Origin of the sequence: Gelidibacter japonicus, from assembly GCF_010725055.1 — a bacterium.
Taxonomy (GTDB): Bacteria; Bacteroidota; Bacteroidia; order Flavobacteriales; family Flavobacteriaceae; genus Gelidibacter; species Gelidibacter japonicus.
In genome coordinates this window covers 115,344-173,014 of record NZ_BJKB01000002.1, presented here as the reverse complement: position 1 = coordinate 173,014, position 57,671 = coordinate 115,344, and the positions used below count along the sequence as shown (strand labels likewise).

Annotated in this window: 43 protein-coding genes (2 of these 43 cut by a window edge); 29 read left to right on the top strand and 14 right to left on the bottom strand. The window is 37.3% G+C overall.

The features are described 5' to 3' along the window. From G6N06_RS02720 to G6N06_RS02700, 5 genes are all read right to left on the bottom strand, one after another. A protein-coding gene (locus G6N06_RS02720; protein ID WP_240337950.1) for a cytochrome c biogenesis protein crosses the window boundary here: on the bottom strand, window positions 1-1,588 show its 5' portion. Its footprint begins 1,565 nt before the window's first position; only the first 1,588 of its 3,153 coding nucleotides appear in the window; it begins with the start codon at window positions 1,586-1,588; the stop codon falls past the left edge of the window. Between the two features lie 65 nt (window positions 1,589-1,653). Further along, window positions 1,654-3,153: an ammonia-forming cytochrome c nitrite reductase gene (gene nrfA, locus G6N06_RS02715; protein WP_163514524.1), complete on the bottom strand. Its 1,500-nt coding sequence runs from the start codon at window positions 3,151-3,153 to the stop codon at window positions 1,654-1,656. A 12-nt stretch (window positions 3,154-3,165) separates the two neighbouring features. Next, a complete protein-coding gene (gene nrfH, locus G6N06_RS02710) occupies window positions 3,166-3,765 on the bottom strand; it encodes a cytochrome c nitrite reductase small subunit (protein ID WP_163514523.1) in 600 nt (199 codons plus the stop codon). Between the two features lie 354 nt (window positions 3,766-4,119). Then, on the bottom strand, window positions 4,120-8,079 hold the full coding sequence (locus G6N06_RS02705; RefSeq protein WP_163514522.1) for an AsmA family protein: 3,960 nt from the start codon (window positions 8,077-8,079) through the stop codon (window positions 4,120-4,122). A gap of 162 nt (window positions 8,080-8,241) precedes the next feature. Continuing rightward, a complete protein-coding gene (locus G6N06_RS02700; RefSeq protein ID WP_163514521.1) occupies window positions 8,242-8,910 on the bottom strand; it encodes a porin family protein in 669 nt (222 codons plus the stop codon). A 216-nt stretch (window positions 8,911-9,126) separates the two neighbouring features. Here G6N06_RS02700 and G6N06_RS02695 point away from each other — a divergent pair, with 216 nt between their 5' ends. Beyond that, window positions 9,127-11,607, top strand: coding sequence for a hypothetical protein (locus G6N06_RS02695; RefSeq protein WP_163514520.1), 2,481 nt, complete (start codon window positions 9,127-9,129; stop codon window positions 11,605-11,607). Window positions 11,608-11,759: 152 nt separating this feature from the next. Here the strand turns inward: G6N06_RS02695 and secA are convergent, their stop codons facing one another. The 3 genes from secA to G6N06_RS02680 all read right to left on the bottom strand — a co-directional run bounded on the left by secA (window position 11,760) and on the right by G6N06_RS02680 (window position 16,346). After that, on the bottom strand, window positions 11,760-15,113 hold the full coding sequence (gene secA, locus G6N06_RS02690; protein WP_163514519.1) for a preprotein translocase subunit SecA: 3,354 nt from the start codon (window positions 15,111-15,113) through the stop codon (window positions 11,760-11,762). Window positions 15,114-15,392: 279 nt separating this feature from the next. Further along, a complete protein-coding gene (locus G6N06_RS02685) occupies window positions 15,393-15,614 on the bottom strand; it encodes a DUF2795 domain-containing protein (RefSeq protein WP_010177336.1) in 222 nt (73 codons plus the stop codon). 156 nt (window positions 15,615-15,770) lie between these two features. After that, complete coding sequence (locus G6N06_RS02680; protein ID WP_163514518.1) at window positions 15,771-16,346, bottom strand: cob(I)yrinic acid a,c-diamide adenosyltransferase; 576 nt, start codon at window positions 16,344-16,346, stop codon at window positions 15,771-15,773. 509 nt (window positions 16,347-16,855) lie between these two features. Here G6N06_RS02680 and G6N06_RS19800 point away from each other — a divergent pair. Then, window positions 16,856-17,053, top strand: a complete 198-nt coding sequence (locus G6N06_RS19800) for a hypothetical protein (RefSeq protein ID WP_163514517.1) — start codon at window positions 16,856-16,858, stop codon at window positions 17,051-17,053. A 69-nt stretch (window positions 17,054-17,122) separates the two neighbouring features. Here the strand turns inward: G6N06_RS19800 and G6N06_RS02670 are convergent, their stop codons facing one another. The 5 genes from G6N06_RS02670 to G6N06_RS02650 all read right to left on the bottom strand — a co-directional run bounded on the left by G6N06_RS02670 (window position 17,123) and on the right by G6N06_RS02650 (window position 25,299). Further along, complete coding sequence (locus G6N06_RS02670; RefSeq protein ID WP_163514516.1) at window positions 17,123-18,061, bottom strand: LysR substrate-binding domain-containing protein; 939 nt, start codon at window positions 18,059-18,061, stop codon at window positions 17,123-17,125. Window positions 18,062-19,746: 1,685 nt separating this feature from the next. Then, window positions 19,747-21,078 carry a DUF58 domain-containing protein gene (locus tag G6N06_RS02665; protein ID WP_163514515.1) on the bottom strand — a complete coding sequence of 444 codons (1,332 nt, stop codon included), beginning with the start codon at window positions 21,076-21,078 and terminating at the stop codon, window positions 19,747-19,749. A 298-nt stretch (window positions 21,079-21,376) separates the two neighbouring features. Continuing rightward, the gene (locus tag G6N06_RS02660; RefSeq protein ID WP_163514514.1) at window positions 21,377-22,060 is read right to left on the bottom strand and encodes an ABC transporter ATP-binding protein; all 684 of its coding nucleotides are present in this window, start codon (window positions 22,058-22,060) and stop codon (window positions 21,377-21,379) included. 158 nt (window positions 22,061-22,218) lie between these two features. After that, entirely contained in the window at window positions 22,219-22,989 is a 771-nt protein-coding gene (locus G6N06_RS02655) for an O-methyltransferase (protein WP_163514513.1), read from the bottom strand. 450 nt (window positions 22,990-23,439) lie between these two features. Next, the gene (locus G6N06_RS02650) at window positions 23,440-25,299 is read right to left on the bottom strand and encodes an ABC-F family ATP-binding cassette domain-containing protein (protein ID WP_163514512.1); all 1,860 of its coding nucleotides are present in this window, start codon (window positions 25,297-25,299) and stop codon (window positions 23,440-23,442) included. Between the two features lie 281 nt (window positions 25,300-25,580). Between G6N06_RS02650 and G6N06_RS02645 the strand changes: the two genes are divergently transcribed. From G6N06_RS02645 to G6N06_RS02625, 5 genes are read left to right on the top strand one after another with little or no spacing between them, the layout of a single operon-like run. Beyond that, window positions 25,581-26,372: a polysaccharide biosynthesis/export family protein gene (locus G6N06_RS02645; protein ID WP_163514511.1), complete on the top strand. Its 792-nt coding sequence runs from the start codon at window positions 25,581-25,583 to the stop codon at window positions 26,370-26,372. Window positions 26,373-26,380: 8 nt separating this feature from the next. Beyond that, window positions 26,381-28,864 carry a GumC family protein gene (locus G6N06_RS02640; RefSeq protein ID WP_163514510.1) on the top strand — a complete coding sequence of 828 codons (2,484 nt, stop codon included), beginning with the start codon at window positions 26,381-26,383 and terminating at the stop codon, window positions 28,862-28,864. Window positions 28,865-28,874: 10 nt separating this feature from the next. Continuing rightward, window positions 28,875-29,468 (top strand): sugar transferase, encoded by a 594-nt coding sequence (locus G6N06_RS02635; protein WP_240337948.1) that lies wholly within the window; start codon window positions 28,875-28,877, stop codon window positions 29,466-29,468. After that, window positions 29,465-30,757: a nucleotide sugar dehydrogenase gene (locus tag G6N06_RS02630; protein WP_163514509.1), complete on the top strand. Its 1,293-nt coding sequence runs from the start codon at window positions 29,465-29,467 to the stop codon at window positions 30,755-30,757. Before G6N06_RS02635 ends, G6N06_RS02630 begins: the two co-directional genes overlap by 4 nt. Next, window positions 30,757-31,734, top strand: a complete 978-nt coding sequence (locus G6N06_RS02625; protein ID WP_163514508.1) for an SDR family oxidoreductase — start codon at window positions 30,757-30,759, stop codon at window positions 31,732-31,734. The genes G6N06_RS02630 and G6N06_RS02625 overlap by 1 nt, the downstream gene beginning before the upstream one ends. Window positions 31,735-32,183: 449 nt before the next feature. Here the strand turns inward: G6N06_RS02625 and G6N06_RS02620 are convergent, their stop codons facing one another. Beyond that, entirely contained in the window at window positions 32,184-32,552 is a 369-nt protein-coding gene (locus G6N06_RS02620) for an endonuclease domain-containing protein (RefSeq protein WP_163514507.1), read from the bottom strand. A gap of 570 nt (window positions 32,553-33,122) precedes the next feature. Here G6N06_RS02620 and G6N06_RS02615 point away from each other — a divergent pair. From G6N06_RS02615 to G6N06_RS02510, 22 genes are all read left to right on the top strand, one after another. Further along, window positions 33,123-34,055 carry an NAD-dependent epimerase/dehydratase family protein gene (locus tag G6N06_RS02615; protein WP_163514506.1) on the top strand — a complete coding sequence of 311 codons (933 nt, stop codon included), beginning with the start codon at window positions 33,123-33,125 and terminating at the stop codon, window positions 34,053-34,055. Window positions 34,056-34,110: 55 nt separating this feature from the next. Further along, complete coding sequence (locus G6N06_RS02610; RefSeq protein WP_205334713.1) at window positions 34,111-34,971, top strand: ABC transporter permease; 861 nt, start codon at window positions 34,111-34,113, stop codon at window positions 34,969-34,971. Between the two features lie 933 nt (window positions 34,972-35,904). After that, a complete protein-coding gene (locus tag G6N06_RS02605) occupies window positions 35,905-37,185 on the top strand; it encodes an ABC transporter ATP-binding protein (RefSeq protein WP_163514504.1) in 1,281 nt (426 codons plus the stop codon). Between the two features lie 29 nt (window positions 37,186-37,214). Continuing rightward, window positions 37,215-37,877, top strand: coding sequence for a class I SAM-dependent methyltransferase (locus G6N06_RS02600; RefSeq protein WP_163514503.1), 663 nt, complete (start codon window positions 37,215-37,217; stop codon window positions 37,875-37,877). Window positions 37,878-37,891: 14 nt separating this feature from the next. Then, a complete protein-coding gene (locus G6N06_RS02595) occupies window positions 37,892-39,112 on the top strand; it encodes a glycosyltransferase (RefSeq protein WP_163514502.1) in 1,221 nt (406 codons plus the stop codon). 72 nt (window positions 39,113-39,184) lie between these two features. Continuing rightward, on the top strand, window positions 39,185-40,150 hold the full coding sequence (locus G6N06_RS02590) for a glycosyltransferase family 2 protein (protein ID WP_163514501.1): 966 nt from the start codon (window positions 39,185-39,187) through the stop codon (window positions 40,148-40,150). A gap of 174 nt (window positions 40,151-40,324) precedes the next feature. Next, window positions 40,325-41,236 carry a glycosyltransferase family 2 protein gene (locus G6N06_RS02585; RefSeq protein ID WP_163514500.1) on the top strand — a complete coding sequence of 304 codons (912 nt, stop codon included), beginning with the start codon at window positions 40,325-40,327 and terminating at the stop codon, window positions 41,234-41,236. Between the two features lie 657 nt (window positions 41,237-41,893). Continuing rightward, window positions 41,894-43,000, top strand: coding sequence for a non-hydrolyzing UDP-N-acetylglucosamine 2-epimerase (wecB, locus tag G6N06_RS02580; RefSeq protein ID WP_163514499.1), 1,107 nt, complete (start codon window positions 41,894-41,896; stop codon window positions 42,998-43,000). Continuing rightward, complete coding sequence (locus tag G6N06_RS02575) at window positions 42,997-44,259, top strand: glycosyltransferase family protein (RefSeq protein WP_163514498.1); 1,263 nt, start codon at window positions 42,997-42,999, stop codon at window positions 44,257-44,259. The genes wecB and G6N06_RS02575 overlap by 4 nt, the downstream gene beginning before the upstream one ends. Beyond that, window positions 44,249-45,178, top strand: a complete 930-nt coding sequence (locus tag G6N06_RS02570; RefSeq protein WP_163514497.1) for a glycosyltransferase family 2 protein — start codon at window positions 44,249-44,251, stop codon at window positions 45,176-45,178. The genes G6N06_RS02575 and G6N06_RS02570 overlap by 11 nt, the downstream gene beginning before the upstream one ends. Window positions 45,179-45,188: 10 nt before the next feature. Further along, window positions 45,189-46,187, top strand: coding sequence for an N-acetylneuraminate synthase family protein (locus G6N06_RS02565; RefSeq protein ID WP_163514496.1), 999 nt, complete (start codon window positions 45,189-45,191; stop codon window positions 46,185-46,187). Beyond that, window positions 46,184-47,341 carry a UDP-N-acetylglucosamine 2-epimerase gene (gene neuC, locus G6N06_RS02560; RefSeq protein WP_163514495.1) on the top strand — a complete coding sequence of 386 codons (1,158 nt, stop codon included), beginning with the start codon at window positions 46,184-46,186 and terminating at the stop codon, window positions 47,339-47,341. The genes G6N06_RS02565 and neuC overlap by 4 nt, the downstream gene beginning before the upstream one ends. Further along, entirely contained in the window at window positions 47,341-48,042 is a 702-nt protein-coding gene (locus G6N06_RS02555; RefSeq protein ID WP_205334712.1) for an acylneuraminate cytidylyltransferase family protein, read from the top strand. Before neuC ends, G6N06_RS02555 begins: the two co-directional genes overlap by 1 nt. Next, window positions 48,017-48,961 (top strand): NAD(P)-dependent oxidoreductase, encoded by a 945-nt coding sequence (locus G6N06_RS02550; protein WP_163514493.1) that lies wholly within the window; start codon window positions 48,017-48,019, stop codon window positions 48,959-48,961. Before G6N06_RS02555 ends, G6N06_RS02550 begins: the two co-directional genes overlap by 26 nt. Next, window positions 48,958-50,340, top strand: a complete 1,383-nt coding sequence (locus tag G6N06_RS02545) for a UDP-glycosyltransferase (RefSeq protein ID WP_163514492.1) — start codon at window positions 48,958-48,960, stop codon at window positions 50,338-50,340. Before G6N06_RS02550 ends, G6N06_RS02545 begins: the two co-directional genes overlap by 4 nt. Next, window positions 50,340-50,915 carry an acyltransferase gene (locus G6N06_RS02540; protein ID WP_163514491.1) on the top strand — a complete coding sequence of 192 codons (576 nt, stop codon included), beginning with the start codon at window positions 50,340-50,342 and terminating at the stop codon, window positions 50,913-50,915. Before G6N06_RS02545 ends, G6N06_RS02540 begins: the two co-directional genes overlap by 1 nt. A 70-nt stretch (window positions 50,916-50,985) precedes the next feature. Next, window positions 50,986-52,125, top strand: coding sequence for a glycosyltransferase family 4 protein (locus G6N06_RS02535; protein WP_163514490.1), 1,140 nt, complete (start codon window positions 50,986-50,988; stop codon window positions 52,123-52,125). Then, window positions 52,122-53,651, top strand: coding sequence for a glycosyltransferase family 2 protein (locus tag G6N06_RS02530; RefSeq protein ID WP_163514489.1), 1,530 nt, complete (start codon window positions 52,122-52,124; stop codon window positions 53,649-53,651). Before G6N06_RS02535 ends, G6N06_RS02530 begins: the two co-directional genes overlap by 4 nt. Next, window positions 53,652-54,647, top strand: a complete 996-nt coding sequence (locus G6N06_RS02525) for a glycosyltransferase family 2 protein (protein WP_163514488.1) — start codon at window positions 53,652-53,654, stop codon at window positions 54,645-54,647. It abuts the gene before it with no gap. A 144-nt stretch (window positions 54,648-54,791) separates the two neighbouring features. Next, window positions 54,792-55,883, top strand: coding sequence for a glycosyltransferase family 4 protein (locus G6N06_RS02520; protein WP_163514487.1), 1,092 nt, complete (start codon window positions 54,792-54,794; stop codon window positions 55,881-55,883). Continuing rightward, complete coding sequence (locus G6N06_RS02515; RefSeq protein WP_163514486.1) at window positions 55,870-56,808, top strand: FkbM family methyltransferase; 939 nt, start codon at window positions 55,870-55,872, stop codon at window positions 56,806-56,808. Before G6N06_RS02520 ends, G6N06_RS02515 begins: the two co-directional genes overlap by 14 nt. 10 nt (window positions 56,809-56,818) lie before the next feature. After that, window positions 56,819-57,671: the 5' portion of a glycosyltransferase family 4 protein gene (locus G6N06_RS02510; protein WP_163514485.1), read on the top strand. It continues 272 nt past the right edge of the window; only the first 853 of its 1,125 coding nucleotides appear in the window; it begins with the start codon at window positions 56,819-56,821; its stop codon lies beyond the right edge, outside the window.

The following is a 57,671-nucleotide window of genomic DNA, read 5'->3' as shown; positions in this document are numbered from 1 at the left end:
TATTGATGGGTTTGATTCTCCCATCGATGTCCTGGACCAAAATACGTCCGAACAAGTCGGAATGTTGGTTCTCGATTTCTTGAGCTTTCACCAATTCGGCTACAGAAGGTATCGAGTCCTTTTGCATCGGAGCTTGCGCAGATGTTGTCAAGGAACTAAATAGCGCAATCAGAAGAATCGTGGTGATTTGTTTCAGTTTCTTTAGTTTTTTACTAATGATGGTGAAACGCGTACTTTTTCCGAAGAGGGTAAAGAACATGCCTATCATCAGTAAAAAATAACCAATATAGGTCGTGGCGGTACCCAAGACGTCATGATTTACGGCGAGTAATGTGCCTTTTTCGTCGGTATCATAACTGGCCTGATAAAATCTAAATCCGCCATAATCTAAAACATTGTTCATATAGATCCGAAACGGCATTTCAGTGTCACCATCCAAAACAGTGACTTCACTGGCATAAGATGATGGACTTTCAGAGCCAGGATAACGTTCCAATTGAAAATCATTTAACTTGATAGCGAAGGGAATTTCAATGGGCATTGCGCCATAAGAAAAACTCAGATTTATACCATCAATAATAGTTTCATGAGTGGTAGGCAAAAAACCTTTTCTGTAAAGAAGCATGACTTCTTCCGTTTTATCTCCAACGGTCACATTGAGCACGACGGCATCATCCTTAGTTGGATCATTATCCTGTGGTTTTTCTGAAGTGCTGGTCAATTTCATACTGCCTTTAGGATGATATGAAAGTGGTACAAAAGACAAATCTCCCTGCCTGTATAAAGTCTTAAGTGACATGGGCTGAAGGGAATCCCCTTTGATGACCCCTGCTTTTTGATCGGACATGATGAAGAAGTCGAGTGGGTGAGGTGCCCAAATCATAAACTCTCCGTTTTCTTCGGTAATATTAATGATCCCTTCTTCTTGCGCTTCAAACCCTACTTTATGTTTGTGGGGACCGATAACTTCTACCTCTCCTTTGTTTAAAAATAGAGTTTCTCTCCCGTTGCCAGAAGTGGTGATCATCTGTAACAAGGGAATTCCTTTTTCTGGATCATCAACAATTTCCGGCAAGGCATCTGCCACAAATTCCTTTAAGGAAATGACCACAGGCGTATCTTCTATATCGGTATGGATAGTAAATCTATTATCGTTCAGTGGAGAAAACTCCTTTTTCTTTTGAAGGTGTCTTGTTTTACTTCCGTTGGATATATGAACTTGTAAATAGTTTTTATCTGAAATAATAGTATTGGAACTTTCACCTTCCCTAATCCGCATTATGCCACCATACGAATCATAACGTGTAATTCCGGCCCCAATAATAATAATGATGAAGGCGAGGTGAAAAAGAAGAATGGCCCATTTTTCCTTTCGCCATAAATTGTATTTGAAGGTATTGGCAAGAAAACACAAGGCTAAGCCCACCATGACCAATTCAAACCATAAGGCATCATAAACTTTGATCCAGGCGGTATCTGTGCCAAAATCATTTTCAATAAACGTTGCAGTGGCCATGGCTACCGCAAAGATTAAAAGTAAAACTAAGGCTAAAACGGAAGACGAAAAGAAACGATAAATAAATTTCATAGAGAATGATGTGGCTTTTTTAAAAAAGCCCTTATAGAAAGAGGTTAGTCCGTATATGGATGTGATTATTTTTTGGTGCTTACTACTTTGTTGGAGCCCATTTTAGCTTCGCGGGCTTTTGCCTCTTCCAGCCATTTTGGTAACGTGTTGGATTTAAAGTTCTGTTTATCCTTTCTTAATTGATCTATATCGAGTCCGATATATTTCTGTGCTTTTGCTTTCGTTGAAATATCAGGCATTGCCACAGGCTCATTATGCCCTAAAGCAGCTAATAGGCGAACTAACTTGACTCGTGCTTCTTGAGCTTCGGCGAGACCACTACCCAACACACGTCCTATTTCTACAGGCGAATGGAACGAGCCACCATGAGACGCTGCAGTATAATCCCAACGCCATTGAGCGTGACGAATGCTCATCAAAATATCTTTCATTTGCTCCTCTGTTGCCCCGAGTTCCCAAGCTTTCCCTGCTTCAATATGTGCTTTCACCAAAACATCTTCTAATTTGATTCTGTTTTCATTGGCTTTTTGTTGTCTGTCATAGACGTTGGCAATAAGTTTGTCAGTTTCTTCTCTATGACATACTTGACATGAGTTGGCTACATTGTTTAAAGGCGATTGTAAATGGTGATCGGTAAACTTTTGTCCGCCTTCACTCTTATAGGGCATATGACAATCGGCACAGGACACCCCACGATCGGCGTGAACTCCAGTTAGGAAAATTTCATAATCAGGATGCTGTGCCTTAAGCATTGGCGCTTTACTGATAGCGTGTGTCCAATCTGAAAATCCAATATCATCGTAATACTTTTCCATATCCTCAACCGCAAATCCGTTTTCCCATGGGAAAGTCAGATAATTGGTGCCTTCATGTCCAGGTTTGTTTTTGTTGAAATAATACTCTACGTGGCATTGTGCACAAACCAATGAGCGCATTTCTTGGTGGGTGGACTTGTTGATATCCTTGCCCATAGCCTGGAAAGCTTCTACTAACGCCGGTCTTGTAATACGCAGTTTCATATTGTTTGGGTCATGGCAATCTGCACAACCAATCGGATTGACTACTTCCGATACGTTTTCTGCCCAAGTACCCGCATAAAATTCCCCAACACCATGCTCATCCATTAACCGTGGCACATCGGGACTTTTACAAGCCCAACATGTAGCTGGCATAGGACCATCTTCTTTGTTCTCAGGAGCTGCAGACCGTAAACTATTATGAAGGTCTTCAATGGCATAAAAGTGACCACGACCTTGATTGTAATCTTTAGAGAACGCATATCCTGCCCAAAGTACTACCATTCTCGGATCTTCTTCCAACATATCAACCATGGCCGAACCACCTTGATAAGAGCGGAAGGTCGTATCTGCGGTTTGCATATAGGATTGATATTCTCTTGGATAATTTTTTCCCCATTCTTCATTTCTAGGTTCATTTTTCCCAATGACAACGCTAGGCACATATTTGTACTTGGCTTCACTTTTTCTGTTAATGATACTCGATGCAAGCAATCCTAATAAAAAGACGACTACAATTGTGACGATGAAGAGAACTTTATTTTTCATAATAATTACGGTTTATTGTGCTTCAATTTCTTTTGCCAACCATTCTGGGATGACCATTTCTTCCTGATCGGTTGGCAATGGGGCGATATTATATTTTACGGTCGATAGTCCATGGATACGGCCGTGTGGGACTTCTTGATGGCAGGTCCAACAGGCTCTTTCGGTGCGGTTTTCTCTGTGATTATCGAGCCAGCCATCATATTTGACTTGGGTCACTTGTTGGACATGGCATCTGATACAGTTGTTTTGAACTACCTCTTCTGAGGCTTCACGCATGGTGATGACATCTGGTTCTGCTCTGGCCGTAAAAACAGCCGAATGGTACAGTCCATCCTTAGCCTTGAAATAATAGGAATTAAAAATATTGTCTTGCGGAACGTGGCAGCCATTACATGACACCCATTCTCTGTGGGAACTGTGCATCCAACTATTATAAACTGGGGTCATGACGTGACAGTTAACGCAGGCTTGCGGATTATCTGATAGGTAAGATACCACTTCAGCTTCACGCATAAGAAAAAACCCCATGCCCATTACAACCGCAATTGCAAAAACCGCAAATGTGCGCCACGAAGAGCCTTTTTCCGGAAGTATTTTTAAATTAAACTTCATACGATTGTGAATTGTATGTTAAAAATAACCAAATAGATTATTGGATTAACTGATATTCGTCATATTTAATTGAAAAAGCAAATACGAAAATCGTTCAAGCAAAAATCGTTACCGATAAGTTAAGCGAAAGACTATTTGTTGCGACGACTTTTAATTTCTTAATCTGTTCATATTCTGTATCTAAGATGGGGAATTATTTTGTTAAAGATAAATAATGAGTCTTTTTTATCTTCAGTTTTGACTGATTTAGAATCGTTCTAAAAAAATCAAACATTCTTAAATAGTATTAATTTTTGTTGGGAAATCGGCTGTTTCATGGATTTTTATAAAGTTTGCTGTTGTAGTCATGGGATGTTACTTTGAATTCGCCCGCATCTTTCGCAATTTTCTATTTCCAAGTTTAAACTTGACTTTTAGCTTTTGTTTTCTGGCCTTTTTACTGTTTTTATCTTGAACCAACTGTAAAAAGAATTTAGCTCCTACACCTTCATACATCGTTTTTTCCGGTAAAGTTATACCGTCACTGCTTTTTAGGTTTGTCCATGGCACCGATAACCAGATATTGATATGTTCTTTTAGTTTTAATCGGCCTTCGGCAAATAAATGGAGAGCTGACGACTGAATTTCTGTTCTTGGGATGATGATTTCACCTTTCTTGATTTCGAAAGTTTGGACAATGGGTTGGAATCTCAGGTTTTTAAAGCGCTCGTCTTTCATCAACGGAATAGCTTCCATTAGGGGTTTGTAGTTATAAATCGCCAAATCTTCCAGATCCAACTGCAGAGTACCATTCATTGAATCCATGTTCAGCTTCCCTAGTTCATCCAGCGTTCCAGTGGCTTTTACCACATAGTTTAGAAAGCCTCTAATGCTATCGGCTTGCCTTAAATTTTCATTATTAAAATAATTTACGCTGTCCAGAAATTGATCGAGCGCTATGTCATTGACTTCCATTTCAATAACGAAGGGAGTGTTTTCGGTATTTTCAACTCCTAAAGCGAGGTCTAATGATAGCTTGCCCCCAAAGCTATTGAACGCCATGTCATCAATCATAAAATTCTCCTCTTCAAACAACAGTTTCGAATCAAAATCGGTGACATTAAAATCATCATGTTTTAAGGTGTCAATTTCGATGTCTATTGCAGGATAAAATGAGCTGTTGATATCTGTCATGGTCGACTTCCACTTTTTGAGATCAAAAGGCCTGGCGTCCTTTATTTTTGGATTTGATTTTGTCGATTCGATAAATTCCTTAATATGGGAGGTGTCCAAATAAGGGGCGTAAATGGAAAAGCTGGAACTGTGTTGGTTGATATCCTGTGGTCCATTGATAAATCCTGAAAAATTATCAATGGTCCCCGAAAAATAGACCATGCTTTTTCCGGGCAATTGGATATCAAGCGTCTTAAGCGTTGCAACATCGTTGATTATTTCTACATGCAGGCTGTCTACCGGGATTTGAAGCCCAGCAGCCTTGAAATCGACAGTTGTCCCTGCCATTTTCAGGTCGCCAAATCCCTCAGCATTCAACAACTTCAAATCTTTGGACTCAGCTTTGTAGTTTCCGATAAACTCAAAATCACCCGACTTAAATATGAAATTGGTCGTCTTTAAATAATCATTCAGATCTTCAGATTTCCCTTTTACCTTGACCGAAAAATCAAGGTCAAACGGATTATCCTTCAGTAACTCCACCTGGCTCGAATGCGCTATGATTTCACCATGTGCGTTTGCCACCGTCTCTTTATAATGTAAATTCAAATGGTTTAATTTAAGAATGGAATCATTTTCAAAAAAGATTTGGGAATTGATGTTTTCTGTTATCAAGCCTTTATATTTTAAAGAATCGAGTCGTATTTGAATCTTTGGGTTGAACCTGTTGATGTCTTCAAATATATTATGTAATGCTTTTTTGCTCTTTTGGGCCTTTGGTTTATCTTCATTCTTAAAGGAGTTTATGGTGGCCAACACCTCATCGCCGTCGATAAAAGCTGCGGTGAGATTCAAAAATACAGCACCCGATCCCTTTTTGTCATCCAATAAAAAAACTGGAAACTGTTTGATGCTTCCATCGAGATTTATGGAATGGAGGTCATCAATTTCCAAATTGAATTCCTTAAGCAGAATATCAGAATTATCAACAAAAAGGGATAGAGAATCCATTGTGATATCCATTTCCGCAGGCTCATAGTGGAGATTGGTGTTGGTTAAGGTCAAATCACCCCGTGCGCTATTCAGAAGCTCGCTGAGTTCTTTTACATTCCCGGTAACATGTCCGTTGAACTTATAATCGCCTGAATCTATCCTGAACAACTGAATATTGAACAACTCTTTGAAAACGGAGATGGGACCACTTGAACTTGCTTCAGCATTCATATAGACCGCATCTTTCAATATGCTTTGTGGTCCGTGAACCCTAACATTACCTTTCAGATTGGTTACTGCTTCATTGTATTTGAAGTCGAAATTCTTCAATAAAATAGTTTCAGAATTGATCAACTCCATAGTCGAAATTAAGTCTGAAATGACCACATCGTTATATCTTAATGAATCCACATTGATGTTGAACTGAGGATGGAATTGACTATAAATGGCCTCAAGGGTTTCGTGTAGATTTTTTCTATCGTCCACCGGCGTATTGGTTTTTGGCACAAAGCTTTTCGCCATGGCAATCACTTCATTGACGTTTAGGTTTTTAGAATTTAATGAGATTTGACTCGTTGTGGGGACGGTTGGCGCCTTGGATAAAATTCCCGCAATATTTTTTAAGCTTCCCTTTAACACTAAATCTTCACCATTAGGCAAGTTAATGGTTAGCTCCTTTAAAATGGAGTTTTCCCTTTCTAACGAAACAGTAATAGATTGTACAGGTAATTGCAGTCCATTTTTTTTAAGGATAACGTGTGTATTGTTCAAATTGAATCTCCCTGTAGCCTTGTTTAAAAATTCGAAAGGATGTTGAATATCTCCCGAAAAGTGCGCATCCAATCGGAATTTTCCTCCCTTAAAATCAAAATTGTCGGTTTCGATAATTGTTGCTAAATCTTCGTTATCCCCATGGAGTCGCACATTGGCGTCTATAAAATTTAAGGTTTCGGGCGTGCTTTGAAAATAGGAATTGCGAATATCAACTTTTACTGTCTCTAATTTGGAAACCAAGGTGTCAAAGGTGATTTTAAAATCCTTTACCGACTTTTTTTCCTTCCTTAAACTATCGGTCTTATAGAGATCGTTGGTCAGGTGGCCGCTAAAAGAGGTTTGCATAAAATGGAATTTATCGGCAATGATCACCTCGTTGTCGGTGGTAGAAAATTTGGCATTTATATCAGGATTGTTTCCATAGGCGAATTTTCCGGCTAATTTGAGATTGGTTGTGAGAGGCTTAAGGATCTCATAATTTTTGAGTTTTTCAGAAATACTATCCGTAAGCAAACCTTTAAGGGCCTTGAAATCTGTACTTGAGTTCTGCAATTCAAATTTGTATTCCGTGATGTCCGTAAGATCAAAATTGGCACTCAAGAGAAAGGTCTGATCGTCAATTTTAAGTGGAAATTCTGAAACTTCTATAAAGTTCTTTTCCAAATCTACACTAAAATTATAGGCGCCTTTTACTACTGCGCCGTTGAAGAAACTGCCTTTGGTAGTATTGAATCCAAGGTTGTTGACCGTTATATCCATATTGGAGTTGCCTTGTAATTTTAAGCCATCTCCCCTAAACGCCCCTTTAATTTTGTGGATGTGAAGATTGAAATATTTGTTTAGAACGCTGTCCTTGGTAATATATTTGACATTTTCCAAAACGACGTTCGCATCCGTGGGATTGACCCAATCTGGTAGTTGGAAACCTTTTTGCCTTGCTTGTTGTTTGATTTTTTTTAGTTGCTGATGATATGCTAAGGATTTGTTCGACATGACCTCTGAATGGAATTCGGCATTTTTGATGGTGATATCTTTAAAGACAATCTGCCCTCTTAATAGCTTTCCAGCACCTATTTCCAGTTTTGCTTCGTTGATCTCGAGGCTTGACACCTGGTCAGAAATAGAATCTCTATTGGTGTGTTTGATGTCTTTGAGCGTAAAAACAACATTTGGGAAGCCGCTTAAAAACTGAGCATTTACCTTGCCGATGGTTAATGTCCCAGAGGTGTTTTCGGCATACCACTCTTGTAGTACGTCAATAACACTATCCCTATTGAGCCAACCAATGGTGAAGAGTCCAATGGGCAATAATAGGATGACCATTAGGCTTATGGTAATTCTTTTAAGCCATAGTTGCTTTGCAGATTTTTCTATCTTGGCTTTTGGGGTTTTCAAAGTCGAAATTTATGGAAAAATAAGGAGAATATTTGGGCTATGAAGCCTTGCAGTTGAAATATTTTTTTCACCAACCAAAGAGGTGCCTTTGCTTGTCCGAATAGAAAAGAGGCTGCCTTTAAGACAGCCTCCTTTTTAATTTGATTTGATTTATGAACGTGCTTACTTGGAGAATCCATAGGAAACACCTACTTGAAACATCTGGCTTTTTATGTTTCCTGCACCGACCTCTTCTTTATTCATATCCGAAAGATCTCCGGTATATCTCACACCGATCTTTAAACCAGGAACAAAGGCTGTTAAATCATAGCCAATGCCTACACCAAATCCAAATGTACCAGTTTTATAATATTCTTTAATGTCTTCTTCGGGACTATCATTAAAGGATTCTTTGATAGAGAGTAAAAAGTTGTATTGAGGACCAGCTTCTATATAAAGGGCATCTATAATTTTGAATTGCAACATAACCGGGAGTGTTATATAACTCGTTTTGATCTTTCCCGAAGCCTCATAACTTGCAGTAGTTGCCGTATTTCTCATTTCAACATCAGCAGCCATGGCGACAATATAATTATAACTGTATTTTGAGCCACCGGTTGAAAAGAAGAGCTCCGGCTGAATGGCAAATTTTTCGTTGATGGCATAATTGCCGAACAGGCCAGCATGAACTCCTATAAGTGATTTCATGGTGCTATTGTCATCAAATTTAAGTTCTGCAATATTAAGACCGGCTTTGGCCCCATAAGTGAAATCTTGTGCCGTTACGGTAAAAGACACGCATAAGATATATGCGAGACCTAGAATTTTGAGTTTGTTGTTTGCGTGATTCATGATGATATTTTTTTTGATTATGTAATATCATCGAGAACGATTTCAAATGTCATCATGTTTTTCTAACTTTAAATCAGAATAATTTACTTTTAATATCAAACGGCCTCTATAGACACCATGTTGCCCTATAATGCTTTTTTGATCTGCCGTCATACTGCGAAAACAATATTTGAACCGTGCTATTTTTTGATATATTTGTTTTTAAACCTCTATGCCATGAAAACCCTAAAACCTAGCCACAAGCCCTTTCTTCTTATAACGGTCATTCTAAATGGCTTCTTGGCTTTGGCCCAGGGCGACAGCGATTTGTTGTCTGCCTACCAGAATTATACTGAAGGCGCAAGAGAAGTTGCCTATTTGCACCTTAACAAATCAACCTATATAAAAGGGGAGGCAATCGGTTTCACGGCTTATGTTTTTGACAAGAAGGATAAAAAGCCTTCCAACCTTACCACCAACCTTTATGTTTCTATCGAAGATAAAAACGATAAGACCATAGCAAAAAAGTTGATCAGGATAATGGATGGCGTGGGATCAAATACCTTCATTATTGATTCTAGCTTTACTTCAGGCTATTACAGGATAAAGGCCTACACCAATTGGATGCTTAATTTTACAGAACAAAATCATTATGTAGAATCGATTAGAGTTATAGACCCGGATAGCGAGAAATTTATTGAAACACAAAGGACAACGAATGAGTTGGATGCGCAGTTTTTGCCGGAAAGTGGTCATCTTCTCCATGGCGTCTCCAACACGGTCGGGGTGGTAGTCAAGGATAATTTGGGTTATGGTGTACCTTATATAGAAGGAACGGTATTTGGCAAAAACAATGAGGTGTTGACATCCTTTAAGACCAATAAATTGGGCATCGGTAAATTTCCATTGTTTGCAGAGATTAATACCCCTTATAGGATCAGGCTTACTCATGGCAATAAGGATTTCGATTTCAATCTTAACCAAAAAATTGAAGAAAGGGGAGTTGTTATTTCTCTTAACAGAACGAAGTCAAAGGTCTTTATTTCCGTAGTGACCAATGCAGAAAGTTTGGATTTAATAAAAAATAAAACATATAGTTTGTTATGGCACAACGGAGACAAAACCACTGTAATCGATGTCAGATTTACTGACCAGACCACCGTGACAACAGCCATCGATTTGACCATTGCTCCTCCTGGAGTCCATATATTGACGCTCTTCAATGAAAACAAACAACCAATTTCTGAGCGACTGTTTTTCAATTATGAGGGATTGAACATTTTGACATCGGATGACATTTCAGCATCAAAAACAAAGGACTCCGTTGCTGTAGCCCTTAATTTCAAAAATATAGATACCAAGTCCCTGAGCAACATAAGTGTTTCGGTCCTGCCCAAAGAGACCAAATCCTATAACAAACATCATAATATGGTCTCTTATGTCTATTTGCAGCCCTATGTTAAGGGAGAAATTGAACAGGCCAAATATTATTTTACTGACATAGATGCTAAGAAACAGTTTGAATTGGACAATCTGTTAATTACCCAAGGTTGGAGCAGTTATGATTGGAACAGTATTTTCAGTACCTCCAATAAGCCATATTATGCCTTTGAACAGGGAATCAGATATAAGGTCAATATAAATTCTCCGGGCAACGAGCCAACAAGCTCATATCTCATGCATGCCATAGGTGAAACCGATGCACAAACGTTCAAGGTCAACAAAAACGATAAAAGTTTTATGATAGACAATGTGTTTCCTATGGAGAACAACCGTTTGTACTTGTCCAAAGTTAAGGAAAACAATGAGTTGGAGACTGCAAAGCTATATGTTCAATCGTTTCCGAACGCTATTCCCGAGCTGTCTACCAAATCAGTCTATCTGAATCCGAAGTTTGATTATAATATCAGTATGAGCCTCAACAATGCTATCCAATTTGAAAAATTGAATGATATGCAGCAATTGGACGAAATAACTGTTTCAACTCGGGTAAGTAAAACCATGACAAGAATCCAAAAGCTTGGCGAGCATAAATATGGAAAGATAAAAATTGTTGAGGAGGCAGATAGAATGTCATTTGCTACACTTACTGACTATCTACATTTTTTAGGATTGACTGTTGATGAATTTAATGGAGGGTTTGCTTTATATGTAGGGTCTTCCGGACTTAAAAATAATTCGCCTGCAAATTATGGACCTTATATTATAGGGCATAGGTCATCCTCTTCAGCTCCTGCTGATGATGTGATAGATTATACGATTAAGAAAAAACCAATGACCGTCTTTTTAGATGATGTGCAGATCGTGGACCAAACAATGTTAAATCATTTCCCGCTCAACAATGTGGATTATGTTGAAATCAATAAAGGTGGATTGGGTCATGGCGTTAGGGGGTCCGGTGGGGTTCTTAAAATCTATTCTTATTATGGTTCTGATCTTCCGGACAACAGAAAGACTGGATTAGGAGTTGATCTGCCTTTGACATTTAGTGTTGAGAAAAAATTCTACGTACCGAAATATCAATATTACACCGATGATTTTTATAAACAATATGGTACTGTTGATTGGAAACCTAAACTTGTGCCAGATGCATATGGCAACATTACGTTGACCATAGCAACGCCTAAAGTGCCCGTGACCTTATTTATTGAGGGAGTTGTTCATGATGGTTCAGTTATTTTTGAAGAAAGATCAATCTCATTAGATTCTCATTTTTAAATCAAAACGAGTCTATAGAATTGAAAACTTGAGACATGTCTCTGATAGGAGAACGCAGGTAAACTAGAAAAAGAGGCTATCTCAAGTGTTATGAGATACCCTCTTTTTATGTATAATCCCGAATTTTCAGGACTGACTTCGCAAGAATTGGGTTAATCTTCCGTCAACACCCAATCTCCTTTAGATATTAAAGGTTCAGCTTGTTTGTATTTTAGGGTTTTGTTTTCACCGCTCAACACGTGTTTAATGGTCACCCGATCATTACGGCCAATTTTAGGTTTGTCGCGAACAATGGTTTCTACGACTTCATGGCGCTGTGTATTTCCGGCAGCTCTGCTTTGTGAGGAACGTTCGTCCAAATTTGGAATTTCTTCCTTATTGGTTTCCAGCTTTTCTTTGGAGCGTGTTTGACGCGCTTCCTGGATGGCATCTGTGGTTTCAGATGGCAATTCACCTTTAAACAAGAAGGAGATCACGTCTTTGTTGACTTGGTCAATCATCACCTTAAACAATTCAAAAGCTTCAAATTTATAGATCAACAATGGATCTTTTTGCTCGTGGACTGCCAACTGAACCGATTGTTTCAATTCGTCCATCTTGCGCAAATGGGTTTTCCATGCATCATCCAAAATGGCCAGGGTAATGTTCTTTTCAAAATCATTGATCAGTTGTTTCCCATTGGTTTCATAAGCTTTTTCGAGATCTGTGACTACTTGCAAACTCTTTACGCCATCAGTAAACGGGACGACGATACGTTTAAATTTATCGCGTTGGGTTTCGTAAACATTTTTAATGACAGGAAAAGCTAAGTCAGCATTCTTTTGCATTTTATCTTTATAATGGCTGAATGCTGCCTTGTAAATTTTGCCTGCAATTTCTATATCGGTCATTTTACTGAATTCCGCCTCCGTAATTGGCGAGCTCATTGAAAAATAACGGATCAGTTCAAATTCAAAATTCTTATAGTCGTTAGCGGCCTTGTTGGTTTGGGCAATGATTTCTGAGGTGTCATAGATCATATTGGCCAAATCCACACGTAATCGTTCCCCGTGTAAAGCATGACGACGGCGTTTGTAGATCACTTCACGTTGGGCGTTCATGACATCGTCATATTCTAGCAAGCGCTTACGCACACCAAAGTTGTTTTCCTCAACCTTTTTCTGTGCACGCTCAATAGATTTTGAAATCATGGAATGTTGAATGACCTCACCTTCTTTTAGGCCCATTCTATCCATCATTTTTGCAATACGCTCACTACCAAATAGACGCATCAAGTTATCTTCCAAGGAGGCATAAAACTGAGAACTTCCTGGGTCTCCCTGACGACCGGCACGACCACGTAACTGTCTGTCCACTCGGCGTGAATCATGACGTTCAGTACCTATAATGGCCAACCCTCCAGCTTTTTTAACCTCTTCGCTCAACTTAATATCCGTACCACGGCCAGCCATATTCGTGGCAATGGTCACTTGGCCAGGTTGCCCCGCTTCCGCGACAATATCGGCCTCTTTTTTATGGAGTTTTGCGTTTAATACGTTGTGGGGTACCTTTCGCAAGGTTAACATTTTACCCAATAGCTCACTGATTTCAACACTGGTTGTTCCAATAAGAACAGGGCGTCCAGCTTGTGATAGTTTTGTTACTTCATCGATAACCGCATTGTACTTTTCTCGTTTGGTTTTATAAACCAAATCCTCGCGATCATCTCGGGCAATAGGCCTGTTGGTTGGAATTTCCACCACATCCAACTTATAGATTTCCCAAAACTCACCAGCTTCGGTCAATGCGGTACCTGTCATCCCCGCCAATTTACGGTACATTCTAAAGTAGTTTTGCAGGGTTACCGTTGCAAATGTTTGGGTAGCTGCTTCAATTTTTACATTCTCTTTAGCTTCAATAGCTTGGTGCAGACCGTCGCTGTAACGACGACCATCCATGATACGGCCCGTTTGCTCATCAACAATCATTACTTTATTGTCAATCACCACATATTGAATGTCTTTCTCAAATAAGGCATAAGCCTTTAATAATTGATTCAGGGTGTGGATACGTTCTGATTTAATTCCAAACTCCCTGAAAAGTTCCTCTTTTGCTTCTGCTTCTTTTTCTTTGGAAAGGTTCTGTGCTTCAATTTTTGCAATCTCCATTCCAATTTCTGGCATGACGAAGAAATTAGGATCATCTTCCCCAGAAAGGAATTCGACACCTTTATCCGATAATTCTACCTGATTGTTTTTTTCATCGATCACATAGTACAGTTCCGCATCCACCTTCGGCATTTCGCGGTTATTATCCTGCATATAGTGATTCTCTGTTTTTTGAAGTAATTGTTTGATGCCTTCCTCACTTAAAAACTTAATTAGCGCTTTGTTTTTAGGCATTCCTCTATAAACACGCAATAATTTAAAGCCACCTTCTTTGGTGTCGCCTTCAGCAATCAATTTTTTGGCTTCTGCCAAAACACCGGTTAGATATTGGCGTTGTACGGCAGCAATGGCATCGACCTTTGGTTTTAATTCGTTAAACTCATGTCGTTCTCCTTGCGGAATGGGTCCAGAAATAATCAGTGGAGTACGGGCATCATCCACCAATACGGAATCCACCTCATCCACAATGGCGTAATGATGTGGCCGTTGTACCAAGTCTTCTGGCGAGTGTGCCATATTATCACGTAGATAGTCGAATCCAAATTCGTTATTTGTTCCGTAGGTGATATCTGCATTATAGGCCTTTTTACGGGCTGCGGAATTGGGTTGATGATAATCAATACAATCCACGCTCATTCCATGAAATTCAAACAATGGCGCCATCCACGCGCTATCCCTTTTTGCCAAATAATCATTGACCGTTACCAAGTGTACGCCATTTCCAGCAAGTGCGTTCAAGTACATTGGAAGTGACGCTACGAGAGTTTTACCTTCACCCGTCTGCATCTCAGCAATTTTTCCTTGATGAAGTGCCACACCACCAATGAGCTGGACATCATAATGGATCATATCCCATGTGATCGGTTTTCCGGCGGCATCCCAAGAGTTTGCCCAAATGGCTTTGTCGCCATCTAAGGTCACATAATCCTTGCTTCCCGAAATTTCGCGGTCAAAAGTACTTGCCGTTACGGTTATGGAAGTGTTGTGCACAAAACGCTTTGCGGTTTCCTTAACCACTCCAAAAGCTTCTGGTAAAATTGCGTTCAGAACCTCTTCCGTAGCCTTGTAGATATCGTCTTTAATACGATCAATCTCTACGTAGATGTCTTCGCGTTCATCAATATCTTCGGTGGCTTCAGCATCTTTTTGAAGTTTTTCAATGGCATCGTTAAATGGCTGCCGCGCTTCAGCGATCTTAGATTTAAAATATGCCGTTTTTGCCCTTAATTCGTCATGCGACAAAGCTTCCAAAGCTTTTTCGAAGGTTTTGATCTGTTCTACAATAGGAGTGATGGCTTTGACATCCTGTTTGGATTTGTCGCCAACAAATACCTTCAATACTGAATCTAAAAAACTCATATGATGTTTTTATTTAAGCTACACTTCGACAAAGTTCAGTGAGCATTTATGATAATATATGTTATTTGTACGATGTTTTTGCTTGTAAGGCTTACAAAGATACGGTTTGTGCCAAGTTTATTAAAAAATAACGCACAAAAAAAGTCTCTTGATGAGACTTTTTAACTATTCTTTTTGATTTATTTCCCACCTTTGGGTTTTAAGGCCAACAAGGCTTAAATCGATCGAAAAAAGCAATTTCTTATTTATACCTCGTGGGGTTAACCCACGGTTATTGATTTAATATTCATCCTCGTTCCAGAGGTAGTCCTCATCGGTTGGATAGTCTGACCAAATCTCTTCAATTGAATCGTAAGAGTCTCCTTCATCTTCAATTGCTTGTAAGTTTTCTACCACTTCTAAAGGTGCACCAGTACGGATCGCATAATCAATTAATTCGTCTTTGGTAGCAGGCCAAGGCGCATCACTTAAATAAGATGCCAGTTCTAATGTCCAATACATTTGTTATTCGTTTTAAATTTTTGCAAAAATAATTTTTTTGTTGAGATAATCAAGTAAAAAATGAATTATTTAATCACTATTTAAAAGAGCGTATAATTCTTACAAGATTTTCCGACTTTAATATATAATCAAAAAAGATGTAATAGCCTAATTTCTTTACGATTCTTTTTGCGGAATCCATTGTATTTCTTCGGCTTTCAAGTCATGGGACAACTTTCGTGCCAATACAAATAAATAGTCAGATAGACGGTTTAAATACATTAAAGTCTCTGGTTGAAACGGCTCTAGGTCATTAAGAGCAGAAGCCAAACGTTCGGCTCTACGGCAGACGCATCGTGCTATATGACAGAATGACACGGTTTGATGTCCGCCCGGTAATACAAAATGTGTCATCTCAGGTAAGGCGTCATTCATAAGGTCCATTTCGTTCTCCAGACGCTCGATGTCTCCTGGCGATATTTTTGGAATGTTCAGTCGGGCTTTTCCACTTTTAAGCGTTGCTTTTTTAGGATCTGTAGCCAAGGTAGAACCAATGGTAAACAATCGGTCTTGAATGATCATTAGGATGTCTTTATGATGTTGGTCTATTTTTTGGTCCCTGATCAAACCAATATGTGAATTTAATTCGTCAACCGTTCCGTAGCTGTCAATTCGAATGTGATGTTTTGGAACTCGTGTGCCTCCAAATAGTGCAGTGGTTCCTTTATCACCTGTTTTAGTATAAATTTTCATTTTTAAAGAGTTTGAAGGTTGAAGCATGAAGCTTGAGGTACGAAGATACAATAGATTAAAAAGTTTAGCCATGAATGCGAGAGTATTTTTTTGGAGCCCGAAGCCCGAAGCGGGAAGCTGGGAGCACGAGCTTATGATTGCATGATATAGGTGCCACGACTTGTTGGTTTTTGGGATAAGTGTGATTTTTTAAATATTCACATTCTATATAGAGGGATGACAAATGATAGGATTTTATCAAATCAATTGCTTCTCAAACCTAATTAATCTGTTTCTTTTGAAGATTGCACACCGCTGACTGCACACGGCTCTCACCACTTAACTGCGGCGGATTGGGCGATGTTTTAGACGTGGACAGGCGGTTCTTTAAAGTGAAAAACGACCATATAATTTGTTAAAGTTAGTCGTATCTAGGTTAGATATTGTTTTTTTTACTAAATTTAGACAACCAAAAAAATGATGCCTATTGTTGATTTCTACCTAATATTATAACCTAAACTAAAAAAACCATGTCAAGAGCAATGTTTGAGTACACTAAAACCGTACTTAGCAAAGTCAGTTTTGATACTGCATTGTTCTGTAGAGAAGTCCAAAAAGCTATTCAACGCTTATTACCTTACGAAATTGAAGAGCTTAAGGTCTTTATCAAATCTTTGATTCTACAGAATCCAGAATTAAATCAATGTTTAATCTATTTAAAACCATAAAAAAAAGCGGCCAACCGGTCGCTTTTTTTATTATCATCATTGGATTGGTGATGTTTGTCCGGAGGACGCTCATTTTGCTAGCGGACTAATTATTTTTACGTTTTGGAAGGTAATCGCTCCACGGATAATTCCAGATATTACGTTGTGCAAGGCGTCGATGATCTGCATTTTCAATTCGCTTTTATGGTAAATAATACTGACTTCGCGGGCAGGTGAAGGCTCTTTAAAATGGTGGAGATTGACCTTGAGATTCTCATTGAGTTCAAGAGTGTGTAAATAGGGAAGTAAGGTCATTCCCAATCCTTCATTTGATAGTTTTATCAAGGTTTCTATACTGCCGCTTTCCAACTGAAAATTCTCGTCATTCTGATCTTTAAATGCTTTACATAGATTAATGATCCCGTCCCTAAAACAATGGCCATCTTCAAGCAGCAACATATCGTTAATTTCAAGGTCGGACACTTCAATGGTTTTCTTTTCAAAAAGACGATGGTGTTCTGGTATATAGCCTACAAAAGGTTCATAATACAGGACACGTTCTTTTATGTTTTCACTCTCCAAGGGAGTTGCGGCAATGGCGGCATCTAAGTGTCCCTCCTTAATTCTTAGGATAATTTCTTCAGTAGTGAGTTCTTCGATCCTCAGCTTAATCTTAGGGAACTTCTTTATAAATGCCTTTAAAAACATAGGAAGCAAAGTGGGCATTACCGTGGGTATAATTCCTAATCGGAATTCGCCACCGATGAATCCTTTTTGCTGATCGACAATGTCTTGGATCCGCTCGGATTCATTGACGATATTTCGTGCTTGTTGTACTATTTTTCGTCCAACCTCAGTGAGTTCTATAGGTTTTTTGCTGCGATCAAAAATAAGAACCTCTAATTCTTCTTCTAATTTTTGGATCTGGGTACTCAATGTTGGTTGCGTGACAAAACATTTTTCGGCGGCTTTTGTGAAGTTTTTATGTTCAGCAATAGCGATAACATAGGTTAACTGTGTAATGGTCATGGTTATTCATTTAAACTATAAAAATATAAAAACTATCTATAAAAACTATTATACAGATGGTTAATTAAAGTATAATTATTAACAAATAAAAGTCGAAAGTTGAAGTGTTGTTTTTGCCAAAGTTGATGCTGTTAGGGACGAAATATTGTTGGCCACGAATACAGGAATGGTTTTTTGAAGCAAGATTCAAGATTCGAGATTCGAGATTCAGGATTCAAGACTCAAGACTCAAGAATCGGGGGAAGTCAAAATATTGTTGACCACGGATACAGGAATGGATTTTTGGAGTTTGGAGCGGGAAGGTTGAAGCACGGAGAAATGTTGGCGTGAATAAATTGCCTTGCATAGATGAGTTGAATTTGTATTTTGAATAACGAATAATGAATAACGACTTGCCCGAACGTACCTTCTTAGGTAGGGGCGGGTTGAAGATTGTTAATTGAAGATTGAAGATTGTTGATTGAAGATTGTTGATTGAAGATTGATGATTTTTGAAGCAGGATTCAAGACTCAAGACTCAAGAATGGGGAGAAGTCGAAATGTTGTTGGCCACGGATACAGGAATGGATTTTTGGAGTTAGAAGCGCAAAGGTTGAAGCACGGAGAAATGCGGGATTAAGTTATCTTGTAGAGATGAAGTGAATTTGCACTTTGATTAACGAATAACGAATAACGACTTGCCCGAACGTACCTTCTTAGGTAGGGGCGGGTTGAAGATTGTTGATTGAAGATTGAAGATTGTTGATTGAAGATTGATGATTTTTGAAGCAGGATTCAAGATTCAAGACTCAAGAATCGGGGGAAGTCAAAATATTGTTGACCACGGATACAGGAATGGATTTTTGGAGTTTGGAGCGGGAAGGTTGAAGGACGAAGAAATTTTGCCGTGACTAATTGAAGATTGAAGATTGTTGATTGAAGATTGATGATTTTTGAAGCAAGATTTAGGATTCAAGACTCAAGAATCGGGATAAGCGAAATATTGTTGGCCACGAATACACGAATGGTTTTTAGAGTTTGGAGGGGGATGCTTGAAGCACGAAGAAATGCGTGATTAAGTTATCTTGTAGAGATGAAGTGAATTTGCACTTTGATTAACGAATAACGACTTGCCCGAACGTACCTTCTTAGGTAGGGGCGGGTTGAAGATTGTTGATTGAAGATTGAAGATTGTTGATTGAAGATTGATGATTTTTGAAGCAGGATTCAAGACTCAAGATTCAAGATTCAAGATTCGAGATTCAAGATTCAAGACTCAAGAATCGGGGGAAGTCGAAATGTTGTTGGCCACGAATACATGAATGGTTTTTAGTGTTTGGAGCGGGAAGGTTGAAGCACGGAGAAATGTTGGCGTGACTAAGTTGCTTTGCATAGGTGATTTAAATTTGTGCTTTGAATGTTTTGAATAACGAATAAAGAATATCGAATAAAGAATAACGACTTGCCCGAACGTACCTTCTTAGGTAGGGGCGGGTTGAAGATTTTTGATTGTTGATTTTTGATTGTTGATTGTTGACTGTCGATACCTTAAAACTGCCTGCCCGTCCGTAGCGCAGCGCAGGCGGGTAGCGCAGCGCAGGCGGGCCTGCCCGTCCGTAGTTTTTACGAAGGCTGGTAGCGAAGCGTAGGCGGGAAGACTGCTAACTGAAGACTGACGACTGCCAACTTGCAACTGCCAACTTCCTTCAAAGCAATCCCCGTGATTTAATCTCCAAATACTTATTAATGGTATCGATGGTCAGATTTTCGGGTGTGGTTAGAATAGAGTAGATGCCATACTTTTTTAGTTCCTGAACGATCAATCGTTTTTCAAAAGCAAATTTTTCGGCAATAACCTTGTCATAAACCTGTTGAATAGTCTCTGCTTTTTCGTCAATAATACTGTTGAGTTCTGTGTTTTTGAAAAAGATGACGACGATAAGATGGTTTTTGGCTATTGCTTTCAAATAGGCCAATTGCCTATTCAAACTATCTAAAGTTTCAAAATTGGTGTAGAGTAGGATTAAACTACGTTGGGTGATATTGCGCTTAATGTTGGCGTACAATCGGCTGAAATCACTTTCAAAATAATCGGTTTTCACATTGTAAAGCGATTCTAATATCAAACGCATTTGCGAATTTCGACGTTGTGCCACTACAATATTTTCCACTTTTTTGGAGAACGAAAGCATGCCCGCCTTATCGTGTTTTTTTAAGGCGATACTGCTGATGACCAAAGTCGCATTAATTGCATAATCCAATAAACTAAGGCCTTCAAAAGGCATTTTCATCACGCGGCCTTTGTCGATAATGGAATAAATGGGTTGCGACTTTTCGTCCTGAAATTGGTTGACCATCAAGTTGTTTTTCTTGGCCGTTGCTTTCCAATTGATGGTACGTAGATCATCACCTAAAACATAATCCTTAATTTGTTCAAATTCCATGGAATGCCCGATGCGACGGATTTTCTTCACCCCATAATCCTGCAGACTATTATTGATGTTGATCAATTCAAACTTCCGGAGCTGCTTAAAACTCGGATAGGTGGGCACCATGGCCTTATTGTCAAAACGAAAACGCTTGGCCACCAGTCCAATTTTTGTCGATGCGTAAATATTAAGGTTCCCAAAATGGTACTCGCCACGTTCCGTTGGTTTCAGGTTATAGGTGATGCGATCTTCCCTATGGGGTTTGATGTTCAGTTTGAGCTCAAAATCCCGTACCTGGAACTGAAATGGAATTTCATCAATAATAGTTAAGTCAATGGCGAACGGATAATGGTTTTCAATACTGATTTCTACTTGATTATTATCGCCATTAGAAAATTTATCAGGTAAAATTCGATAGCCCATAATTTTATTTTTGCCAAAGAATACGATCAAGACATCAATAAAAAACAATAATAGGACCACCAGGATGCAGAGTTGTGCAATGCCAAATAAAACGGGAACGAAATAACTGAATACGAACAGAGTTACAATGACTAATCCACTATAAAAAAACCGAGGCTGTATATAAAAAGGCTTAAACAATTTCAATTTGGGTACAGATTTTTTGTCATCAATTCACTAATTTAATCCTGCAAGTGGGTTTTTTAATACCGCGAAACTTATTTCTGTTGAAAAGTCTTAAAAATACAATTTCTTATTCATTCTTGGAAGGCTCGCTTGTAGGTTCTTGATTTTTCACATGGTCTGCACGTCAGAGCATTTCATTTAGGCGGCACTGGCTACCTACTGAGAACTTCAGACCCGCCCGAACGTACCATTTTCTTCTTAAATTAGTTAAGACGAGCGGGACGAGCGGGCTGCTGACTGCCAACTGTCTCCTAATTCCCTAATTTCTCTCATCACTCTCAATCATCCCATCTCGCAATCGAATAACGCGTGCCGCTCTTTTAGCCACATCTTCTTCGTGGGTCACAACGATTACTGTGTTTCCTGCCAAGTGTATATCGTCAAATAATTGAAGTATTTCCAATGAGGTTTTCGAATCTAAATTCCCCGTAGGTTCATCGGCAAGGATAATGGAAGGCCTATTGACTAGAGCACGGCCTACAGCTACACGTTGACGTTGCCCTCCAGAAAGTTCATTCGGTTTATGATGGATCCGATCGGCCAAGCCAACATCGGTCAATACTTCCGTGGCACGAGCTTGACGATCGGCTTTTGAGGCACCGGCATAGATCATCGGTAAGGCCACATTGTCCAACGCCGTAGTTCTTGGTAATAAATTAAAGGTTTGAAAAACAAATCCGATTTCCTTGTTTCGGATTTCTGCCAACTGATCGTCACTCAACTGACTTACATCTTTATCATTGAGAATGTATTTCCCGGAAGTAGGCGTGTCCAAACAGCCCAATAAATTCATCAACGTCGATTTCCCAGAACCTGAAGGCCCCATAATGGCGACGTAATCGCCGCGTTCTATATCCAGGTCAATGCCCTTTAAGACATAAACGGTTTCTGATCCTAATTGGAAGTTTCTGACAATGTTTCTAATGTGAATGACGTTTCCCATGGGTGTGTTTAAGGTTCAAAGTTTTAAGGTTCAAAGTTCAAAGTTCCAGGTTCAAAGATGAATAAACAAACATGGAATATCAAACATGGAATCTTGAATTTTTCGTGTTTGCAAGATAATTGATTTACGATTGGTATGACGTTCAAATCGTCATGTTGTTACACTCTAATCTTAAAATGTTCTTTTGCTTGTTCTTTTCTAAAGAAAACGATTCCCCAATTATAGGTATCAACGGTGACCGTAACTTGCGGATGTTTTTTAATACTTTCCCAGGCTTCGGTCATGCCTTTGGACCAGTAAATATCATCAAAAATAAAAACAGAATCGTTATGGGCGGTGGGCAAGAGCATTTCAAAATAGCGTAAGGTGGCTTCTTTTGAATGATGGCCATCAAAGAATATCAGATCCCAGTTTTTTTGTCTGTGCTCTCGAATTTTTGCTTTAAAATCTCCTTGTACAGTGGTAATGTTTGAAAGTTTTTTCTTGGTAAACTGCCGATTGGCCACCTCTAAGATCGCAGGACAACCTTCAATTGTAGTTATTTTTGCTTTGGGATTAGCCAAGGCCATAGCCTGAGTGGCAATGCCAAGATTGGTGCCTAACTCTAAAATGGAGGGCGATTCAAAATACCTGACCAACCTAAATAATAATTTGGCGTTTTTTAATGAGGTTCCAGAAGTTTTGGCGATGGCATTTATAGCCCGCTCATCAGATTTAAAAACTTTGGATCCCGACCCAAAATCGGTGATGGTGATTTTTTCAGGATTTAGCAACAATTCTGAACGATAGGCTACTAAAGCTTTATATTCAGAATAATTTGTCCGATCATAAAAACATTGTGTGACCAAATCATAAACAAAAGGGGAGTGGACACCATGCTGGTTTTTTGATTTGAGGAGGAATTTTATGTAGGAGAGGATTTTATGCAAGGGTTAGGAGTTTCTTGTTTTTATGGTTTCTATTGTTCCCCGTCTCTAAAAAGATTTGGGCAAGCGGACGAGCAGGCTTTTTTCAGGTTTCAGGTTTCTTGTTTCTATTGTTTTCTGCTACTGCAAAAGCTGCGGACAAGCAGACATTGGTCATCGGTCAAAATTAAATAGAACGCTGATGACGCGGATTTTTGCTGATTTGCACTGATTTGATTTGTCAGAAATACCAAATACCAAATACCAAATACCAAAATAAGCACATTTACCACAAATCTCAAAAGCCTTAATACTAATATTCGCAAAGTTTGCGCGAAGGATCAATAGTTAGGTTGACCACTTTACTCTTTTCAACTTTCAATAATTAATACAAATAAATAACAATCAATAACAACAACTTTGCGCCTCAGCGTCTCTGCGAGAAAATTTCAGAAGTACTCTTTCGAGTCCAGATTAATCTTCCAGCTTTTCTGACAACTCAAACCATCGGGCTTCCTTTGCCTCTAACTCGTTGATTATTTTCTCTAATTCCAATGACAATTTATTGATTTGATCTTGGGTCAAGCTGGTGTCAAGGAATTTGTCCTCAAAGGCTTTTTTATCCAACTCAAGCGATCTGATTTTACTTTCCAACGAATTCAGCTCCTTGTTTTCATTATAAGAAAGTTTCTTGGCCTCATTCTTTGTTTGATCCACAGTGACGGTTTCTGTTTTGACAACATCCACAACCGGTGCAGACGCTTCATACTCGCGATAATCGGAATAGTTGCCAGGGAAGTTTTCAACTTCACCTTCGCCTTTAAACACAAATAAATGATCGACGATCTTATCCATAAAGTAACGGTCGTGCGACACCACAAGCAAACAGCCAGGGAAATCCAGCAAGAATTCCTCAAGCACGTTTAAGGTCACAATGTCCAAGTCGTTGGTGGGCTCATCCAGGATCAGGAAGTTCGGATTTTGGATCAGTACGGTACAGAGGTACAAACGTTTTTGTTCGCCACCACTTAATTTTTCAACGAAATCGTACTGCTTTTTTCTGTCAAATAGAAAACGCTCCAATAATTGTGAGGCACTGATCTGACGTCCTTTGGTCAACGGGATGTACTCGCCAAACTCCTTGATGACTTCAATGACCTTTTGACCTTCCTTTATTTTGATGCCACCTTGGGTATAATACCCAAATTTAACGGTATCGCCAATGACAATTTTTCCAGCGTCGGGAGTGATGGATTTGGTCAACATATTTAAAAATGTCGATTTGCCAGTTCCGTTTTTTCCGATAATGCCGATCCGTTCACCTCTTTTGAAAACATATTCAAAACCGTCCAGTATCACCTTATCCCCAAAGGCCTTTGAGACTTTATGGAATTCCACAATCTTGCTTCCCAACCGTTCCATATTGATTTCCAATTGCACCTGATGGTCATTTCGGCGTTGGTGGGCTTTAGCCTTGATATCCTGAAAATCGTCAATGCGCGATTTAGATTTGGTGGTCCGTGCTTTCGGTTGGCGGCGCATCCAGTCCAATTCTTTCTTGAAGAGTTGCTTGGCCTTACCGGTTTCAACAGTTTCATTGGCAACCCGTGCTTCCTTTTGTTCTAAATAATAGGAGTAATTACCCTTATAAGTGTAGAGTTTACCGTGGTCCAGTTCAATGATTTCATTACAGACACGCTCCAAAAAGTACCGATCATGCGTCACCATGAACAAGGTCATTTGTGCCTTGGCAAAATACTGCTCCAGCCATTCAATCATTTCAAGATCGAGGTGGTTGGTGGGCTCATCCAAGATTAAAAGATCAGGGTCGTTGATCAGTGCGGTTGCCAGGGCCAATCTCTTTTTCTGGCCTCCAGAGAGTGTTTTGATCTTTTTGCTGAGGTCTTCCAATTTCAATTGCGAGAGGATTTGTTTAAACCGCAGCTCAAATTCCCAGGCATTGTGGCGCTCCATGCCCTCAAAAGCTTTTTGGTAGGCATCGGCGTCCTCTGGATTTAACAGCGCCTTTTCATAGTTTTCAATGATTTTTAAGATGGGCAAATCGGAGTTGAAAATCGTATCCTCTATCGTATGTTCATCTTCAAATTGAGGCGATTGCGATAAAAAAGACAAGCGTAGCCCTTTCCTGATCACGACTTGCCCGTTATCGGGTTGGTCTGCACCTGAGATGATATTGAGGATAGAGGTCTTGCCACTTCCGTTTTTCGCCACAAAGGCAATTTTATCGTCTTTATGGATACTAAAAGACAAGTCTTCAAATAGCGATACTTCGCCATAAGATTTTGATATCGATTCAACAGTTAGGTAATTCAAAGTCTATTTTTTTGCAAATAACGGGAATAATAAACAAGCGCGATAATATCTTCAAATTTAAAGTTAAGTGAAGCATTTCATTGGTTTAAAGCCTTTTTTCAAAACCTTAGATACATTGAGTACTTTTTATCGCTTGCGACTTAAATATAATAAGAAACAATTTAGAATGACCATCTTTTGCATTGATTTAACCTTTGATTTACCAATAAACCAAAAAAATTGATAATAGTTTTGATATTCATAGTGATAACTTATATTTGTCAAAACACATGTGACCCTCTATGAAACGATTTTTATTGGTTATGGGATTAATTCTCAGTAGTTTATTGACATCCTGTATTCCTCATAAAGATATTGTGTACCTCCAAAATAAGGATATGGCCACCGATAGTTTACAGCTAATGGTAGAGCAGCAAAAACCTTATCGAGTTCAAATCAATGATATTTTGAATATTAGGGTGAAATCAATTGATCAGAAATCGGTAAGTATCCTCAATCCTATTGGTGAAGGAAATTTAAATGCGAGTTCAAGTGAGCGCGCCTATTTTGATGGATTTACAGTTGATGTTCATGGCAATATCAGGATACCCTCTTTAGGTCAAATTAATGTCCTAGGTTATTCTACTGAGGAGATTGAAACCATGATTGAAACCAAATTACTCGACGAACAATTTAAGGAAACAGCCAACATATTTGTCACCGTAAAATTAGCGGGTCTTCGTTACACTGCCAATGGCGAGGTGGGAAGTCCAGGCACACAAGTGTTGTTTCAAGAACGCGTCAATATTTTTCAGGCCATTGCCAATGTGGGCGAAATTCCAGTGACCGGAGACCGCAAAGATGTATTGATTATACGTCAATACCCACAGGGACAAAAAATTCACCATTTAGATTTGACCGACATAAATGTTATGAATTCGCCATATTACTATATCCAACCAAATGATATGATATACGTTAAGCCGCTCAAACAAAAAACTTGGGGTACTGGCGTAACGGGCAGAGAGACATTAGCTACGATAGTTTCTGTTTTGAGTCTTATAACCACAACAATTGTATTAATTAGACTGTAGTTTTTTGAATGGAAGACCACGAAAATGATTATTCAGAACCGAGAGGTGTCAACTTTGATTTTAGAGGATTCTTATTCAAGGCGCTAAACCTCTGGAAATTGGTGCTTTTAAGTATTGGTATTGCATTAATTGTGGCCTATCTGATCAATGTAAGAAAACAAAATATTTATCGGCTAGACTCACTGATTTCCGTTGAGACTGAACAGAATCCTTTTTTTACCGCCAATACGAGCATTTCCTTTAATTGGGGAGGGGTTTCCGGTAAGGTTGGAAAAATCATGACTTCCGTAAAAACGAGGACGCATAACGAATTTGTTGTGGATTCCTTGGAATATTATATGCAATATTTGAAACAGGGCAAATACCGGATGGAAGATATTTACAAGGATGCCCCATTTATTGTAAAGCTCGATAAAACCAAAGGCCAACTTTTGGGCCCACCAATAGGAATTCGATTTATAAACGACAATCAGTTTGAACTCTTTATTGACTTTGCGGGTACGGTAGCCAATCTCCAGCGTCCTATTGATAAAGAACGACTGCAGGCAAATGTCACTAAAGGTCCATTTAAAGCAACCTATAGTTTTGGACAAGCCATAACACTTCCGTTTTTCAATGCGACGATAATTCCAAGACCAAATCGTATCGCACAGGAAAACTCAGAGTATTTTGTGAGGTTCCTGAATTTTGATGGCGTGGTGAGCGGCTTCCAGAATGGCATTCAAATTGGGCCGTTTTCAAAGGAGTCGGCCTCTGTGTTGAAATTGTCATTAACGGGAACCAACAAGTCGAAAATTGTTGACTATCTCAATGCTACAAGTGCTATTTTGAGCAAAATGGAGTTGGAGCGAAAAAACCTTTATGCCACTAATACCATTAAGTTTATTGACAGTAGCTTAAACGCTGTGAATGACAATTTGAAAGATGTTACCGATGAAATGAATACCTTCCGAAAAAAGAATAAGGTATTTGACGTCAGTGATGAAATGCAGATCATTTCTGAAAAATTAAAGGGATTGGACATCCAAAAAGAGCAGGAGCAGTCCAAGTTGAACTACCTTAATGCTTTAGAGACCTATTTGCGGACGAAAACAGATTACACTAAAATTGCGGCACCAACTTCTGTGGGCATTGAAGAGGGCAATATTTTGGCCAGTGTGTCAAAAATCACAGCTTTAGCCATTGAGCGCCAAAATTTGGAATACACTACCAAAGAAGGAAGTATCTTATTTAAGGATATTGACAACCAATTGGATTCTGAAAAGAATGTTCTCTTGGAAACCATAGATGCTACAAGTAGCACAATTAGGTCCCAGTTGAATGCACTTACCAAAAATATTGGCAATTTGGAAGCACAACTGAGCGGATTACCTGAAGACCAGCAAGAATTCCTAAAGATTCAACGGAAGATGAACATCAGTCAACAAGCCTATGATGTTTATTTGTCGAAGCGCGGAGAAGCGGCAATAGTCAAGGCTGCCAATGTTTCTGATATCACGACTATTGATGAAGCCAAAGATATTGGCGGTGGACTTATAGGACCCAATAAGTCACTCAATTATATGATGGCTTTAATGGTTGGTTTTTTTGCACCAATGTTTTTGATTTTTGTGATTTTCTTATTGGACAATACGATTCATGGTTCTGATGAAGTGGAACGCTTGTCGAGTATTCCAATACTTGGATTGATTGGAAAATACAATTATAAAAACAATCTGGTGGTCTTTGAAAAACCTAAATCCGCAGTGGCAGAATCGTTTCGATCCATCAGATCAAGTCTGCAGTTTATCTATAAGAAACAAGGAAAAGAGGAGGGTCGTGGAAAGACTATTATGATTACCTCGTCGGTCAGTGGAGAAGGAAAAACTTTTTGCTCAATAAATATCGCTACTGTTTATGCCTTATCTGGAAAGAAAACCCTGTTGTTGGGAATGGATTTAAGAAAGCCTAAAATTTTTGGAGATTTTGGAATGACCAATGATAAAGGCGTTGTCAACTATTTGATTGGAGAATGTTCCTTTGATGAGATGAACACGGGATCGTTTATTGAAAACCTTGATGTTATTCCATCTGGACCGGTACCACCAAATCCGTCAGAATTGTTCATGGGCCCGAGAATGAAATTGCTCATGGAACATGTGCGCCAACATTATGATATCATCGTATTGGACACACCACCTTTAGGATTGGTCACCGATGCCTTAGAACTGACACAATACGCCGATGCCACCCTGTTCATGGTGCGATTGGACTATACCAAAAAAGGGATGTTGTCCTTAATCAACGCCAAATATAAAATGGGCGAAGTCAAGAATATTAGTTTTGTCCTTAACTTCTATAAGCACAAGACCAATCATAATTACGGGTATGGGTACGGCTATGGCTACGGCTACGGTTATGGTTACGGGGTTTATGGGAATGCTTATCACGAAGGGAACGGCAAGCGACCGCTGCTAAGACGGATCAAGAAGTTTTTGAGAATTAACACTTAATCAATTTCTTTTGATCTCTCCAAGACAAGTCTTTGTAAAACGTATATTTGATGTGACGTTAGGTCTTTTTCTACTCCCGTTTCTAATCATTCCTATCGTTTTACTGATTTTAATGGCTACGCTCGACACCGGCCAATGGGGTTTGTTTTCACAATATCGGATTGGGCACTTTGGAATACCTTTTAAAATATACAAAATCAGGACATTAAAGCAAGAGCTCCATCGTTTGGGACATTTAGATGCAAGTGCAACACGTTTCGGTAAATTTTTAAGACGTTATAAGTTAGATGAATTGCCTCAACTCTTCAACGTTATAAAGGGCGATATGAGTTTTGTCGGCCCACGCCCTGATATTGCGGGTTTTGCAGACTGTTTGGAAGGTGAAGACCGCATTATTTTGAACGTCAAACCAGGCATTACAGGACCAGCGACCATAAAATACAAAGACGAAGAACGTATTTTGGCACAACAGTCAGACCCTGAACACTACAATAGAACGGTAATTTGGACCGATAAGGTTGAAATCAATAAAAAATACGTTCGAAATTGGAGATTTTCTGTAGATTTGCTCTTTATTTTAAAATCCATAAAAAACTCAAAATGACAAGTCACCCCAAAATTACGATATTAGGATTAGGATATGTAGGTTTACCACTAGCTGTAGAATTTGCAAAGCAATTTTTGGTTGTCGGTTTTGACATCAACCAAAAGCGTATTGAGGAGCTCGAACAAGGGGTAGATAGAACCTTAGAAGTTGATAATAACATTCTTAAGTCCATTTTAGTGACAGACCCAAAGGCCAAAAGTGGTCTGTTTGTGTCGAGTGATGTTGCGGATATCGAAGATTCCGATTTTTATATTGTTACCGTCCCAACGCCAACGGATGCCCTCAACAAGCCTATTTTCACCCCATTGGTGAAGGCGAGCGAGACTGTTGGTAAAGTACTGAAAAAAGATGCCATCGTTATTTATGAATCCACAGTATATCCTGGAGTCACTGAAGATATCTGTGTGCCGATCTTGGAGAAGGAATCGGGATTGAGGTTTAACGTCGATTTCTTTGCCGGCTATTCGCCAGAGCGTATCAATCCGGGAGATAAGGTCCATACCGTAACTCAAATCTTAAAGGTCACTTCAGGTTCAACCCCAGAAATTGCGATCAAGGTTGACAATCTCTATAAAACCATTATTACGGCAGGTACCCATATGGCACCGAGCATAAAAGTAGCCGAAGCAGCTAAGGTTATTGAAAATTCACAACGCGATATCAATATTGCTTTTGTGAATGAACTTTCTAAAATCTTCCGCTTGCTGGACATTGATACCAAAGCGGTTTTAGAAGCTGCAGGTACCAAGTGGAACTTCATTAAGATGTCTCCAGGATTGGTAGGAGGACACTGTATTGGTGTGGATCCGTATTATTTGGCCCAAAAAGCGATTGAATCAGGATACAATCCTGAAATTATATTGGCAGGTCGAAAGATGAATGACAGTATGGGCAGTTATGTGGCTCAGGAAACTGTTAAAATGATGATCAAGAAGGGGGCAACCATCAAAGGTTCCAAAGTCTTGGTTTTAGGCATCACCTTTAAAGAGAATTGTCCGGATATCCGTAATTCAAGGGTGATTGATATCATCAGGGAGTTCGAAAGTTATGACGTGGATGTTGATGTTTATGATCCATGGGCCTCTGCCGATGAAGTCATGCATGAATACGACTTCGATTTGATTTGTACCGATACCAAATTGGCTTCCAAATATGACGCCATTGTCGTTGCGGTTGCGCATAATGAGTTTTTAAAGTTGGATCTCAAGAATTTAAAATCAGATATCGGCGTTATTTTTGACGTCAAATGCTTATTGCCAATAGAAACCGTTGACGCCAGACTATAATGTACACACATCCTTACCATAACGAAGATTTATCAAACTACAGCTTTTTAGTCACCGGTGGTGCAGGCTTTATTGGATCCAATCTGGTCCAGTACCTCTTGCAGCATGGGGCTAAAAAAGTCCGAGTGCTTGATAATTTCTCAAATGGGTATCGAGAGAACCTTACCGAATTTATGGCGAATCCCGCCTTCGAATTGATGGAAGGTGATATCAGAGACGTGGACACCTGCCATCGTGCGGTAAAAGACATGGACTATGTGTCACATCAAGCAGCGTTGGGCTCTGTGCCAAGATCGATCAACGATCCAGCGACCACAAACGACGTCAACATTTCTGGTTTTTTGAATATGATGATTGCCATCAAGGATAATCCAAACGTGAAGCGCATGGTCTATGCCGCTTCCAGTTCTACTTATGGCGATAGCAAATCCTTGCCAAAAGTAGAAGACACTATTGGAAAACCTTTATCGCCTTATGCAGTGACCAAATATGTCAACGAACTCTACGCCGACGTGTTTGGCAAAACCTACGGCACAGATGTGATTGGTTTTAGATACTTCAATGTATTTGGACCAAAACAAAGTCCCAATGGTGCCTATGCAGCGGTAATCCCGTTGTTTATGCAAGCCTTAAAAGATAATACATCACCAAAGATCAATGGCGACGGCGGACAGACAAGAGATTTCACCTTTATAGATAATGTGGTTCAAGCCAATGTCAAAGGTTTTTTCGCTTCTAAAGAAGCCGCCAATCAGGTATTCAACGTCGCCTGTGGTGAACGCATTGATATCAATTATTTATGGGAATCCCTTAAATCTGCAGCCAACTCTCAGTTAAAAGCAGAATACGGCCCAGAACGTCAAGGTGATGTCCGCGATTCTTTAGCAGATATTTCAAAGGCCAAGGAGTTATTGGGGTATTCGCCACGATATACGGTGAGGGAAGGGCTGAAGATAACTTGGGATGCGTTTGTTTAGAGGGTTTGTTTATTTATTTTTTCTAACAAGATTTATTTATTAAAAACATAAACTCCCCTTTCTTTACCTTCCTTCCACTACGGTAAATTCATTCCCCTGTTGTTTATTCAAACTCCTCTTTCTTTACCTTCGTTCCACTGCGGTAAATTCATTCCCCTCTTTGGCTAAAGAGGGGAGCGGCATGGTGATTTGCCAAGATTATTTGTTATTTTATAATTAACCTGTCTTTTTCAGTAAACTTAAAATTACGTGTTAATCTTGTAAACTAACTGCATGTCATAAACTCTATCTCAGTGGCTCCTCCCTTTAGTCAAAGAGAGGTGGCTATATCGACGAAGGAGATATAGACGGAGGGTTTGCGTGTCCTGCTCAAAGGGAGGTTTAGACGGAGGGTTTGCAGAACCTACCCCAAGCCAGGCACCTTAACATAATCCAGAAAACCATCAATCTCAGTCTTTACAAAAACAATCCCGTATTTCCTTTATAACAGATGGCAAATGATCAAATACCATTTTGTTTTCAAATCGTATTACCTTATACCCTAAACTTTCTAAATATATGGTTCGCTTCCTGTCATATTCCTTTCCTTCAGGAGTGAAATGTCCTTGACCATCCAATTCAATAATTAATCTTTCAGAAGCACAATAAAAATCAACAATATAATAGCCAATGCTGTGTTGTTTTGTAAATCGTTTATTGTCTAATTGCCTGGATTTTAGCTGTGTCCATAAGAATGCTTCAGCAGGAGTTAGTTTTTTGCGCAACTCTTTTCTGTAGCCTTGTAATTCTTTTTTGGTATGTATTCTTTGCTTGGACATTTATTAAAAATAGATAATATTTGGATATGTAGTGCTAAAACTACTTATGTTAGAACAAACTTCCCTTTCTTTACCTTCGTTTCACTACGGTAAATTCATTCCCCTATGGCTTATTCAAACTCCCCTTTCTTTACCTTTGTTTTACTACGGTAAATTTATTCCCCTCTTTGGCTAAAGAGGGGAGCGGCATGGTGATTTTCCAAGATTATTTGTTATTTTATAATTAACCTGTCTTTTTCAGTAAACTTAAAATTACGTGTTTATCTTGTAAACTATCTGCATGTCATAAACTCTATCTCAGTGGCTCCTCCCTTTAATCAAAGGGAGGTGGCTATATCGACGAAGGAAATATAGTCGGAGGGTTTGCCTATCCTATCTTAAATCATGTATCAATCATGTTAATTAGCCACATCATATAAACCCACCCCAATTTTATAACAATTCACCCCCATAGTTCCATCTATTTTTTTATATTCGTTTTTTGATTCATGGCGAGATACATTCTGACCATTCCCTAAGTAGAATATCGTCATTTCATCAGCGTGCGACTTTTAATGCTTAAAATATGATATGACTAATTTCTTGATCACTGGTGGTGCCGGTAATATTGGAAGTGCCTTGGCCACAAGATTGGCCGAAACTGAGACCTATAAGATTGTTATTGTCGATAATCTCTCAACAGGCCATATCCGAAAAATGCCGAAATCTGACAATGTGATCTTTATCAATGCTGATGTTAATATCTACAAGGATATCCTCCCCGTTTTTGGTCGTTTTGACTTTGACTATGTCTTTCACTTCGCTGCGGTTGTAGGCGTGCAACGTACTTTGGAGCATCCCCTTGGCGTATTGGAGGATATTGAAGGCATCAAGAACGTGTTGGCGCTTTCAAAAAGCTCGGGAGTCAAGCGGGTGTTTTTTTCCAGTTCCTCTGAGGTCTATGGCGAACCCTTTGAAATCCCGCAGAATGAAAACACCACCCCTTTAAACTCGCGATTGCCTTACGCCATAGTCAAAAATGTTGGCGAAGCTTTTTTTAGGTCTTATGAAAAGGAATTCGGTCTGCCCTATACTATTTTTCGTTTCTTCAATACCTATGGACCACATCAAAGCGAGGACTTTGTGGTTCCTAAATTTTTAAAGGCTGCTCTGGCAGGAAAACCAATAGAAATTCATGGGGATGGTCTGCAGACCCGTTCGTTTTGTTATATCGAGGATACCATTGCCACCTGCATCAAAACCCTACACCGCAATTATGAAAATAGTGTTTTAAATGTCGGAAATGATCGAGAGATGAGTGTTTTGGAGCTCGCCAGGGAAATCATTAAGCTTACGGGATCCAGTTCTGAAATCATCCATTTACCTGCTCTAGTTGAGGGAGATATGAGACGTCGTTGTCCTGATGTGACCAAAATGAAAGCCATTTTACACCGGGAGCTGACCAGTTTGGACGAAGGTTTGCATCAAATGGTCGAATTTTATAAGTCGCAATCAAAAACTTAGATCTAACTCCATAATTTCTATTATATTAGCCCAGTTAAAAAATGCAATGCCTCTCATGACACCACAAGATCAATGGCTGTACACCATTTCTTCAAAGCATAAACTGATTGACCTTAATTTTAAGGAAATTTGGCGTTACAGAGATTTGCTCATCCTTTTTGTCAAACGGGATATTGTCACGGTCTATAAACAAACCATTTTAGGACCTTTATGGTATGTGATTCAGCCCTTGTTCACTTCGGTTATTTTCACTTTGATTTTTAATAATCTTGGGAATATCCAAACCGGAGGTGTGCCGCCATTCCTCTTTAATTTGGCGGGAATTACGGCCTGGAATTATTTTAAGGAATGCCTCACGGGCACCTCAAGCACTTTTACCACCAATCAAAGTATTTTCGGGAAAGTCTATTTTCCAAGAGTGATTATGCCCATGTCGATTACTATTTCCAACTTATTGAAGTTTGGGATTCAATTGGGTATTTTTATTGGGTTTTATATCTATTACGCATTTCAGGGACAGACTTTTGGCTTTAACAGCCATATCTTTTTACTCCCTGTGTATATTGTTATGATGGCCCTGATGGGCTTGGGACTGGGGATGATCATTTCTTCCATGACCACCAAATATAGAGACTTAACCGTATTGGTTGGTTTTGGCGTGCAGTTGTTGATGTACGTATCCGCTGTGCCCTATCCAGTAAGTGAGGCAAAAGCCAAGTTTCCAAGTTCTGTGGCATTAATTGTAGAGTACAATCCGTTGACCCAAATTATAGAAGGCTTTAGAGTCATGCTTTTAAATACGGGAGCGTTCAGTTGGTTTGGATTTATTTACACCTTAATCATTAGTGTGGTCCTGTTTTTAATAGGATTGGTTATATTTAACAAAACGGAGAAATCGTTTATTGATACGGTGTAGGTTAAAGGCATTAGGTATTTGGGAATAGAGATTAGGTAATTAGTGGTGAATGATGAGTGATAAGTGGTGAGTCGGTGGAGGATAGAAAATAGAGCATAGAGAAATGAATATGGAGAAAATAGATCAACGATTCAAGAATCAAGAGCCAAGACAGAGAAGCCAAAACAAAGAATAACGAGCTGTCATTGAGAAGCCTCTCCACCCTAGCGTCATTGCGAGTCTCCCACCTAAGCGTCATTGCGAGGAGTGACGAAGGAACGACGCGGCAATCTCATAATTGGTTAGCCAAAACCCAAAGATTACTAACGTCTTTTAGTTTTGATAAAGGGGTGTTAGTGAATGCTCTGCATTTGCTTCACTTCGTTCGCAATGACGGCATAATTAAGAAGCTCGCAATGACGACCAAGCAATAAATAAAAAAAATAAAGTATAAGTAATAGTTTCATGATCATTTTAAAAGCCTCAAACATCAGCAAACAATACCGATTAGGCACTGTGGGTACGGGCACGGTTAAGCACGACTTTAATAAGATTGGTTATATTTAACAAAACGGAGAAATCGTTTATTGATACGGTGTAATAGGGATTAGGGATTAGGGATTAGTGGTGAGTGGTGAGTGGTGAGAGGTGAGTCGGTGGAGGATAGAAAATAGAAAAGAGTAAAGAATAGAGAAGTGAAAACAAGCAACAATTAGCTGTTATTGCGAAGTGCCACGATAGCGTCCTTGCAAAGACTGCCCACCATAGCGTCATTGCGAGTCTCCCACCTAAGCGTCATTGCGAGGAGTGACGAAGGAACGACGCGGCAATCTCATAATTGGTTAGCCAAAACCCAAAGATTGCTTCACTTCGTTCGCAATGACGGCATAATTAAGAAGCTCGCAATGACGACCAAGCAATAAATAAAAAAAATAAAGTATAAGTAATAGTTTCATGATCATTCTCAAAGCCTCAAATATAAGTAAGCAATACCGACTTGGCACTGTGGGTACCGGCACGATCAGTCATGATCTCAACCGTTGGTGGCATAAGGTGCGTGGAAAGGAAGACCCCTTCTTAAAAGTGGGCGAGTCCAATGACCGTAGCACCAAAGGCGAATCGGAATATGTGTGGGCTTTGCAGGATATCAACTTTGAAGTGCAACGTGGCGAAGTCTTGGGTATTATCGGTAAAAACGGCGCTGGTAAGTCCACCTTATTAAAAATTTTATCCCGTGTAACCAGCCCAACTACGGGCGAAATCAAAACCAAAGGCCGGATTGCCTCACTTTTGGAAGTGGGCACAGGCTTCCATCCTGAATTGACAGGACGCGAAAACATCTATTTGAATGGCGCTATTTTGGGGATGACCAAAAAAGAAATCAAAGCCAAAGAAGAAGAAATTATTTCGTTTTCTGGATGTGAGCGTTATATTGATACGCCTGTGAAACGCTACAGCAGTGGGATGCGGGTGCGCTTGGCATTTGCCGTGGCGGCGCATTTAGAACCTGATGTTTTAGTAATTGATGAGGTGTTGGCGGTAGGTGATGCGGAGTTTCAAAAGAAGGCGATTGGTAAGATGCAAGATATTAGCCAAGGTGAGGGGCGGACGGTGTTGTTTGTGAGTCATAATATGGCAGCTGTAAAGAGTCTGTGTACGCGAGCGATTGTGTTGGAGCACGGGGAAACCGTATTTGAAGGTAATGTGGATAGCGCCGTTAGATATTATTTATCTATAGATAATTTAGAGAATAACACTTCCTTGATAAATAGAAAGGATAGACTTGGTAATCAAAAACTTAAAGTTTCTAAAATTGATTTTCATAATTGTGAAAATGATATTGTTATGGAAGTCATATCAGGAGACTATCTGAAAATTAAATTATTAATTTCAAAATTTGAGGATGTCGTTTATGAAAAACTATTTGTTTCAATTGATTTTTTAAACAAGGATTTAGTTTCTGTTTTAAAATATGTTAATGACGAAATGGGTTTTTCATTTTCAGATTTAAAGAATAAAGATAGTTTCGAATTAGAAATACCAAATCTTTATTTAAGCGCAGGTATTTATAGTATCCGTATTGTTATAACAGAAATAGATACTACCCCGGACAATTTCATTGATGTTATAGATAACGTAGCCTCGATTAAAGTTTTACCAGGTGATTTATGGGGTTCAGGGAAATTGAATAGAACAGACAGTATTGTCATTTTTCCTGGGGATTTTAATGTTTAAAATTAATATGCAACTATTGAAATTTTAATATGGATTTAAGAACATATATTAAAAAAATATTTTCTTCATTAGATAGAAAAAAAAACAAGGAATTTCCTGGTTCAAAAAAATATTGGGAACATAGGTACAAACAAAATAGAAATTCAGGTACAGGGAGTTACGGGCATTTAGCTGATTTTAAGGCTGAAATATTAAATGAGTTCGTATTGAAAAACAATATAAATAAAGTATTAGAATTTGGATGTGGAGATGGAAATCAACTTTCTTTGGCTAACTATCCTAACTATATTGGTGTAGATGTTTCTGAAAAGGCAATTTCTATTTGTAAAGAGAAATTTAAAAATGATACAACAAAATTGTTTTATCATCTAAGTGATAAATTAGACCAGGAATTCAGTGGAGAACTTGTCTTATCGCTGGAAGTAATATTTCATTTAATTGAGGATGATGTTTTTGTTCATTATATGAAAAGGTTGTTTTCAAGTTCTTTCCAATATGTTATAATCTATTCAAGTGATTATGATGAATTTGTTTCTCCGCATGTAAAATGTAGGCGTTTTACACAATGGATAGAGAATAATATTTCTAATGATTGGGTTCTTAAAGAAAAAATATTAAATAGATACCCCTACGATAAAAACAATGAAAACAACACGTCATTTTCTGATTTCTATATTTATGAAAAGGTGTAATAAACTTAAATAAAATGAAATCCATTTGTTTTGTTGTGCCAAGTTTTCCTACCGTGACAGAAACATTTGTTACTAACCATATTATACAGTCTAAAATAAAAGGCTATCAGGTAAGTGTATTAACTAAAAATAAATTAAGTATTGAAGCATCCTCCCAACAGGAGCTTTTAACTGAGCACCGAATTTTGGACAACACCTTTGCAGTTGACTTTAGGATACCAAGAAATAAAACAAAAAGGCGCTTTCAATCTCTAATTCTGATATTGAAATACTTAAAATTTTGGATACGTATTATAAATGTACCCATAAGAGAGCGATTTTCAATTTTACCATTTCAGCTTCATTACTATAATCAATTCAGAGAAATGCCTGTTTTTCATATTCAATTTGGACTGGCTGGTTTTGACATTGCTCTTATGAAGTCTATTGGTTTGTTATCGGGACATATCATAACTACTTTTCATGGTTACGATGCTCATTTCAAGGGCCCTGAGGCACTTGATTTAATGCGGAGGAAATATAAACAGCTAATGGAAGAATCATGCTATATGACCGTAAACACCCCTTATTTGGCTAATAAAGTAAAGTTACTGGGTGGTGATTTCAAGAAAATACGAATTATTCCAATGGGTATTGATTTGGGTCTTTTTCAACAAGACGAAGAAAGGACATTGTTAAAAAACACTTCTGTAAAGTTGATATCTATTGGTCGTTTAATTGAACTGAAAGGATTTGAATATGCGATAAGAAGTGTGAAGGTACTTGTTGATAAAGGTTACAACGTAAAATACACTATTGTTGGAGAAGGCACCGATAAAGATACGTTGCAGCAATTGGTGTCTAAATTGGGACTGGGTGACTTCGTGTTTTTGGTTGGTGCTAAAAGCCAAATAGACATAAAAGAGTTATTTGAAGAAAATAATATTTTTTTAATGAGTTCCATTACTGATTGTGTGAATAGGGCAGAAGCACAAGGCGTTGTAACAGTAGAAGCACAGGCCATGGGACTTCCTGTAGTTGCGTTTCGTAGTGGAGGTGTACCCTATACTATTTTAGAAAATAAAACAGGATTTTTAATAGAAGAGAAAAACATTGAAAGGTATGCTGCTGCTATAATAAAACTGATGGATAATCCTATTTTATATAAAACGATGAGCGCATCTGCCAAAAGCTTTGCAATAAATAATTTTAATAGAGAAACATTAAGTTCAGAATTTTTTGAATTATACATCTAAATATTAAATTCATGAATTTACAAATCTTTCTATTATACTCAACTTTGTAATTTAGTTCCAAAAATAGTAAACATGCCAGACCAACCCCTCGTTTCCATAATCATCCCCACCTTTAATCGGGCGCACTTAATAGGCGAAACGCTGGATTCTGTGTTGGCACAAACCTATACCAATTGGGAATGTATTGTGGTGGATGACGGAAGTACTGATGGAACTTCTGAACTCATGGAAGCGTATTGTGCTAAGGATTCAAGATTTCAATACCATCATCGACCCAAAGATTGGCTACCTGGTGGTAATGCCGCTCGGAATTATGGGTTTGAATTGAGTAAAGGAGAGTATGTGAATTGGTTTGATGATGATGATGTTATGCTACCTAATTTCTTAGAGTTAAAAGTGAATGCTTTTTTAGATGGAATTGAACTTGTTATCTGTTCAGGATTTTATGTGAACGAAAAATTAGAAAATCCAGTAAAAATTCATTTGAAGTTGGAAACATTTTTATACAAGGACTATGTACGTTGGAAGTTTAAAATTGTTACAAATAATATTCTTTTCAGAAAATCATTTTTGTTTAATAAGGAATTGTTTAATCCAAAGTTAAAAAGAGGTCAAGAAGCGGAATTGTTTGCAAGATTATTCTATAAATTACCAAACGAGCATAATCAAATTATAAAAGAACCATTGTTTCTGTATAGACAGCATCCAGAAGGTAAAACAGCAATAGGGAAATATTATGTGCCTGAATATAGACGATCTCAGGCCTTTATATTAATTGTAAATCTTAAAAGAGGTATAGAGTTAGATGACCTTGAAGTAAAATCTTATTGTTTTGGTAATTTAGTTCAGTTTTTTTTTGAGGGTTTAATTTATAAAGATGTTGAAAGTTCGAAATATATTTTAAAGAATGTTGCGTTATCAATAAAAAAATTGAATGTCATAAAGTATTTAGAAATTTATACGTTAGGTTTGGTGTTTGTCTTTTTTAGAAGAGGGAGTTATTATTTTGAAAAACGATGGAAATCATTTATAGTATGACTTGTCGGCATTTTAAAGGATAGAAACTGTATGAATGTCTGAATTTTTTTACAATACACTAAAATTAAGAAATGTTATAAATAAGGTAATTACCCTATAGAATGTTAAGGTTTTAATTAAACAAGTTTGAAGAAGAATATATAGAATATGAGGGAGTCTTTGGTATCCATAATCATGCCCACCTATAATAGGGCAAGTCTTATTGGCGAGAGCATAAACGCAATAATTAGGCAGACTTTTAAAAACTGGGAATGTATTATTGTAGATGATGGGTCTACCGATAACACTTACACAATAGTTAACAAATTTATTGAAAACGATAACCGTATAAAGCTTTTTGATAGACCAAAAAACAGACCAAAAGGGGCTAATGCTTCTAGAAATTACGGCCTTGAATTGAGTAATGGAGATTTTGTAATATGGGCGGATAGTGACGATATCATGCATCCTAAATGTTTGGAAATTTGTCTAAAATTGATAAATGAGCATTCTTCTGATTTTTGTCGATTTAGTAAAACCGTTTTCTTTGGATCTAATCATGATTATTCATTTACAGAACCAGTTGTAAACACTTTAATTCCATTAGATATCGATAATATTTATGACATGATAAGCAATACTATTCCGTTTAATACGTGTACGGTTTTATGGAATAGAAAAATAATCGGTAAAGAGCGTTTTAGTGAAGTGATATTTTATGGAGATGAATGGGAGTTTTTTTCAAGATTGTTGTCCAATGGTCCAAAAGGAATTTCAATTGATACGGTATTATATTATGTTAGGAAGCATGAAAACTCGACTACTGCCGAGTTTTGGGGCAATGATAAAATTAGACGAGATTCAAAAATCAAAGCTTGTCAATTGGTTATTGAAAACTTAAAACAGAAAAATCTTTTAAATTTTAAATTGGCTTTATACTTTGCTAATTTATCTTTGTTTTTAAAAAACGAGAGAGTTTACAAAACATTAATTCTTAAAATTGATCATTTAAGTTTTTCTCAGAAGATTAATATACAAATAAGATATTACTTAAATTTCATAATAAAACCATTGTACTTAATAAAGGAAAGGTTAAAAAGTATTTGAGATATTAAAACACAAAATGAAGATAAAAATAATAAGTTTAATACCAATAAAGTACATTCATTTTACCAATATAAAAATTCAATTGTATTGAATACTTTTTAGTTATACGATTGGTAAAAATGTGAAAGTTGGAAAATCTATAATAAACTTTAAAAGCCTGGCAATTGGAGATAATGCTTGTGTTGTAAATAAAAATGTCTTTTATAGTTAATAAATTTCAATTGGAAGCCATTCTAAAATACAATTCGGTAATATTTTTTTTAAAGGCTCGACATTTATTGGAAGAGATTCAAGAATAATTATTAATCATTATTTCGATTTGTTAAATAGTAAAAGTATTGATGATAATTCTTGGGTAGCTGGAATGAATAGTTAATTATGGACGCATGGTTACTTCCACAGCAAAAAAAGCACTAAAGACTTATCGATTAGTATTGAATTGATACTTTCATTGGCTCAAGTTGTATTTTTGCATCACGAACCAAAGTGAACTCAAAAAGTTTAATAGAGATTGATAGTGTAGTTACAAAAGTATTTGAGGATGAAAACGTTATTATAGCGGGTAATCTAGCCACTATTATTAGAAAGGACATTTATTGGGAACTGATTGATAGTTCATTAAATTTATAATGGAAATTAAATAAAAAAATAGTTGCCTTGAAAATACTCGTCTGTTTCGGTACGCGTCCTGAAGCCATCAAAATGGCACCAGTATGTTATTCACTAAAAAAAGAAGGTTTAGATTACAAAGTTTGCGTTACCGCACAGCATCGTGAAATGTTGGATCAAGTCTTAAGCTTTTTTGAAATTACACCTAATTTTGATTTGAATTTAATGCAGACTAATCAAAGTTTGAATCAGCTTAGTGCACGAATTATAGCTGCAATGGATACGGTTTTTAGAGATGAAAGTTTTGATTTAGTTTTAGTGCATGGTGATACTACCACATCGGCTATGGTGGCATTGGCAGCATTTCAACATGGTATAAGAATCGGGCATGTGGAAGCTGGATTACGGACACATAACAAATATGCTCCTTTTCCAGAAGAAATAAATAGACAATTGACGGGAAGACTGGCCGACTTTCATTTTGCTCCAACATTTAGAGCAAAACAGAATTTATTAAATGAGCTTATTCCATCCTCACAAATATATCTTACAGGAAATACAATAGTTGATGCCTTGTATATGACTAAACTTAAAATTGATGACGGTTTTATATCACCTGCAATGGAAGTTTTAAAAGAACAAATTGATTTTAATAAAAAAATAATTTTGGTAACTGGTCATCGACGTGAAAATTTTGGAAAAAAGTTTGAGCAAATTTGTCAAGCGCTTTTAGAAATTGCTCAGAGGAGTGATGTATGTATGGTCTTTCCAGTTCATTTAAACCCTAATATAAACAATCAAGTAACTGTCTTATTAGGTAATCATCCTAATATCATTCTAATTGAGCCAATAGATTATGCAACAATGGTGTGGTTACTAAGCCAATCAGCTTTGGTCATTTCTGATTCTGGCGGGATTCAAGAAGAAGCTCCAAGTTTTGGCGTACCTGTTTTAGTAACTCGTAATGTTACTGAGCGACCAGAAGGAGTAGAAACGGGATGTTCTATATTGGTAGGTGCTTCAGTTACTCAAATAACAAAACATGCTAATGCTATTTTGGATGAGAAAAGAAGAGTAAATGGGTCTAAAAACCCTTACGGTGATGGAACTGCTGCCACTCAAATTGTTCAACAAATTCGAAATATCCTAGGATGAAAGACAATAAACGCATTTTAATTGTTATAGAATCTATTGATGTTAATGACAGTAGTGCCAGTAAAGTGAATATTGGTTTAATTAAAAACTTAGTTACCATTGGTTATAATGTTTCAGTACTGCACTACACAAGAAGACCTGCATCTATAGATGGTGTGCATTGTATTCCCATCAAAGAGCTTAAATTTAATGTTTCATATGTATTAAGTAGGGTAAGGAGATTAACTTTGAGGCATTTTAAAATTGACATTTTTAAACGGGTTGATGCAGTTTTTGGTTTTTCATTCTCATTTTATAATGACTCAAAAAGCATTGCCAAGGCTGTGAGAAAACATTACTCAAATGAAGCCTTGGTCATTACACTTAGTAAAGGTGCTAGTTTCAGAACACATCATGCTTTGTTGAGATTGCCAAATCTATATGGTAAATGGATGGCTTATGTACATGATCCTTATCCGTTTCATTTCTATCCAAGACCCTACAATTGGATCGAAGATGGATATAAAAGTAAGGAACGCTTTTTTAAAGATGTTTCTGAGAAGGCAGAGCATTCTGCATTTCCAAGTCTTATGCTTAGAGATTGGATGGGCAGTTATTTTCCGAACTTCTTGAAAACAGGTATTGTTGTGCCTCATCAACATCTTATGGGATCATTTGTAGATGAGGTAAAAATTCCTCATTACTTAAAAAGCAATTATTTTTCAATCTTGCATGCTGGAAATTTAATGAAACAACGCCCACCCATTGGCCTTATTGAAGGGTATGTCATGTTTTTAAAAAGATGTCCTGACGCTGAGAGTAATAGTCAATTAGTTTTACTTGGAAGGGCTTCTGATTATGAACAATTACTATTGGAATATGCATCCAATATTTCGCAACTCTATTATAGTCATGGAAATGTGCCTTATCATGAAGCATCCATAGTCCAAAACAATGTTAGCGTAAATATTATTTTGGAATCAAAATCAGAAATCAGCCCTTTTTTGCCTGGTAAATTCCCACATTGCGTGTTTGCCAATAAACCAATTTTGGCATTAGGACCATTTTACAGTGAAACCAAAAGATTGCTAGGAGAAAATTATCCTTATTGGTCTGAAGTTGATGATATAGAGCGTATTGCATCATTGTTGGGACGGCTGTATAATGAATGGAAGATTGACAAAGAAAACTTTAAATTAAACAGACCAGATTTAGAAGGTTATGTGTCTGTTAAATTCTTAGAATCACAGTTTCAAAATATTTTTCAAAATGTCAACTAAGTTTTCTATTCTAATATCAACCAAAAATAGATTAGATGATTTGAAAATAACTCTTCAAAACATCGCATTCCTAATTGATAACGACTCTGAAGTTGAGTGTATGGTTTGTGATGATGGGTCAACCGATGGAACTACTGCTTATATATCCTCAAATTACCCTAAAATACATCTTATAAGTAATAAGTTAAGCAAAGGCTATTTATATAACAGAAATTATATGTTGAACAACACATCAGCACTTTATGCCATTTCTTTAGATGATGATGCCCATTTTTTATCTGCAAAAAATTTAGATGTCATAGAAGAATATTTTGATAAGAAATCAAGCTGTGGATTAATTGCTTTTCGGGTGTTTTGGGGATTAGAACAACCTGAAAATCTGGTCACGGGAGACAAAGCACATCAGGTCAATGGTTTTGTAGGGTGCGGTCATGTTTGGCGTATGGCGGCTTGGAAATCAATTCCAAATTATCCTGAGTGGTTTCAATTTTATGGTGAGGAACAATTTGCAAGTATTCAGCTCTTTAGAAATGGTTGGGAAGTACACTATCTTCCTGAGATTTTGGTCCACCACAGAGTCAATATGAATTTGCGAAAATCTAACTCAGATTATTTAAACAGACAGCGACGTTCTTTAAGTTCTGGGTGGTATTTGTTTTTTTTGTGTTATCCTAAACGACTTATGTTTAAAAGTTTCTTTTCCAGTTTATGGAGTCAGGTAAAGAGAAAAACTTTTAAAGGCAATTGGGGGGCTACAAATGCCATATTAAAAGCGTTAATGGATGTGTTGATGCATAACCAGAAGTTTATATTTTCGAATTATAGAATGGGCATAAAAGAGTACAGGGAATTTAATAAATTGCAATCTTCTAAGGTATATTGGAAACCTACTGATAAGTTCGACAAAACCGAAGCTTAATTAATAATCTATGACATTTATAATAACAGAAATAGCACAAGCCCATGATGGAAGTTTGGGTATGGCGCACGCCTATATAGATGCATTGGCAAAAACTGGAGTTGATGCTGTTAAATTTCAAACCCATATCGCTGATGCGGAAAGTAGCAGCTTTGAACCCTTTAGAATTAAGTTTTCAAAGCAGGATAGGTCACGATTTGACTATTGGAAACGCATGGAGTTTACTCTTGAACAATGGAAAGAATTAAAAGCACACTGCGATACGGTTGGACTTGAATTTATGAGTTCTCCGTTTAGTAATGCAGCTGTGGATTTATTAGAGATAGTTGGTGTAGAGCGCTATAAAATTGGTTCTGGTGAGATCACTAATTTCTTACTACTTGAAAAAATTTCACAAACGAAAAAGCCTGTGATTTTATCTTCTGGAATGAGTTCATATATAGAGTTGGATAGTGCGGTTTCATTTTTAAAAGAACGCGGTGTTCCATTGTCAATTCTACAATGTACTACAGCCTATCCAACCAGTCCTGAACAATTCGGATTAAATGTGATACAGGAGCTAAGACAACGATATGGGGTTATGGTTGGTTATTCTGACCATTCCGCTAAAATAGAAACCTGCATTGCCGCCACTGCTTTAGGTGCTGAAATTTTAGAATTTCATGTGGTGTTTAATAAAGAAATGTTTGGGCCAGACGTGTCGGCATCATTGACTATAGATGAAACGAAGCAATTGGTTGAGGCGGTAAGAAATATTAACTTGGCCATCGCAAATCCCGTAGATAAAGACGACAATTTAGTTTTTAAAGATCTGAAGCTTATATTTGAAAAATCATTAGCCATCAATAAAAATCTTTCTAAAGGACACATTTTATCTTTTGATGATTTGGAAGCAAAGAAACCTGCCGAAAAAGGAATTCCAGCCACTAAGTTTATGGAGGTTATTGGAAAAACGTTAAAACAGGACAAAGCCCAATGGGATTTTTTAAACAGTGAAGATATCGCATGACAAAACGTAAAATATGTGTAGTCATTACTGCACGTCCGTCTTATAGCCGAGTAAAAACAGCACTAAGAGCAATCAATGAGCATCCGGAATTGGAATTACAACTGGTTGTAGCAGGTTCAGCTTTATTGGACCGCTATGGCAACGCCGCAGATTATATAGAGCGCGACGGATTTAAAATTGATGAGCGGGTTTTTATGGTTCTGGAAGGCGAGAACAAAACCGCCATGGCCAAAACCACCGGTTTAGGGGTGATGGAACTTGCCAATGTGTTTTATAATTTAAAACCTGATGCGGTGATCACTATTGCCGATCGGTTTGAAACTATTGCGACATCTATTGCTGCTGCTTATCAGAACATCCCTTTGGTGCATTTGCAAGGTGGAGAGGTGACGGGGAATATCGATGAAAAAGTAAGGCATGCCAATACCAAGCTGGCGGATATTCATTTGGTGGCTTCAGAAGAGGCCAAAGCACGTGTAATTAGGTTAGGCGAAGATGCTGATTTTGTTTTTAATACGGGGTGTCCGTCCATAGATATTGCCCATGGATTGATAGACCAGACTGAACTGGATTTTAATCCCATCTCAAAATATGGCGGCGTAGGTAGTTTGACCGAAATGCCAGAAAACTATTTGGTAGTGTTGCAGCATCCTGTGACCAATGAATATGATCAAGCAAGGTCAGATATCACAACTACACTTAATGTTATTAACGAATTGGGAATCCCAACCTTTTGGTTTTGGCCCAATGTAGATGCGGGCTCTGATGGCACTTCCAATGGGATTCGTTCCTATAGAGAAAAACACGATCCAAAGCATATTCGGTTTTTCAAGAATATGGATGCTATTGATTTTTTAAAGTTGTTGTACCACAGCCAATGCTTAATAGGAAATAGTAGTGTGGGGATTCGAGAATGTTCTTATTTAGGAATTCCTGTGGTGAATATCGGTACACGGCAACACAGGAGGGAACGTGGACTAAATACCATTGACGTGCCCTATGACGGGGTTCCTATTAAATCAGCAATTTTAGAGCAATTGAAAAATCCTAAAAATAAGCGTAGTACTATTTATGGCGATGGGAATAGTGGTAAGAAAATTGCCAATATTTTAGCGACCATTGAATTGCGCTTTCATAAAACCATTATGTATTGATGAAAGTTTTAGCTCTTATTCCAGCTCGTGGAGGCTCAAAAGGTATTCCTGATAAAAATCTTAAACTATTAGGAGGTAAAACTTTAATAGAACACGCCGTGGATTGTGCGAGAGGTGCCAAAAAAATTGATTGTACTGCTATGACTTCAGATTCCATAAGGATATTAGAGACCATAAAACACAAAGATGTTGAATTGATACATCGGCCTCAGGATTTGGCGCGAGATGAGAGCAATGTTGTTTTGGCGATTGAACATGCCTTAAAAGAATTAGGCAACTATGAGGTTATCGTTTTATTGCAACCCACTTCACCTTTACGTACTTCCAAACAATTGGATGAAATTATTTCAATGTTTGAAAACGATGCTTCTTTAAATGCAGTGATTTCTGTGGTCCCTATGCATGACATACACCCAGCTCGGATGTACACCTTAGATACGGATTTATCAATGAAACCTTTAACTCAATTTGGTGAAACAAGTAGAAGGCAGGACTTGGATCCTGTTTTTTTTAGAAACGGGTGTTTTTATGCGGTTAAAACCGAAGCTTTTTTGAGAGAAAAGACCTTAATGGTAGCAAATAAAAAGGCCTATGTTATGGATGTCAATTGGCTAGCTAATATTGATAGTCCACGTGATTTGTTATTAGCCGAATTACTATACAACGATTTTAAAAATGAAAATACTAATAACGGAGTCTGAGCATTTTAGTAGCAGAGCAATTGAAATTCTTAAATCTTTAGGAACTGTTGTCATTTCTGATATTAAGGACAGAGCAGAACTTATTGCTGCATTAAAACCGGTAGATGCTGCATTTATAAGACTGGGGTTTAAGATTGATAAAGAACTATTGGAACAAGCTTCTCAACTCAAATATATATTAACGGCGACAACTGGTTTAGATCATATTGATGGTGCTTACTTTAAGAGTAGAGGTGGACAAATCATTTCACTCCAAGGTGAAACGGAATTTTTGACCAGCATTCCGTCAACTGCAGAGCATACCTGGGCATTGCTATTAGCATTAATAAGACATATCCCGAATGCGATTGATGATGTTAAAAAAGGGTATTGGAGAAGAGATGCCTTTAAAGGTAACAATTTAAGTGGGAAAAAACTTGGAATTTTGGGGATGGGCCGCGTCGGAGCTCAAGTTTCTAAATATGGACAAGTATTTGGGATGCAGATAGGATTTTATGATAAAAAGAAGATTAATCCAGAAATTGGTGAAAGGTTCGAAACGGCAGAAGCACTTTTTCAATGGGCAGATGTTATTTCTATACATATTCCCGCTGAATTAAATGAAGGTTTTATAAACGCCCAACTTTTATCCAATTTGCATAGTGAGTCCTTACTTCTTAACACCTCCAGGGGTTCGGTTATTGAAGAAGCTGCTTTGGCCACTTTAATAAAAGAAAGAAAAATCAAAGGATGTGCACTTGATGTCCTAACGGATGAATTGGAAGGTAAGTCAATAGAAAATAAGATGGTAGTGCTTATGAACCAAGGGTATAATGTATTGATTACTCCACATATTGCAGGTGCAACCTACGAATCAATGCAGATGACCGAAGACTATGTGTCTCATAAATTTCGAACTGTTTTAATTGAGGATAAATGAAAAAAATATTAATCTTGGCTACTGATGGTGTAAGTTTACGCAATTTTTTATTTACCGATTTTTTGAAACAGGGTAAATTGCAAGGTCATGATATCATTTATTGGAATCATACTAACTATCCCATTGCAGAAAATTATAATTGTAAAGAATTAGAATTGCCAAGTTCTAAGAACCACCCTTTATCAGATTTATATCATAACGCAAAAAAACAAATTGAATTAGGTTTGAGTTATAGAAACTCAGAAAACGAGATCTATCTAAAATATATTTTTCCGGGGAAAATTTCGGATTTTAAAAGTTTTGTCAAACAATTTTTAATTAAGTTTTTTAAAATAAGATATAATTCAGCCAAGGGTGTTCTTAAAATAAACAAGAAAGTAGCTCAACTAGAACGATCTACTCAAGCATATCGCGAAGCAAAATTACAGCTTCAAGAACATCAACCTGATTTTGTGTTTTGTACTAACCAAAGAATCATTAAAGCTATTGCGCCACTTCTTGCAGCTCAAGATTTGGGTATTCCAACGGCAACCTTTATTTTTTCATGGGATAATTTGCCAAAGGCGACCATGGTAGTCATGGCCGATTATTATTTTGTATGGAGTGCTCACATGAAAAAGGAACTAATAAGTTATTACCCGCATATAAATGAGAATCAAATCAAGATTGTTGGAACACCTCAATTTCAACCTCATTATAGCCATTCAATTAAATCGAGGAAAGATTTTTTTAGCGCTTACGAATTAGATTGCGGGAAAAAATATATTTGTTTTTCTGGTGATGATATTACAACTTCTCCAAATGATCCTTATTATCTTGAAGATTTAGCCAAGAGCGTTATTGAACTAAATAAAAAAGGTTGTGCTTTAGGGATTATTTTTAGGCGCTGCCCTGTCGATTTCTCTGATCGATTTGACAATGTATTGCAAACTTATAAGGATGTGATAAGAGTCATAGATCCTTTATGGAGAAAATACGGTACTACTTGGCAGACCATCATGCCTACTCCAGAAGACATGGGTTTATTGGCGAATATTTCGAAACATGCTATTTTAGTGGTAAATGTTGGATCTTCAATGGTTTTTGATTTTGCTATCCATAATAATCCTTGTGCGTATTTAAACTATGATACTATTGAAAAAAATGATGAAAGTTGGACCATCAAAAAAATATATAAGTATATTCACTTTCAATCCATGCCAAATGATGAGCAGGTGTTTTGGGTGAATCATAAAAATGATTTTGAAAGAGTTATACTTGATGTCTTGGAGTCAAACAATATGACATTTGCTAATGAATGGTTTGCTAAAATTAATGCGTACCCAACAAATGCTTCGGAACAAATTTTTAGACAAATAGAAAAAATAATTGACCAATAATGAATGCTTTAAAACAGTATGTAAAATCAGTTTTCAGACGTCTTGCAGGTGTTGAAAATAACAGTGATTATTTGGAAAAGCTTAAAGGAAGAGGATTGCGTGTAGGAACTCATTTTAATATGCAAAAAGATGTGATATTGGATGATACACATTGTTGGTTAATTACTATTGGGAATTATGTGACCATAGCACCAAGAGTTCAAATATTGTGTCATGATGCTAGTACCAAACACGCCTTAGAGTATACTAAAATTGGACCAGTAACAATTGGAGACTATGTTTTTGTTGGTGCAAATAGTATAATTATGCCGTCAGTGACTATAGGTAATAATGTTATTATTGCCGCTGGAAGTGTGGTGACCAAAGATGTTCCTGAAAACACTTTGGTGAGTGGTGTGCCAGCGCAAGTAGTAGGTAAAACAAGTGATTATATTGATACACAAAGAACTCTTTTAAAATCTTCGCCACGTTTTGATGAACGTTTTACTCTGAATGCAGGAGTGGATTCTAAGCAAAAACAAGAAATGTTAAATACACTAAATCAAACCAGTAATAAAAAGGGGTTTATAGTTTAGATTAGCAAAATAATCTAATTAACATTATAATATAGAGGCATTATTTGTCAATAAAAAAAATAGATCTAAATTGAATATAGCTTTCCTATCGATAGAATATCCAAATTCCAAACTCAGTAGGTCGGGTGGCTTGGGCACCAGTATTAAAAACCTAGCCAGAGGATTAATTGCTCAGGGTGTTAGAGTAACTGTATTTGTTGTTGGGCAACAAAAGGATACCAATTTTATAGATGAAGACATAAATATTATAAGTATTGCTAAACAAAAACATGGGGCTTTTAACTGGTACTTGGAACGTAAACGCTATCAAAGAATCATCCAAAAACATATTGATAAAGAAAGTATTGACCTCATTGAGGCGCCTGATTGGACAGGGATTTCTGCTTTTATGGAATTTAAGATACCACTTGTTATTCGACTGCACGGCAGTGATGGTTATTTCTGCCATTTGGAGGACAGAAAACAAAAATGGAAAAATCGTTTTTTGGAGAAAACAGCGCTTAAAAGTGCTGATGCCATTGCTTCAGTAAGCTCATTTACGGGGGAACTTACAAAAGAACTTTTTAGATTAAATCAACCAATAGTTACTATTCCTAATGGTATCAATACGGATGATTTTAAACCATTAGATTTAGTAATCAACCAAGGCCAAATATTATATTTTGGAACACTCATTAGAAAGAAAGGCATATTGGAGTTGGCGAAAATTTTTAATAAGGTTGTTGAAAAAGTGCCACGCAGCACGCTTTTACTTATTGGGAAGGATACTCTTGATGTTTTTGAAAAGGTTTCAACACTATCACTATTTATGAGTTTGTTATCTGATGAAGCCAAAAAGAGAATGAAACATTTGGATGAAGTACCGTATGCTGAGATTCAAACCTATATTGCAAGTTCCCAAGTTGTGGTGTTGCCAAGTTTTGCCGAGGCCTTCCCGATGACTTGGCTGGAAAGCTTGGCCATGGAAAAGGCTTTGGTGAGTTCAAATATTGGATGGGCCAATGAATTAATGATGGATGGTGTTACTGGGTATACCGTTAACCCTAAAGACCATGAATTGTATGCTGAGAGGATTGTTGAGTTATTAAATAACCCTGATAAATGTGCTCAGTTTGGAAAAGCAGGTAGGGCTCATGTGATCAGATATTTTTCCACAGCCGTTATTGTTAAGCGGAATATTGAATGCTATAAAAGTATCATCAACCTATGATTATTGTTTATCATAACAACCATAAAGTGGATTCTGTTTTTGATCATCAACTTCAAGAGAAGATTCTTGTAGAAGAAAAGCATATCTTGAAAACATTGATGCATCTTGCCTCAATTTGTAATGATAGGATTTTAGTTTGGTGTCGTTTAGATTGTAAAGAGCTACTAAATCATAAAGCTGTGTCCAAGAGTTTTAAGGTAAAGAATATCATGATCTCTTATGGTAACGGATGTTATTTACCTGATGCTATTGGTTATGTGGAAAACTCACCTTTTGTGAATGTCAAGACTTCAGTAAAATACCCAACTTGGTTGATGCATTCTACAGTTGGCGCTATTTATACTACAAGTTTGTTGAAATTTAAGGACCTTAAGTTTTCTAATGATTTTGAATATGATTTAAATTCCATTGCTAAACAAGGTATGCCAAAAGGTTTGTTTTGTTATTCGGAACCTAACCTATTTCTAAAACAAAATAAGTTTTCAGAAAAGCCTGCAGGGCTTTTCACCTTATTCCGCTTTGTAAAACAGCATTACAGAACCCGATGGGTTTTTTTGCTCTGCTTGAATTTTTTGTGGCATGAACGAAAGTTGACATTACTGCCTCTTCTGAATAGCCTATTTTATAGAAAACGGATGTTTGAAGACATTATTCCACTGGAAACATTAACGACAGGTTCAATAAACAGTTTACCTTCTATTGACGTAATAATTCCCACTATTGGACGTGCCAACTATTTGCATGACGTTTTAAAAGATTTAGCCGAACAAACGCATCTTCCGAACAAAGTGATTATTGTTGAGCAGAATCCAGATGTTGAAAGTTCAAGTGCGTTGGGATTTATTTACTCAGAGGCCTGGCCATTCCAGATCAAACATCAATTTATTCATCAGACTGGAGCTTGTAACGCTAGAAATCTGGGATTGAAAGAAGTTGATTCTGAATTTTTGTTTTTGGCTGATGATGATATTCGTTTTGAGCCTCATGTTCTGAAAGACGCTTTAACAACCATTAGTAATTACGATTTAGAAGCTGTAACTTTAAGTTGTTTGCGAGAAGGAGAAGAGGAACTTCATCAAACGTCATTACAGTGGTTTACATTTGGTTCTGGTTGTAGCATTGTTGCAGCTAAAAGGGCTAAAAAAATTACTTTTGATACCGCATTTGAATTTGGTTTTGGTGAAGACAGCGATTATGGGATGCAATTGCGAAGTTTGGGATGGGATATCGTCTATTTGTCCCATGTACAATTACATCATTTAAAAGCGCCAATAGGAGGCTTTAGAACGGTCCACTCTACCGCATGGACTTACAACTCCATCCATCCAAAACCATCGCCTACAGTGATGTTAAATTACTTGAAGCATAAGTCTCCCCAACAAATGAATGGTTATAAGACACTCTTATATCTTAAATTTTATAAAAAACAAGGAGTACAGAATCCTATAGTTTATATAAGGACTATGAATGTACAATGGAAACTAAGTCTATTTTGGGCTGAACAGTTAATGTATAAAACCGAGTAGATGAAATTTTCGCTTATTATTTGTACTTACATGCGACCAAAGGCCTTATTGAATTTATTGAATTCAGTAAACAAGCAAACTCTTTATCCAAATGAAATTTTAATCATAGATGGATCAACAAATAGTGAGACTGAGCAAAATTTAAAGCAACATCCTTTTAAGAATTTAGTCTATCATAAAGTTGATGATGAGCATAGAGGTCTGACCAAACAACGTAATTACGGGATTTCAAAAGTGCACCAAAATTCAGAGGCCATCTGTTTTTTAGATGATGATACTGTTTTGAATGTAAATTATTTTAAACAGTTGTTGAGCACCTATGATCAATATCCAAACGCTTTGGGGGTAGGTGGCTATATTAGCAATGAAGTGCACTGGCAAAAAGCTGATGGTTCAATAAATTCCAAACGATTTTATTATGACGGCTGGATGCGCAATGAACCTTTGAGGTTTCGGATTAGACATTGGTTTGGGCTTGGTCCGGATACACCGCCTTGTGTTTTGCCTAGCTTTTCTCATGGACGTTCAGTTGGTTTCCTACCGCCCTCAGGGAAAATATACCCTGTGGAACATTTTATGGGAGGGGTTTCATCTTATAAGATGTCAGTTTTTAAAGATCTGCGATTTTCAACTTACTTTGAAGGTTATGGATTATATGAAGACGTCGATTTTTGTTTAAGATTGACAAAAAGAGGTCTTTTATATATTAACACTGCTGCGCAATTGGCACATTATCATGAGCCGTTTGGACGTCCAAATAAATATAAATATGGTAAAATGGTGATTAGGAATGGTTGGTACGTTTGGAGAGTTAAATACCCAAAGCCAAATTTGAAGATGAAGTTAAAATGGTATTCTGTACATTTATTACTAATTTCGATGAGACTTTTAAATATATTCACTACGAATAGGCCCAAAGAAGCTTTTAATGATATCATAGGACGTTTAGTCGGTTGTTGGAGCCTTTTGTATAATAAACCTTTGATTGAAGATTGATGATTTGTGATTGAATTTAGGCTTATGTGGATAATATAAAAAAAACTATGAAGCTAAATTCCTTGCTCATGAAAATTATTAAATATGATAGAAATGTTTTATGTTAGTTTATTTTTAGAAAAGGAAATTAAAATTATCTGATGCATGGATGATAAAGTTATATTTTTTTCATTTTCTGTTTTGAATACATCTGTTTCGGATTATTTTTTAGCATTGGCAGAATTATTTATTAAGAATAATTATAGAGTTGTTGTCTTTTCGGACACGAAAAAACCGGAAAAATTAATATTACCAAAAGATATTATATTAAAATATTGGCCATCTAAACGCCCTACAACTTTTCGCGATGCCAAATTTCTTTACATAGAGATGAAGTTTTATAAACCAGTCCTTACTATTTCGGTTTTTAACTCGGTTAATTTATTTTTAATCGTAGGTTTCTTGTGTGGAGTTAAATTAAGAGTTGCATGGATAAGAACATTGACAACTCAGTTTCCTCAGAAAAACATATTAGTAAAAAGGAAATCCATGATTTACAAATTGGCAACCAAAATAATTGTCAATTCAAATGCAACCAAACAAGATGCGGTTTTAAATTACCAAGTTAGCGAAAAGAAAATCTATGTAATACCTAACTCGGTTAAGGATGTTTATGAAACAATTCCTGCATCTAGCGGAATTTGTAAAAAAACAATTACCTATGTTGGTAGATTGCATTATTCAAAAGGGGTTGAAACCTTAATCCAAGCATTTGATATAGTAGTAAGAAAACATCCATATATTGAGTTAATAATTATTGGAAATGGTCCAGAAGAAGCACATTTGAAGCAATTAACGACATCATTAAATTTACAAGAAAGGGTATTTTTTAAAGGAACGATGTCTAAATTATCTGTATTAGAGGCATTTAAAAAGACTTATATTGCCGTTGTTCCCAGTGTTACTGAGGCTTTTGGTTTTACGTTAATTGAGGGGATGAGTATGAAAACTTTGGTTATTGGAGCCAATAATACTGGTATAAAGGAAATCATTATTCATAATAAAACCGGATTGTTATTTGAAACGCATAATTATAAAGATTTGGCAAATAAACTCAATTGTGCAATTGAGAATAATAAGTTAAGAGATCAATTGACAACTGCTGGATATGAGCGGTTTTTGGAATGTTTCGAAACTGAAATGGCAATTAAAAGAGATTATTTATATTTTAAGAATATGATTCATGATGAACGTTAAAATAAAGTATCGATTTGCAAAATTAATTTGTAAATGGTTACCGCCAATTGGTTCTCAAAAGGTTCGTAATCTTATTATAAAAATATCAGAAGGGGAATCCTTGAATTTAGATTTTAAGACTAAAAGTTTTACTGGGAGTTATTTTTATGGCAATACTTCAGATTTCCATGCATTTAAGTTTAGTGTTCATGGTTATTTCGATTGGAGGAATATAATTATTTCTAATGAAGTACTAAAGAAATATAAAGGACATATAGTAGAGGTTGGAGCGAATATAGGCACAGAAACAATTTCTTTTTCAGATGTTGCAAGAAAGTTTGGAATGAAGGTGTTTGCTTATGAGCCTTTACCCATAAATTATACCATCTTATTGAGGAATAAAATGGAGAATAAATTTGAAAATTTAAATATTTACTCAGATTTAGTATCCGATCAATCAGGGAAGGCAAAATTCAAGATTCCTGATAAACAGAGCTCGGGATCTGGACATATTATATATAGTAATAATATAGATGAAAGCTTCGAGGAATTTAATGTGGTTACCTTAGATGAGTCATTGACGAAACAAAATATTTCTTTTGTATCTATTGATGTAGAAGGATTTGAATACCAAGTGTTGTTGGGTGCTTCCAAGATAATTAAAACGAATATGCCTATAATTGTAGCTGAAGCAAATAAAAATTATATGCAGAGTCGAGGCAATATAAGTTTAGTTGATTTTTATAAATATTTCTGTGATTTAGACTACGTATGTTATTATGTAGGTAAAACAAGGCTCAAAGAAATAGATGTTTTTAAATATTCAACAAAGGATAATAAGAACTGGCTATGTATTCCAAAAAATAAAATAAACTTGGTCAGTTCTATAAATAAAGCATTATTCTTAAATGCGTTTAATCCGTTTTTTCGTAACATATTTTTTTGAAATTCAATTAATGAAGTTAGCCATATTTACATTAGTCCAACACAGTTTTAAGGATGGCCGGTATTACGGTTATGCGCCGTATATCAATGAAATGAATCTTTGGGGGAAGTACGCTGATGAGGTGATTGTGGTGGGTATCAAAAAACCATCAAATGAGGTTGAGGGTATTGATACTGCTTATCATCACAAGAAGCTAAGATTTGTTCCAGTGCCTAATTTTAATATTTTAGGAATTGCGGCGATTTTTACAACACTTTTTAAAGTGCCCTATATATTTTTCAAATGTGCCCAGGTGATGCGCCAAGCCGATCATATCCATTTGAGATGTCCTGCCAACGTGAGCTTGGTGGCCTGTTTTACCCAAATCTTTTTCCCAAATAAAAAGAAATCGACCAAATATGCCGGCAATTGGGATCCCAACAGCAATCAGCCATGGACTTACAGATTGCAGCAAACCATCTTGCGAAACACTTTTTTGACCCGTAATATGCAAGTCTTGGTATACGGCGAATGGCCTAATGAAACCACGAATATTCAGCCTTTTATATCGGCGACCTATTATGAGGATGAAAAAATAGAATTTCAACCGAAGGATTATACTCAGCCTTTGAGTTTTGTTTTTGCCGGGGCTTTGGTAGTCGGAAAACGCCCGTTATTGACCATTCAAATTATCGAGAGTTTATTTCAAAAAGGAATTTCTGTAAGATTACATATGTACGGCGATGGCCCTTTAATGCCAGAACTGCAAGACTATGTCAAGAGGAACGGTTTGGAAACTGTTGTTTTTCTCTACGGCAACCAGGATAAAAGGGTGGTCAAAGCCTCTTTGATGGACGCCCATTTTAATATTCTGCCGTCCAAAA

Excerpts from the sequence above, each read along its gene's own strand:
- G6N06_RS02640 (WP_163514510.1), top strand. The coding sequence starts at position 26,381 with ATGGAAGACCACGAAAATGATTATTCAGAACCGAGAGGTGTCAACTTT.
- G6N06_RS02545 (WP_163514492.1), top strand. The coding sequence starts at position 48,958 with ATGAAAAAAATATTAATCTTGGCTACTGATGGTGTAAGTTTACGCAAT.
- secA (WP_163514519.1), bottom strand. The coding sequence starts at position 15,113 with ATGAGTTTTTTAGATTCAGTATTGAAGGTATTTGTTGGCGACAAATCC.
- G6N06_RS02570 (WP_163514497.1), top strand. The coding sequence starts at position 44,249 with ATGTCAACTAAGTTTTCTATTCTAATATCAACCAAAAATAGATTAGAT.
- G6N06_RS02530 (WP_163514489.1), top strand. The coding sequence starts at position 52,122 with ATGATTATTGTTTATCATAACAACCATAAAGTGGATTCTGTTTTTGAT.
- G6N06_RS02600 (WP_163514503.1), top strand. The coding sequence starts at position 37,215 with ATGGATTTAAGAACATATATTAAAAAAATATTTTCTTCATTAGATAGA.
- G6N06_RS02620 (WP_163514507.1), bottom strand. The coding sequence starts at position 32,552 with ATGTCCAAGCAAAGAATACATACCAAAAAAGAATTACAAGGCTACAGA.
- G6N06_RS02525 (WP_163514488.1), top strand. The coding sequence starts at position 53,652 with ATGAAATTTTCGCTTATTATTTGTACTTACATGCGACCAAAGGCCTTA.
- G6N06_RS02700 (WP_163514521.1), bottom strand. The coding sequence starts at position 8,910 with ATGAATCACGCAAACAACAAACTCAAAATTCTAGGTCTCGCATATATC.
- G6N06_RS19800 (WP_163514517.1), top strand. The coding sequence starts at position 16,856 with ATGTCAAGAGCAATGTTTGAGTACACTAAAACCGTACTTAGCAAAGTC.
- G6N06_RS02565 (WP_163514496.1), top strand. The coding sequence starts at position 45,189 with ATGACATTTATAATAACAGAAATAGCACAAGCCCATGATGGAAGTTTG.
- G6N06_RS02590 (WP_163514501.1), top strand. The coding sequence starts at position 39,185 with ATGCCAGACCAACCCCTCGTTTCCATAATCATCCCCACCTTTAATCGG.
- G6N06_RS02585 (WP_163514500.1), top strand. The coding sequence starts at position 40,325 with ATGCCCACCTATAATAGGGCAAGTCTTATTGGCGAGAGCATAAACGCA.
- G6N06_RS02610 (WP_205334713.1), top strand. The coding sequence starts at position 34,111 with ATGACACCACAAGATCAATGGCTGTACACCATTTCTTCAAAGCATAAA.
- G6N06_RS02515 (WP_163514486.1), top strand. The coding sequence starts at position 55,870 with ATGATGAACGTTAAAATAAAGTATCGATTTGCAAAATTAATTTGTAAA.
- G6N06_RS02680 (WP_163514518.1), bottom strand. The coding sequence starts at position 16,346 with ATGAAAATTTATACTAAAACAGGTGATAAAGGAACCACTGCACTATTT.
- G6N06_RS02670 (WP_163514516.1), bottom strand. The coding sequence starts at position 18,061 with ATGACCATTACACAGTTAACCTATGTTATCGCTATTGCTGAACATAAA.
- G6N06_RS02625 (WP_163514508.1), top strand. The coding sequence starts at position 30,757 with ATGTACACACATCCTTACCATAACGAAGATTTATCAAACTACAGCTTT.
- G6N06_RS02660 (WP_163514514.1), bottom strand. The coding sequence starts at position 22,060 with ATGGGAAACGTCATTCACATTAGAAACATTGTCAGAAACTTCCAATTA.
- G6N06_RS02550 (WP_163514493.1), top strand. The coding sequence starts at position 48,017 with ATGAAAATACTAATAACGGAGTCTGAGCATTTTAGTAGCAGAGCAATT.
- G6N06_RS02540 (WP_163514491.1), top strand. The coding sequence starts at position 50,340 with ATGAATGCTTTAAAACAGTATGTAAAATCAGTTTTCAGACGTCTTGCA.
- G6N06_RS02605 (WP_163514504.1), top strand. The coding sequence starts at position 35,905 with ATGATCATTCTCAAAGCCTCAAATATAAGTAAGCAATACCGACTTGGC.
- nrfA (WP_163514524.1), bottom strand. The coding sequence starts at position 3,153 with ATGAAAAATAAAGTTCTCTTCATCGTCACAATTGTAGTCGTCTTTTTA.
- G6N06_RS02615 (WP_163514506.1), top strand. The coding sequence starts at position 33,123 with ATGACTAATTTCTTGATCACTGGTGGTGCCGGTAATATTGGAAGTGCC.
- G6N06_RS02645 (WP_163514511.1), top strand. The coding sequence starts at position 25,581 with ATGAAACGATTTTTATTGGTTATGGGATTAATTCTCAGTAGTTTATTG.
- G6N06_RS02685 (WP_010177336.1), bottom strand. The coding sequence starts at position 15,614 with ATGTATTGGACATTAGAACTGGCATCTTATTTAAGTGATGCGCCTTGG.
- G6N06_RS02630 (WP_163514509.1), top strand. The coding sequence starts at position 29,465 with ATGACAAGTCACCCCAAAATTACGATATTAGGATTAGGATATGTAGGT.
- G6N06_RS02520 (WP_163514487.1), top strand. The coding sequence starts at position 54,792 with ATGGATGATAAAGTTATATTTTTTTCATTTTCTGTTTTGAATACATCT.
- G6N06_RS02555 (WP_205334712.1), top strand. The coding sequence starts at position 47,341 with ATGAAAGTTTTAGCTCTTATTCCAGCTCGTGGAGGCTCAAAAGGTATT.
- G6N06_RS02695 (WP_163514520.1), top strand. The coding sequence starts at position 9,127 with ATGAAAACCCTAAAACCTAGCCACAAGCCCTTTCTTCTTATAACGGTC.
- nrfH (WP_163514523.1), bottom strand. The coding sequence starts at position 3,765 with ATGAAGTTTAATTTAAAAATACTTCCGGAAAAAGGCTCTTCGTGGCGC.
- G6N06_RS02575 (WP_163514498.1), top strand. The coding sequence starts at position 42,997 with ATGAAAGACAATAAACGCATTTTAATTGTTATAGAATCTATTGATGTT.
- neuC (WP_163514495.1), top strand. The coding sequence starts at position 46,184 with ATGACAAAACGTAAAATATGTGTAGTCATTACTGCACGTCCGTCTTAT.
- G6N06_RS02595 (WP_163514502.1), top strand. The coding sequence starts at position 37,892 with ATGAAATCCATTTGTTTTGTTGTGCCAAGTTTTCCTACCGTGACAGAA.